The organism is Variovorax sp. GW531-E2 (genome assembly GCF_059423125.1).
Map to the genome: position 1 here is coordinate 1 of NZ_JBWKXQ010000051.1, position 48,709 is coordinate 48,709.

Here is a 48,709-nt window from a genome sequence, read left to right on the forward strand (position 1 = left end):
TCCCGCAGCGAAATCAAGGAGGAGGCCGCAGGCCGGGGGACATTCGCGGAGGGAAGTACCCGGTGGCCTGTGCACGCACCCCGAACTAAGATCACCGCCCTCACAAAGAAGCCACGCATGCGCATCGCCCTCGTCTCCGACATCCACGGAAACCTTCCCGCACTGAAAGCCGTCGTCGAGGACATCGCACGCCGCCACGTGGATGCCACTGTCAACCTCGGCGACAGCCTCTCAGGCCCGCTGATGCCGCTGGAGACTGCGCAGTTCCTGATGGCGCAGGACTGGGTCCAACTCGCCGGCAATCACGAACGGCAACTGCTCACGTTGCCGGCCTCCGGCCAGCGCGGCGAGTCCGACGCCTTCGCACACGCCCGACTCGGCGAGGCAGAGTTCGCATGGATCGCCTCGCTCACGCCACGCCTGCGCTTCAGCCCCGAGGTGCTGCTGTGCCACGGCACGCCGGAGAGCGACCTCACCTACTTCCTCGAAACGGTCGAGCCCACGCAACTGCGCATGGCCACCGCAGCAGAGGTCGATGCGCGTCTCGGCACAGTGGAAGCCGGCACGGAACTGGTCGCCTGCGGCCACACGCACCTGCCACGCGTGATGCACGCATCCAACGGCACCTTGATCGTCAACCCGGGCAGCGTCGGCCTGCAGGCCTATGGCGACGAGCATCCGTACCCGCACCACGTGGAGACCGGTTCGCCCGACGCGCGCTACGCGCTGGTCGAACGGAACGACCACGGGCAGTGGACCTGCACGCTGGTCACCGTGCCCTACGACCACGTGGCCATGGCGGCGCTGGCTGCTGCCAATGGGCGTGCGGACTGGGCCCACGCATTGGCCACCGGGCGCATGCCCTAGATCAATCGCCGAATGCGATGTCCGCACTGTCGACCGCGCGGATCGGCACGCCGAAGCTCGTGATGTCCGACAGCGTCGCGTTGTGGTGCGCGCGGATGAAGGCGCCCTTGGCGTGCGGCTTGTCGTGCGAGGTGTGGGCGTCGGCCGCCAGCACCACCTCGTAGCCCAGCGCGGCGGCGCGGCGCACGGTGGTGTCCACGCAGAACTCCGACGAATAGCCGCAGACCACCACGCGCCGCACGCCCTGCCCCGACAGCCAGGCTTCGAGCGGCGTGCGCAGGAACGAATCGGGCGTGGTCTTGCGCAGGCGCGCGTCGGCCGGCGTCACCTGCAAGGCATCGGCCAGCTGCCAGCGCTCGGAGTCGAACTCCAGGTCGATGGCGTTCTCGTGCTGGACGAAGGCCACCGGCACGCCGGCCGCGCGGGCCCGTGCCGTGAGCGCGTTGATGCGCCCGATGACCGCTTCGGCCTCGTATGGCCGAGGCGGATCGTCGCAAAGGCCGCGCTGCATGTCGATGACGAGGATGGCAGTTTTCATGGCAATGAAGGGCTGTGGGCGTGAATCGGCGCAGTATGCTGCCGGCCCGCGGATTGCCCCCGCTCGCCGAATGTTTCTGTCGCTGAAACCATTGAAAAGCCGACTCCCGCTAGTCTCGCGCCTCAAGACCAACACACACGCAGAGGGCTTTCCCATGGCTGACGAATCGGATTCGCAAGGCGCTTATTTACCCCGGCTGCTGCGCCGCAGCGCGGTGCTCGCCACGGCGGGCTGCGCGTTCGTGGCCGGCTGCAGCAGCGCCGGCGGCGGGGAAACGCGCTACGACAACTCGCCGCAGTTCAAGGGCGGCGTGTTCCAGAACATGCCCAACCCCGAGCTGCAGCCCGCCGCCAGCACCTGGCGCATCTGGTCGCGCTTCATCGTCGGCAGCAAGGTCGACACCGTGCCGGTCGACCCCATTCCGGTGCGCGCCCTGACGCCCCAGGCGCTCGACGCGCTCGCGGCCGACGCCAACCACGTGGTGCGCCTGGGCCACTCGTCGCACCTGCTGAAACTCAAGGGCAAGTACTGGCTCATCGACCCCGTATTCAGCGAGCGCGTCTCGCCCTTCACCTGGGTCGGGCCGAAGCGTTTTCACAAGCCGCCGATCCAGCTGGAGCAGCTGCCGCCGATCGAGGCCGTGATCCTCTCGCACGACCACTACGACCACCTGGACGTCGCCACCATCGAGTACCTCGCCACGCGCGTGCAGCGCTACTTCGTGCCGCTGGGCGTGCGTGCCCGGCTCGTCGAGATGGGCGTGCCCGCCGAGCGCGTGACCGAGCTCGACTGGTGGCAAGGCGGCGAGCATGCGGGCGTGAAGCTCACGGCCACGCCCGCGCAGCACTTCTCGGGCCGCGCGGTCACGCTGACCGACCGCGACCGCACGCTGTGGGCCTCGTGGGTGGTGCAAAGCGGCGACCAGCGCATCTTCTACAGCGGCGACTCGGGCTACTTCCCGGGCTTCAAGCAGATCGGCGAGCGCTTCGGCGGCTTCGACCTGGCGCTGATGGAAAACGGCGCCTACGACGCCTACTGGCCCGGCGTGCACATGACGCCCGAGCAGAGCGTGCAGGCCTTCGAAGACCTGCGCGGCAAGGTGCTCTATTCGGTGCACAACAGCACCTTCGACCTGGCCTTCCACACCTGGCACGACCCGCTGGACCGCATCGCCGACCTGGCGCAGGCGAAGAAGATCGACCTGGCCACGCCGGTGATCGGCGAAGTGCTCACGGTGGGCCAGGCACGCACCAACGTGCGTTGGTGGGCCGGGCTGAAGTAAGGAGTGCACCGTCCACGCGGCGGTGTGTATTTCAAATGTTGCTCGCCACTTTTGGAAGGTTTACAGACAGTTAACCAGCGGCCGGTTCAATCGCCGTGTCGCCGCGACGAATCCCTCACCGGACGCCGATCGCGGACGACACCGTCATCTGCAAGGCAGCAGCCACAGGGAGCAAGGTGATCACAAGAAGAACCGGCAAGAAAGGAGGCGGCACCCCCGCCATCTCGACGCGCGCCCCGAGGCGCCGCCTGGCGCGCATCGCCAGGGGTTTCGCCACGGGGCGCGTGCTGGCATCGATCGCGGGTGCAGGGGCCGTCGCACCCCCGATGCGCCGCACATCGGCCTGATCGTCAGCGACCCGGGCAACCCCTTCTCCCTCCAGGTCTGACACTGCCGCCGCCCACGCTGCCGACCCGCGACAACATCGGCACCGACCGGGGCCGGCAGGTCCGTCCATTCCCCCATGCTTGCCCCTCAGATCGCGGATGCGAGGCGCTGCGGAACATGTCATCATCCCCACCCCTTCACCGGCCCCCTCTCGCAACGAGGCCCTCGCACCCATGCCCATGAAACGTCCCTGGCGCACCTGGCTGCTGGCCCTCCTCCTCGCCGTGGGCCCCGTGGGCAGCGCGCTCGCGACACATGCCAACCATGGCAAGGGCCCGCGCGTCGGCGTGCTCGTGAGCGACCTGCGCAACCCCTTCTTTGCCTACATCGCGCGCGCAGTGGAAAGCACGCTGGCCGCAGACAGTCGCAACGCGGCGCACATCACGGTCGTGTCGAGCGGGTTCGATCCGCAGCGGCAGGACGAGCAGCTCAAGGAAATGATCCGCCAGCGCGTGCAGCTGGTGATCGTGACGCCGGTCGATTCGACCACCCTGCATGCCCGCGTCACCGAGGCGCGCGCGGCGGGCATCAAGGTGGTGGCGGTCGATGCGCTCGTGCAGGGCGCGGACGCGGCCGTGGTGACCGACAGCCGCGCGGCCGGCAGGCTCTCTTGCGAACACCTGGTGCGCACGCTCGGCGGCAAGGGCGAAGTGGCGATCATCGACGGCCCGCCGAACACGGCCGCGGTGGGCCGCGTCAACGGCTGCCGCGAGGCGTTGAACGCCGCACCCGGCGTGCGCGTCGTGTCGATGGCGCTCAATGGCGGCGCCACCAAGGACGGCGGCGTCGAACAGATGACGCGGCTGCTCGCGCGCCATCCGAAGCTGTCGGGCGTGTTCGCGATCAACGACCTGTGCGGCATCGGCGCGGAACTGGCGGCCCAGGTCGCGGGCCGGCGCGACATCGTCATCACGGCGATGGACGGTTCGCCGGAGGTGGCGCAGCGGCTGCAAGACCCGGCCACCTTGATCGCAGGCAGCGCCACGCAGTCGCCCACGTTGATGGGCCAGCGGGCGGCCCAGATCGGGCTGAAGCTCCTGAAGGGCCAGCCCCCTCAGCAGCGCGTGCTGCTGTTGCCGTCGAAGCTCGTGACGCGCGAGAACGTCGACGGCTACGGGGGCTGGTGAGCCAGCCCCTCGGCCTGCCTGCTTACTTGCCTTCCTGTTCGCGCCGCTCGCGCGCGCGCCGCACCTGGCGCGTCTCGTTGGCCTGCGCGATGGCGCGGTCTTTCGCGCGCCGCTTGCCCTGGCGCTTCTCGCGCATGCGGCGCCCCAGGATGTAGCTGCCGAAGCCCGTGACCACGGCGAGGATCACGCCGAGGATGCTGATGTCGATGCCGCCCAGCATCAGAGCACCCGCACCACGCTCGCCGGCGTGAATCCGAGGTCTGCCACCTTGCCCTTGCGCGCGCGGGCACCCATCGCGTTGTTGAGCGAGCGGATCTCGAGCGTTTCTTCGCGCTCCTTGCCGCCGCGGGCGACGCCTTCGATCCGCACGCTGCGCGTGTAGGCCACCGCACCGGCCAGCGATTCCTTGGCCTCCAGGTCGATCAGCATCAGGCCGCGTCCACCCTTGGGCAGGCTCTTGAGCTCGGCGATGTCGAAGGTCAGGATGCGCTTGCCGCTCGAGGCGCAGGCCACGTGCGTCGCGGCCGGCATCGGCTCGGCACCGCTCGCGCCGCCCACCAGCGACGGCCGGCACAGCTGCTCGCCCTCGCCCACGTCGATGAAGGCCTTGCCGCCGCGCTGGCGCGACATCATGTTCTCGATGGTGGCCATGAAGCCGTAGCCGCCGGTGTTGGCCAGCAGCAGGCAGGCGCCCACCGGGCCCGCGAAGAAATGCGTGACGTGCGTGCCGGCGTCGAGCTCGATGAGCGTGGTGACGGGCTGGCCGTCGCCGCGCGCGCCGGGCAGCGACGCCACGGGCACGGTGTAGACGCGCACGCTCTTGTCCTTGGCGCTGCCGAAGACCAGCAGCGTGTCGACGCTGCGGCACTCGAAGGCGCCGTAGAGCGTGTCGCCCGACTTGAAGCTGTACTCGGGCGCGGTGCCGCCGTTGCCGGCGGCCTTCTCGCTGGCCCAGCCCTTCTGCGCGCGCACCCAGCCCTTCTGCGACACGATCACGGTGACGGGCTCGTCGACCACCTTCACCTCGGCCACGGCGCGCTTCTCGGCCTGGATGAGCGTGCGGCGCGGGTCTTCGAAGGTCTTGGCGTCGGCCTCGATTTCCTTGACCAGCAGGCGGCGCAGCGTGGCCGGGCTGGAGAGGATGTCTTCGAGCTTCTTCTGCTCTTCGCGCAGGCCGGCCAGCTCCTGCTCGATCTTGATGGCCTCGAGCCGCGCGAGTTGACGCAGCCGGATTTCAAGGATGTCCTCGGCCTGGCGTTCGCTGAGGTTGAAGCGCGCGATGAGCGCCGCCTTCGGGTCTTCCGCCGCGCGGATGATCGCGATCACCTCGTCGATGTTCAGCAGCACCAGCTGCCGGCCTTCGAGGATGTGGATGCGGTCCTGCACCTTGTCCAGGCGATGGCGCGAGCGCCGCTCGACGGTGATCTCGCGGAACGCGATCCACTCGTTGAGCATCTGGCGCAGCGACTTCTGCGTGGGCTTGCCGTCGATGCCGACCATCGTGAGGTTGATCGACGACGAGGTCTCCAGCGAGGTCTGCGCCAGCAGCGTGGTCACGAACTCGTCCTGGCTGATGCGCGAGGTCTTGGGTTCGAACACCAGGCGCACGGCGGCGTCCTTGCTCGACTCGTCGCGCACCACGTCGAGCACCGACAGCATCGCGGCCTTGAGCTGGGTCTGGTCGGCGCTCAGGGCCTTCTTGCCGGCCTTGACCTTCGGGTTGGTGATTTCCTCGATTTCCTCCAGCACCTTCTGCGTGCTCACGCCCGGCGGCAGTTCGTTGACCACGAGCTGCCACTGGCCGCGCGCGAGGTCTTCGATCTTCCAGCGCGCGCGCACCTTGAGCGAGCCGCGGCCGGTGCGGTAGGCGTCGGCGATGTCGCTCGCGCTGCTGATGATCTGCGCGCCGCCCGGATAGTCGGGGCCGGGCACGAGGGCGAAGAGTTCTTCTTCGCTGAGCTTGCCGTTGGACTTGATCAGCGCCACGCAGGCGTCGGCGATCTCGCGCAGGTTGTGGCTCGGGATCTCGGTGGCCAGGCCCACGGCGATGCCGCTGGCGCCGTTGAGCAGCGTGAACGGCAGCCGCGCGGGCAGCAGGCGCGGCTCTTCGGTGCTGCCGTCGTAGTTGGGAATGAAGTCGACCGTGCCTTCGTCAATCTCGTCGAGCAGCAGGCTGGTGATGCGCGCCAGGCGCGCTTCGGTGTAGCGCATGGCCGCGGCGCCGTCGCCGTCGCGGCTGCCGAAATTGCCCTGGCCGTCGACCAGCGGATAGCGCTGCGAAAAATCTTGCGCCATGCGCACCAGCGCGTCGTACGCGGCCTGGTCGCTGTGCGGGTGGAAGCGGCCGAGCACGTCGCCGACGACGCGCGCGCTCTTGACGGGCTTGGCGCCCACGGTGCCGTTGGTGCCGCCGAAGCCCAGGCCCATGCGCGACATCGAGTACAGGATGCGCCGCTGCACCGGCTTCTGGCCGTCGGACACGTCGGGCAGCGCGCGACCCTTGACCACGCTCAGGGCGTATTCGAGGTAGGCGGTCTGCGCGTAGTCGGCCAGCGTGAGGGTGGTGTCGCCGTCGGTGGGGCCTGCAAGGTCGAGCGGAGGTTGAGAGTCGTCCATGAAGAAGAGAGAAAGAAAAACAGTGACGGGCGGCGTGCGTTCGCGCTCAGCCCAAAATGAAAGTGGGGTGCATGGCGGCCTGCGGAATCACGACAGCGGCGACGGCGGCGAAGCGTCGCCCGGCTCCACCGCGCTGGTCGGCACGTCGGACGGCTCGGGAATATCGGGCATGGTCGGCACGTTGCGCGGCGACTCGGACGGCATGTTGCCGCGCCCGATCGCGCCGCCCTTGGGCACCGACATTTCCATGCGGATGCGCCCGGGCGTCCTGCCACCACTGCTGCCACTGCCGCTGCGCAGGTTGCCGCCCACGGTCACGGCCGAGGGCTTGAGGTACGCATACAGCTGCAGCACGGTCTGCACGTAGTTCTGCGTTTCCTTGTAGTTCGGGATCTTGTTGCCCGCGCGCTGCACCGCGCCCTCGCCCGCGTTGTAGGCGGCCAGCGCGAGCTCGATCTGGCCCGGGAACATCGCGATCAGGTCGCGCAGGTAGCGCGAGCCGGCGGCGATGTTGATGTGCGGATCGAACAGCTTCTTCTCGATCGTGCCGCGCTTGTCCGTCGCCACGCCGTAGCGCTGCGCGGTGGCCGGCATGAGCTGCATGAGCCCCATCGCGCCCTTCGGCGAGACAGCCTTGGCATCGAAGCCCGACTCGGTGGCGACCAGCGCCTGCAGCAGCTCGTAGTCGATCGCGTGCTTGCTCGACGCATCGCGCAGCGCCGCCTTGGCGGTCTTGTAGCCGGGCGAGGCCTCGAACATGGCGAGCAGGTTCTGCGACGCCGGCGACACCTTGCCGTCGAGCCGGCGGTGGATGCTGCCGCGGCCCATCGGTGACAGGCCCTTGGCGGTGTCGAAGCTCTGGCCGCCCTGGAAGAAGAGCTTGTAGCGCTCGTCGACCTTCTCGGCCGCGAAATGCGCCACGCCGTTGCTGTCGATGTAGCCGTAGATGTCGGTCGCGTGCGCGAGCCCCTGCTGCATGCACAGCAGAAGGGCCAACCACAGCGAACGCTTGAAAACCGACATGCGTGTGAGAAGAAGGAAAGAAAAAGGAAACTGTCAGACGTCGATGTCGACGTCGTCTGCGCGCAATTCCATGAGCTCGCGCCGCGCCGCCGCTTCGCCCTTGCCCATCAGCTTGGTGATCTCGCCCTGGGTGGACGAAAAATCGAACCGCCCCAATTGGACCTTCATCAGGCGACGGGTGTCCGGATTGAGCGTGGTTTCCCACAATTGTTCCGCGCTCATTTCGCCCAGGCCCTTGAACCGGCTGATGCTCCAGGCGCCTTCGCGCACGCCATCTTTACGCAGTTTGTCGAGTGTGGCGGTGAGTTCGCCCTCGTCCAGCGCATAAACCTTGGAGGCCGGCTTCTTGCCGCGCGCGGGTGCATCGACCCGGAACAATGGCGGCTTTGCGACATACACGTGGCCGGCTTCGATGAGCTTGGGAAAGTGCCGGAAGAACAGCGTGAGCAGCAGCACCTGGATGTGCGAGCCGTCCACGTCGGCATCGGACAGGATGCAGATCTTGCCGTAGCGCAGGCCGCTCATGTCGGGCGTGTCGGCGGGGCCGTGCGGATCGACGCCCACGGCCACCGAGATGTCGTGGATTTCGGTGTTGGCGAACAGCCGGTCGCGCTCGACTTCCCAGGTGTTGAGCACCTTGCCGCGCAGCGGCAGGATGGCCTGGCTTTCCTTGTCGCGGCCCATCTTGGCGCTGCCGCCGGCGGAGTCGCCCTCGACCAGGAAGACCTCGTTGTGGCTGATGTCCTTGCTCTCGCAGTCGGTCAGCTTGCCCGGCAGCACGGCCACGCCGGAGCCCTTGCGCTTCTCGACCTTCTGGCCGGCGCGCTGGCGCGTCTGGGCGGCCTTGATGGCGAGCTCGGCCAGCTTCTTGCCGTAGTCGACGTGCTGGTTGAGCCACAGCTCGAGCGTGGGGCGCACGAAGCTGGACACCAGGCGCACGGCGTCGCGCGAGTTCAGGCGCTCCTTGATCTGGCCCTGGAACTGCGGGTCGAGCACCTTGGCGCTGAGCACGTACGAGGCGCGCGCGAACACGTCTTCGGGCAGGAGCTTCACGCCCTTGGGCAGCAGCGAGTGCAGCTCGATGAAGCTCTTCACCGCGTTGAACAGGCCGTCGCGCAGGCCGCTTTCGTGCGTGCCGCCGGCGCTGGTGGGAATCAGGTTGACATAGCTCTCGCGCACCGGCTGGCCGTCTTCGGTGAAGGCCACGCACCAGTCGGCACCCTCGCCTTCGGCGAAGTTGTCGGCGTTCTTGTCGGCATGGCCGCTGCCTTCGAACAGCGGAATGACCGGGTCGCCGTTGAGCGTCTGCATGAGGTAGTCGCTCAGGCCGCCCTTGTAGAGCCACTGCTGGCTTTCGCCGGTCTTCTCGACGGCCAGCGTGACGCTCACGCCGGGCATCAGCACGGCCTTGCTGCGCAGCAGGTGGGTGAGTTCGCCCATGGGCAGCGCGGCGGTCTCGAAGTACTTGGCGTCGGGCCAGGCGCGCACGGTGGTGCCCTGCTTGCGTTCGCCGGCTTCGAGCTTGCGGATCTCGAGCGCCTCGATCACGTCGCCGGCGCTGAAGGCCAGCTTGGCGACCGAGCCTTCACGGTGCGAGCTGACTTCGAGGCGCTTGGACAGCGCGTTGGTCACCGACACGCCCACGCCGTGCAGGCCGCCCGAGAAGCTGTAGGCGCCGCCCGAGCCCTTGTCGAACTTGCCGCCGGCGTGCAACCGGGTGTAGACCAGCTCGATCACGGGGGCCTTCTCTTCGGGGTGCAGGCCGAAGGGAATGCCGCGGCCGTCGTCCTCGACGCTGACCGAACCGTCGGTGTGCAGCGTGACCTTGATCTTCTTGCCGTAGCCCGCCAGCGCTTCGTCGGCGGCGTTGTCGAGCACTTCCTGAATGATGTGCAGGGGGTTGTCGGTCCGGGTGTACATGCCCGGGCGCTGCTTCACGGGCTCGAGGCCCTTGAGCACGCGGATGGAGCCTTCCGAATAGCCGGAAGCGGAGTCTGAAGATGTCTTGGGGGAAGTCGCCATGGGGGCGGATTGTAGTCAGTTGGGTTGAAATGACTGGATACCCATACAGGCACCGGCTTCGGTCTTTTCGCACATCAGGCGTGAGTTTCTGCGGGCGGACCGAACATCCGCGCGCCCAGGAAATCGATGAACGCCCGCAGCTTGGGCGACGGATGGCGCCCCGACGGCCACAGCACGCGGAACGCGATGGTACGGGGCCGGCGCAGGTGGTCGGCCAGCACGGGCTGCAGCGCGCCCTCGGCCAGCGCGGCGCGCACGCTGAAGTCGGGCAGGCAGGCGATGCCGCGCCCGCGCAGGGCAAAGCACAGCCGGGTCTCGATGTTGTTGCAGATCATCGAGACCGGCGGGCGCACCTCGCTGCCGTCGGGCCCGGGCGCGAGCGGCCAGACCTCCACCTTGCCGGTCGCCGGGTAGCGGTAGTGCAGGCAGGCGTGGCGGGCCAGGTCGTCCGGCGAGGCGGGCGTGCCGTGGCGCGCCAGGTAGGCGGGCGAGGCCACCAGCAGCTGCGAGAACTCGCCCAACTGGCGCGACGACAGCCGTGAATCCGCCGGCTCGCCGGTGCGCACCACGGCGTCGAAGCCCTCCTCGATGACGTCCACGAGGCGGTCGCTGAAGTCGAGGTCGAGCTCGATCGCCGGATAGGCGGCCATGAAGTCGGCCAGCACCGGCAGCACCAGCGAGCTGACCAGCGGCAGGCTCACGCGCAGCCGTCCGCGCGGCGCCTCGGCGGCGTGCGACAGCTCCTGCTCGGCGGCCTCGATCTCGGCCAGCACGCGGCGGCTGCGCGCCAGGAACAGCGCGCCCTCGGCGGTGAGCGTGATGCTGCGCGTGCTGCGGTGGAACAGGCGCACGCCCAGCCGTTCCTCGAGCCGCGCCACGCGCTTGCCCACGGCCGAGGCCGACACGCCGAGCGCGCGCCCGGCCGCCACGAAGCTGCGGGTCTCGGCGACCTGAACGAAGACGGCAAAGCCGCTGAGGCTGTCCATGGGGAATCTCCATTGCGGACTTGCACGTCCGCATTGAGCGGAACTGTAGCCGTCTTTATCCGAAGTCGGCTTCTTCCTATCGTTGGTCGCATGACCTTTCTCCCCGACATTTCCCCCACTTTCACCCCTGCGTGGCAGGGCCCGGACCCGTCGCGCATCGACGCCGCCATCGACCGTGCGCTGGCCGAACAACGGCTGGTTGGCGCCGTGGTACTGGTGAGCCACGGTGGCCGCCTCGTCCACCGGCGCGCCGCCGGGCTGGCCGACCGCGAGGCCGGCCGGCCGATGCGCGAGGACGCGCTGTTCCGGCTGGCCTCGGTGTCCAAGCCCATCGTCTCGACCGCCGCGATGGTGCTCGTGGACCAGGGCCGCCTGGGCCTGGACGACCCGGTGACGCGCTGGCTGCCAGATTTCCGCCCGCGCCTTCCCGATGGCGGCGGCGAAGCCGTCATCACGCTGCGGCAGCTGCTGACCCACACGGCCGGCCTGGGCTACCGCTTCCTCGAAAGCTCGGACGACGGCCCGTACGCGCGCGCCGGCGTGTCCGACGGCATGGACCGCGACGACGGCCTCACGCTGACCGCCAACCTGCAACGCCTGGCCGGCGTGCCGCTGCTGTACCCGCCCGGCACCGGGTGGCTCTATTCACTGGCCATCGACGTGCTCGGCGCGGTGGTCGAGGCGGCCAGCGGCCTGCCGCTGCCCGAGGCAGTGCGCGCGCTGGTGACCGGGCCGCTGCAGATGCACGACACGGGCTTCGCCGCCGCCCCCGGCGACCCGCGGCTGGCCACGCCCTACGTGAACGGCCCCGGCGCCACGCCGCCGCAGCGCATGGACGGCCCCGTCGTCGCCACGCCGTTCGAGGGCGCCGTCGGCATCCGCTTCGACCCGGCGCGCGCCTTCGACGCCAACGCCTGGCCCTCGGCCGGCGCCGGCATGGTCGGCAGCGCGGGCGACTTCCTGCGCCTGCTCGACACGCTGCGCACCGGCGGCGCCCCGCTGCTGGGCGCCGCCACCGTCGACTCCATGGGCCGCAACCACACGGGCGCCTGGGGGCCGACGGACGCGCCGGGCTGGGGCTTCGGCCTGGGCTTCTCGGTGCTGCACGACCCGCAGTCCACGCAGACGCCCGAATCGCCCGGCACCTGGCGCTGGGGCGGCGCCTACGGCCATGCCTGGTTCGTCGACCGGGCGCGCGGGCTCAGCGTGGTGGTCTTCACGAACACGCTCTACGAAGGCATGTCGGGCCGCTTCGTCGCCGAACTGAGGGACGCCGTCTATGCGTGACACGACCTCTTCGTCACCGCTGCCCCTCTCGGGCCTGCTGGCACTGGCGGCCGGCGGGTTCATCACCATCCTCACCGAGGCAATGCCGGCCGGCCTGCTGCCGCAGATCGGCGCCGACCTGGGCGTGGCGCCCGCGCTGGTCGGCCAGCTCGTCACCGTGTACGCGCTGGGCTCGCTGGTGGCGGCCATTCCGCTGGTGGCCTTCACGCGCGGCTGGCGGCGCCGGCCACTGCTGATGGGCGCGATCGGCGGTTTCGCGGTGGTCAACACGGTGACGGCGCTGTCGCACGACTACACGCTGACGCTGGTCGCGCGCTTCTTCGCCGGCGTGTTCGCGGGCCTGCTGTGGGCGCTGCTGGCCGGGCACGCGGCGCGCATGGTGGCGCCGTCGCAGCAGGGCCGGGCCATCGCCGTGGCGATGCTGGGCGCGCCGCTGGCGCTGTCGCTGGGCATTCCCGCGGGCACGCTGCTGGGCGCGAGCGTCGGTTGGCGGCCGGCCTTTCTGATCATGTCGGCGCTGTCGGTGCTGCTGCTCGGCTGGGTGCGCTGGCAGGTGCCCGACTTCCCGGGCCAGGAGGCCGGACGCCAGCAGAGCGTGCGCCGCGTGTTCCTGCTGCCGGGCGTGCGGCCGGTGCTGGCCGTGATGTTCGCCTTCGTGCTGGCGCACAACATCCTCTACACCTACATCGCGCCCTTCCTGGCGCACGCCGGGCTCGGCGCGCAGGTCGGGCGGGTGCTGCTGGTGTTCGGCGCGGCGTCGCTGGGCGGCATCTGGCTCACGGGCGTGCTGATCGACCGCTGGCTGCGCACACTGGTGCTGGCCGGCACGGCCGCCTTCGCGCTGGCGGCGCTGATGCTCGCCGCGGCGGGCGGGGCGGCGGCGGGCGTGTACCTCGCGGTCGCGGTCTGGGGCCTGGCCTTCGGCGGCGCCGCGACGCTGTTCCAGACCGCCTCGGCCCAGGCCGCCGGCGACGCGGCGGACGCGGCGCAGTCGATGGTCGTGACGACCTGGAACCTCGCCATCGCGGGCGGCGGACTGGCGGGCGGCTTGCTGCTGCAGGGCGGCGGCGCGGGCAGCCTGCCCTGGTCGCTGCTGGCATTGCTGGTGCCCGGGTTGGTGCTGGCGTGGCGGGCCTGCGAGCACGGCTTTCCGGGCGCGCGCGGCGCGGAGGCGGCTCCGGCGCGCTGACCCCGAAGGCAGGTCACGCGCCTGCCTTCTTTCTTTGATGCCGTCCGCGCATTGAAACCGCGCCCACAAATCATCAATGGCCATGGCCGCCATGCCGCCTGCCGCAGCATCCATTTCGCTACATTCGAAGGATGCAAGCCTCCCCCGCTCCCACCCTTTCGATCAAGCAGGTGCTGTTCTGTGGCGCCATGATCGTCACGCTCTCGATGGGCATCCGCCACGGCTTCGGCCTCTGGCTGCAGCCCATCACCCAGGCGCAGGAGTGGAACCGACAGACCTTCTCGTTCGCGCTCGCGGTACAGAACCTGTCGTGGGGCATCTTCGGCGTGTTCGCGGGCATGCTGGCCGACCGCTTCGGCGCGTTCCGCGTGCTGATCGGCGGCTCGCTGCTGTACGCGGCGGGCCTCTTCGGCATGGCGCATTCGCCGACGCCGCTGCTGTTCACCCTGAGCGCGGGCGTGCTGATCGGCGCCGCGCAGGCGGGCTCGACCTACGCCGTGATCTACGGTGTGATCGGCCGGCAGATCCCGGCCGAGCGGCGCTCGTGGGCGATGGGCGTGGCGGCGGCCGCCGGCTCGTTCGGCCAGTTCCTGATGGCGCCCATCGAAGGCCGCCTGATCGGCGCCTTCGGCTGGCAGACGGCGCTGGCGGTGCTGGCGGTGGTGGTGCTCGTGATCGTCCCGCTCGCCTTCGGCCTGCGCGAACCGAAGACGGCGGCGCTGGCCGGCCACCGCGACCAGTCGGTGCTGCAGGCGGTGGGCGAAGCCTTCCGCTACCCCAGCTTCGGGCTGCTGATGGCGGGCTACTTTGTCTGCGGCTTCCAGCTGGCGTTCATCGGCATCCACATGCCGACTTACCTGCGCGACCAGAGCCTGTCGGCCGACGTGGCGGGCTACGCGCTGGCGCTGATCGGCCTGTTCAACGTGTTCGGCACCTACACGGTCGGCCTGCTGGGGCAGAAGCTGTCCAAGCCCAAGATCCTTGCGGCCATCTACTTTGCGCGGGCGGTGTCGATCGCCCTCTTCTTGCTGGTACCGATCTCGCCGCTCAGCGTGTACGTGTTCTCGGCGGCGATGGGCTTCCTGTGGCTGTCGACGGTGCCGGCCACCAACGCCATCGTGGCGGGCATCTTCGGCGTGGCCCACCTGTCGATGCTCAGCGGCTTCGTGTTCCTGAGCCATCAGGTGGGGTCGTTCCTGGGCGTGTGGCTGGGCGGCTTCCTGTATGACACGACAGGCAGCTACAGCATCGTCTGGTACATCTCGATCGCGCTGGGCGTGTTCGCGGCGCTGATCAACCTGCCGGTCAAGGAAAGCGCCATTGCGCGCGCGGTCCGGCCGGTCGCCGTGGCAGGCTGACGGCCCGCGCTTTTCGTCTCTTGTTTGCAAGGAGCCATCGCCATGACGCCCCGCACACGCAACCACTACCTGGCCCAGGCCGCCTGGCTCGCCGCCGTGCTGGCGGCGCTGGGCGGCGTGTTCGCGCTGTACGTGCATCCGACGTTCCTGGTCACGCTGGTCGACCAGGTGTGGTCCTGTTTCTGAACGACTTCGCCCCGAAATGCCCGCAAGCCGGGCCCAGGCCACTATGAAAGATGTAGCAATTCCCGTGCATGCGAGCACGGCGCCCTCTGAATGGATCGTGCGCTGGTCGCACCTGCTTGCCCCGAACGCCACGGTGCTCGACGTGGCCTGCGGGTCCGGGCGGCACATGCAATGGTTCGCCGGGCGCGGGCATGCGACGACCGGCGTCGACCGGGCGCCCGAGGCCGTCGAGGCGGCCGGCGCCTTCGGGCGCGTGGTGGCGGCCGACATCGAATCGGGCCCCTGGCCCTTCGCGGCCCAGCGCTTCGGCGCGGTGATCGTCACCAACTACCTCTGGCGCCCGCGCATGGCCGACATCGTGGCCGCCGTGGCGCCGGGCGGCGTGCTGCTGTACGAGACCTTCGCGGCCGGCAACGAGACCGTCGGCAAGCCCTCGCGGCCCGATTTCCTGCTGCAGCCGGGCGAGCTGCTCGGGGCCTGCGCCAGCCTGCAGGTGATCGCCTATGAAGACGGCTTCCTGCCGGAGCCGGCGCGCTTCGTCCAGCGCATCGCCGCCGTGCGGCCCGGCGAAGCGGCCGCGGGCGCCCCGCCGCGCCACTTCCTGAAGGCCAGCTGAGCGCGCCGACACAACTGTCTCCGGCCCGGCCGGAGTCAGTAGAATGGCCGCTTTCGTCCACCGACAAAGAGATTCCCTTGGAGCAACTGACAGGCAGCATCGTCGCGCTCGTCACGCCGATGCACGACGACGGCAGTGTCGACTACCCCGCCCTGCGGCGGCTCATCGACTGGCACATTGACGAAGGCACCGACTGCCTTGGCGTGGTCGGCACCACCGGCGAATCGCCGACGGTCGATGTGGAAGAGCACTGCGAAATCATCCGCGTATCCGTCGAGCAGGCCCGGGGCCGCGTGCCCGTGATGGCCGGCTGCGGCGCGAACTCGACCAAGGAAGCCATCGAGCTCGCCAAGTTCGCCAAGGGCGTCGGCGCCGACTCGCAGCTCCAGGTCGTTCCCTACTACAACAAGCCCACGCAAGAGGGCCAGTACCAGCACTTCAAGGCCATCGCCGAAGCCGTCGGCGACCTGCCCGTGGTGCTGTACAACGTGCCCGGCCGCACCGTCGCCGATATGGCGCACGACACCGTGCTGCGCCTGGCGCAGGTGCCCGGCATCATCGGCATCAAGGAAGCCACCGGCAACATCGAGCGTGCCCAGTGGCTCATCCGCGACCTGCCGAAGCACTTTGCCGTCTACTCCGGCGACGACCCGACCGCGGTCGCGCTCATGCTGTGCGGCGGCCAGGGCAACATCAGCGTCACGGCCAACGTGGCGCCGCGCAAGATGCACGAGCTGTGCGTGGCCGCGCTGGCCGGCGACGTCAAGCGCGCCATGCAGCTGCAGTTCGAACTGATGCCGCTGCACCGCAACCTGTTCGTCGAACCCAACCCGATCCCGCTGAAGTGGGCCATGGCCCGCCTGGGTCTGTGCGGCGGCGCCCTGCGGCTGCCGCTCACGGAACTCGGCGAAGCGAGCCGCCCGGCGGTCGAGGGCGCCCTGCGCGCCACCGGCCTGCTCAAGGACTGACCGAGCCCGGGTTTCCCCACCGATCACACCGCCTCCCGTCCGCCCTTTCCCCCTGTTCGCAGCAAGGTCAAGCAACCTTTTGCCGCAACAGTGCTCAGAGAGGGCGGGGCGCTGGGGCCCATCGATTGACCGAACCATTCCACCAAGGAAGACGACGTTGAAGAACATTTCGCGACTTGCACTGCTGGCCCTCGTTGCCAGCCTCGCCGCCTGCTCCGTCCTCGAGAGCGACAAGATCGACTACAAGAGCGCAGGCAAGGCCCCGACGCTCGAAGTCCCACCCGACCTGTCCCAGCTCTCGCGCGACAACCGCTACGCAGTGCCGGGCGGCGCCGTCACCGCCAACGCCTACCAGGCCGGCATCGCGAACGCACCGGGCATCCCCACCGCCGTGGCCAACATCGGCGACGTGCGTATGGAACGCTCGGGCACGCAGCGCTGGATCGTCATCAACCGCACGCCCGACCAGCTCTGGGAGCCCGTCAAGGACTTCTGGCAGGAAAACGGCTTCCTGCTGACCACCGACCAGCGCAACCTGGGCATCATGGAAACCGACTGGGCCGAGAACCGCGCCAAGCTGCCGCAGGACATCATCCGCGGCACGCTGGGCAAGCTGGTCGACTCGGTCTACTCGACCGGCGAACTCGATCGCTTCCGCACCCGCCTGGAGCGCAGCACCAACGGCACCGAGATCTTCGTCAGCCACCGCGGCATGCAGGAGGTCTACAACAACTCCCGCCAGGACCAGACCGTGTGGCAGCCCCGCCCGAGCGATCCTGAGCTCGAGACCGAATTCCTGCGCCGTCTGATGGTCAAGCTCGGTGTGTCGCAAGAGCAGTCGAAGATCCTCGCCGCGACCACCGCAGCGCCCAAGACCGCCACCGTGGCCACCGTCGGCAACCAGCCAGTCGTGCAGATCAGCGAAGGCTTCGACCGCGCATGGCGCCGCGTCGGCCTGGCCCTGGACCGCACCGGCTTCACCGTCGAAGACCGCGATCGCAGCGCCGGCACCTACTACGTGCGCTACGTGACGCCGAACCCCGACAAGAAGGACGATGGCTTCTTCGGCAAGCTGTTCAGCTCCAAGAAGGACGAAGCGCCGATCAAGTTCCGCATCTCGGTCAAGAGCCAGGGCGAAGCCACCACGGTCTCGGTCCTGAACGACGCCGGCGCGCCCGAAACCTCGGCCAACGCGCAGCGCATCGTCAAGGTCATCGCCGACGACCTGAAGTAAGCCCCATGCTCCGCTTCCGAAGCCTCGGCAGCGGCAGCACGGGCAACGCCGCGCTGGTCGAAGCAACGACCAGCGCCGGCCGCACCACCCGCCTCCTCGTCGACTGCGGCTTCGGCATCCGCCAGCTCGACCGGCGCCTGGCCCAGGCGGGCCTGGCTGCCGCAGACCTCGACGCCGTCTTCATCACCCACGAGCATGGCGACCACATCGGTTGCGCCCATGCCCTGTCGCTGCGCGACCGCATCCCGGTCTGGATGAGCGAAGGCACCTGGCTCGCAACCGGCGGGCGCGACTACGAAGGCCGGCTGCACCTGGCGCGCGACGACGCCGAGTTCACCGTCGGCGACCTCTGCCTGCAGCCCTTCACCGTGCCCCACGACGCCCGCGAGCCGCTGCAGCTGCGCTGCACCGACGGCAACCGCACGCTGGGCGTGCTGACCGACCTGGGCCACGCCACCAGCCACGTGCTGGCCCGGCTGCGCGGCGCGCATGCGCTGCTGCTGGAGTTCAACCACGACAGCGACCTGCTCGCTGGCTCGGCCTACCCGTCGTTCCTGAAGCAGCGCGTGGGCGGCAACTACGGCCACCTGTCGAACACCGCGGCCGCCGAGATCGCGCGCGCCGTGCTTCACGACGGGCTGCGCCACGTGGTCGCGGCGCACCTGAGCGAGCAGAACAACCGGCCCGAGATCGTGCGACGCCTGATGGCCGAAGCGCTGGGCGGCGATGAAGCCGAGATGCTCACGGCGACCGCCGCCGAGGGCTCGCCCTGGCTCGACGTCTGAACAGGCGGGACATCACCCTCCCCCAATGAAAAAGCCGCCCGAGGGCGGCTTTTTGCATGGTGCGGACCTGCAGCGGAATTACTGCTTCGGTGCCTCGCCCTTCTTGGCGGCTTCGGTCGCGGCGTTGGCGGCGTCCAGGGCCGACGAGGCGGCAGCCGACGGTGCCGACGCAGGCGCGGCGGCCGGCGGAGCGGCGGGTGCGGGTTCGGTCACGGGAGCGGGCGGCGGGGTCACGACCGCGGGGGCGGCGTCCTCTTTCTTTCCGCAGGCCACCAGGGCGGCAGCGGCGATCAGCGAGGCAATCAGGACGGACGACGACTTCTTCATGAGGACTCCTTTGGCAATGAAGGTCTGGAACCAAAAAATTCTAGACCGCCAACCCCGCCCGGATATGTCGCAGGGGTGTATTTGCGGCATTGGCTTACAAGCCGAGCGTGGAGGCGGGAAAGGCCGGCCAGCCCTGGCGCCAGCGCTCATCGAGGCTTTCGCGCAGGTCGCGCCGCGCACGCGGCTCGTTGCTGCAGACACCGCGGCTGCGCTCGGGATCGATGCGGTGCAGGCACCAGGTGGGCGTCCACAGGGCACTGGGCACCTCCTCGGCCGCGCCGAAACGGCCTGCCGCGCGGCATTCGACGATGTGGTCCCAGGTGCGGCGCCACGTCACGAAACGCGCATGACCGCGCTCGATCAGGTCGAAGCGCCCTGCCAGCAGCAACAGGCGGCGCCCGCTGGCCGACCAGGCCTGCAGCGCCTCGATGCTCGCGCGCTCGCCCAGGGGCCAGTCGGCGAAGTCGGGGTCGCTGAAGACGACCTCGTTCCAGCCCTGGTACGCGGCGGCGGACAAGGCCCCGCGAACGAGGTCGACAAACGCCTCGCGGCCGTCGAAGCGGCCTTCGATCAGGACCGGTATGGCGCCTTCACCCGGCATGCAGCCAGCCCGCCTCGCACCACTCGCCCAGCAGCGCCCGCGCGCCCTCGCTGGCGCGGGCCAGCTCGCGCGCACCGAGCGCGCGCTGGTCGGCCAGCCGCCGCATCAGCGTGGCGTCGGCCCCGCCGGCGCGGAAGCTCTCGCCGTTGATGTAGACGTGCCGCGCGTCGTAGAGCATGCGCGTGCGGCGATCGAGCGCGACTTCGTGCAGCACCTCGGGCACTTCGTTGCCCTCGCCGAACCAGACGTTGGCCTTCGGCTCGGTGAGCGATTCGCCCAGCGCGCGGTCGATGGCGTCGGGGTCGCGCAGCGCGGCCTCGACGGCCTTGCGCGCGAAGTCCTGCAGCGCAGCCGGCATCGCGGCCGGGGCCTCGACGGCAGGTTGCGACGGATCGCGGTAACGCGCGAGCTCGGACGGGCCCGCGTCTTCCAGGTCTTCCGCATAGGCCTGCGCCACGCGCGCCAGCAGGTCAGCGCCCAGCTCGCCCACGGCGGACGAGCGCAGCCCGATGGAGTACGTCATGCAGTCGTCGCCCACCGCCACGCCGTCGTGGGCGTACTTGGGCGGCAGGTACAGCATGTCGCCGGGCTCGAGCACGAAGGTCTGCTCGGGCTCGAAGTGCTCGAGCACCTTGAGCGGCACGCCGGGCTGCAGCCGCAGGTCGGACTGCTTGCCGATGGACCAGCGGCGCCGCCCCTGCGCCTGCAGCAGGAACACGTCGTAGCTGTCGAAATGCGGGCCGACGCCGCCCGTGTCGCTCGCGTAGCTGATCATCAGGTCGTCCAGGCGCGCATCGGGCAGGAAGCGGAACTGCCGCAGCAGCTCGTGCACGCCGTCATGGTGCAGGTCGACGCCCTGCACCAGCATCGTCCAGCCCGGCTGCTTCAGCGGCGGCAGCGCGCGGCGGGGCAACGGGCCGTGCTTGAGCGACCAGCCGGCCTTCCCATGCCGGATGAGGCGCGACTCGACCCCCTCGCGCTCCGCCAGCGCGAAGAGCGCGGGTCGGTCGATCGGCGGCACCATCGAGGGAACGGCCTGCCGGATCAGCAGGGGTTTCTTTTGCCAGTACCGGCGCATGAACTGCGCGGGACTCAGGCCGCCAAGCAAGGGCAGCGGTTGATTGATCTCCATGGGAGAATTCTGCAATGGAAATCTCTGAACAATGCGTGGTCGGCCTGACCTGGACCATGAAAGACACGCTCGGCGATGTGCTGGACGTGCTCGACGAGCCGGTGGAATTCATGGTGGGCGGCGACGACCTCTTCGACGTGATCGAGGCCGCCCTGCAGGGCCATGAGCCCGGCGCGCGCGTGCAACTGCAGATCGAGCCCGAGCAGGGCTTCGGCGACTTCAACGACCAGCTGCTCTTCCTGGAGCCGCGTTCGCTGTTCCCCGAAGGCACCGAGGAAGGCATGACCTTCGACGGCTCCGCCCTGCCCAAGGGCGTGAGCGACGGCATCCCCAAGGACGCGATCTACACCGTGGCCGAGATCTACCCCGACCACCTCGTGCTCGACGGCAACCACCCGCTGGCGGGCATCGCGATCCGCCTGGACATCACGGTGCGTTCGGTGCGTGAAGCCACCGAAGAAGAAGTCGGCCGCGGCTCGGCCGGTACGGCCTTCTTCAAGGTGCCGCCGATGGCGCCGGGCGGCCAGATGCTGCACTGAGACCACGCCACTTCACAAAGCAAAAGCCGGGCAGTGCCCGGCTTTTTTCTTTGCGCGCGCGGCCGACCGCTTACATGCGCGAGATGTGCCCGTTGTCGATGCGCACGCGGTCGCCGATGCGCAGGTCGCCCGGGTTTTGCACGTCGAAGGCGCGGTAGCCGCCGCGGTCGGTCTGCACCGAGACGCGGTAGCTCTCGTAGGCGCGCGGGCCGTTCTGCTGGGCCTCGATGGTGTTGCCCAGCAAGGCGCCGCCCACGAGGCCGAGCGCGGTGGCTGCGGCACGGCCGTTGCCGCGTCCGAACTGGTTGCCTACCACGCCGCCGATCAGGCCACCCGCGATGGCACCGCCACCCGTGGTGCCGACGCCTGCGGTTTCGCTGCGCAGCACCTCGATGTTGGCCACGTGGCCGTACTCGACGTAGGCCGCTTCCTGGTACTGGATCGCCCGCGGCGGGGCCTGATAGGGGTAGCGCGAGGTCTGGTAAACCGGGGCCGGCGCGACACAGGCCGTGAGCGTGGCCAGTGCGAGCACGGACGCCGTGACGGAAATGAAGCGCATTGAGATGTTCATGAAAGAGGCTCCTCGAAGAAAACAGCACGCGCCCGGACGGGCTGCATGCCTGCCTGTGTCTAACGTTTCAGCCGAAGCCGCGATGACGAAAGACACACGCTGAAACCTTCGAGACGAACCACGCGCCGGCGGTTCCGTTCTTTACGCCTTGGATACTCAGGTGCCCTTCAGCTTCGCTGGGGCAAAGGCTCAGTGCTTGCCGGTCGAACCGTAGCCGCCCTCGCCGCGTTGCGAGGCTTCGAACTCGGCGACCACGCGAAACTGCGCCTGCACCACCGGCACGATCACCAGCTGCGCGAGCCGCTCCATCGGCTGCAGCACGAAGGGCGTGTTGCTGCGGTTCCAGGCGCTGACCTTCAGCTCGCCCTGGTAGTCGCTGTCGATCAGGCCGACGAGATTGCCCAGCACGATGCCGTGCTTGTGACCCAGGCCCGAGCGCGGCAGGATCAGCGCGGCATAGGCCGGATCGGCCAGGTGGATCGCGATGCCGGTGCCCACCAGTTGCCAGGCATTGGGTTCGAGCGTGACCGGGGCATCGAGGCAGGCCCGCAGGTCGAGGCCGGCGCTTCCGGGGGTGGCATACGCGGGCAATTGATCCACCATGCGCGGATCGAGGATTCGGACGTCTACGTTCACTGACTTGCTGCCTTGGTTACTTCTGTTGCTGTTCTTTTTGCTTGCGGGCGGCCTCTTCGAGCACCTGCTGCCATTTGGCGACCCCGGGCCTCAGATTGAGCCCCTTGAGAAAACGCTTGCCGAACCAGGCGGCCGCGGCCGCGCCCAGGACGAGCACGGAGAGCGGCACGCCAATGGCCCATAGCACCAGGAACACCAGCGCCCCCATGCCGGCCAGCACCTTGAGCGTGCCCAGGGGGATGGCCTTGGTGCCGTCAGCCTTCGCGGCCTCGCCACCCGGCGATTCGCGCCGCGTGGCGACGGTGCCCTGCGCACCGGGCGAAGGCGTCATGCCGACGTCCAGCCCGTGCTCGGACTCCCTGCCCGGGACGCGGGCAGACTGGCCGGCCCGCGCCGACAGCTGCTCCACGTAGCGAGCGAAGTCGCCGTTGGGCGGTGTGTTGGATTCGGTGTTCATCAGGCCCTCCAATCCGGAAGTCGCGCGGCAATTTCCGTCATCAGTTCCCGCGCCAGCCGGAGCTTGGGCGCCCGGGGCAGCTCGCGCACGCCCTTTGCGTCCACCAGCAGCAGCGCGTTGTCGTCCTGCCCGAAGGTCAGCGGGCCGATGTTGCCCACCAGCAGCGGAATGCCCTTGCGTTCGCGCTTGGCCTTGGCGTGCTCGGCGAGGTTCTCGCTCTCGGCGGCGAAGCCCACGCAGAACAGCTTCCTGGCTTGAGCGCGTTCGCTCTTGGCCACCGTGAGCAGGATGTCGGGGTTCTCGACGAAGTGCAGCACCGGCGTCTGGCCGCTGCCGTCCTTCTTGATCTTCTGGTCGCTGTGCGTCGCCGGGCGCCAGTCGGCCACAGCGGCCGTTGCTACAAAAATGCTAGCTGCCTGCGCAGCGCGGGTGGTGGCTTCGAGCATCTCCTGCGCCGACAGCACGTCGATGCGGCTCACGCCGCGCGGGGTCGGCAAGTGCACCGGGCCGGCCACCAGCGTGACCTCGGCACCGGCCTCGCGCGCCGCGCGGGCGATGGCGAAACCCATCTTGCCGGACGAATGGTTGGTGATGCCGCGGATCGGGTCCAGCGCCTCGAAGGTCGGGCCGGCCGTGACCAGCACCTTCTGCCCCGCCAGCAGCTTGGGCTGGAAGAAGGCCGTGATGTCCTCGAGCAGCTGCGCCGGTTCGAGCATGCGCCCGTCGCCGGTTTCGCCGCAGGCCTGCCAGCCGCTGCCCACGCCCAGCACGGTCGCGCCGTCGGCCGACACCTGCATCAGGTTGCGCTGGGTGGCCGGATGGGCCCACATCTCGCGGTTCATGGCCGGGGCGATCAAGAGCGGCACGCGGTCGGTCGGGCGTGCCAGGCACAGCAGGCTCAGCAGCTCGTCGGAGCGGCCCTGCACCAGCCGCGCGATGAAATCGGCGCTGCAGGGCGCCAGCACGATCGCATCGGCCTCGCGGCTCAAGTTGATGTGCGGCATGTTGTTGGGCTCACGCGCGTCCCACTGCGAGGTGTAGACGGTGCGCCCCGAGAGCGCCTGCATGGTGACCGGCGTCATGAACTGCTCGGCCGCCTCGGTCATCACGACCTGGACAGTGGCGCCCGCCTTCACGAGCAGGCGGCACAGCTCGGCCGATTTGTAGCAGGCGATGCCCCCTGTGAGTCCGAGGACGATGTGTTTGCCGGCGAGATCTTGCATGGGACATATTGTTGCTCACATACCGACAAGATCAGGAATGGGATGGCCTTCGGCCGTGGAGGCACAAAGGGGACACCTATAATCGCAATTTCCCACTGCCCGGATTCACGCGTCCGGAACTGGCATGACCAAATTTGTCTTCGTCACCGGTGGTGTCGTATCTTCCCTTGGCAAGGGAATCGCCTCCGCCTCGCTCGCCGCGATCCTCGAATCGCGCGGCCTCCAAGTCACCCTCATCAAGCTCGATCCGTACATCAACGTCGACCCCGGCACGATGTCACCGTTCCAGCATGGCGAAGTGTTCGTCACCGATGACGGCGCCGAGACCGACCTCGACCTCGGCCACTACGAGCGCTTCATCAACACGCGGATGCGCAAGGCCAACAACTTCACGACCGGTCAGATCTACAAGACCGTGCTCGAGAAGGAACGCCGCGGCGACTACCTCGGCAAGACGGTCCAGGTCATTCCGCACATCACGAACGAGATCCAGGAATACATCAAGCGCGGCGCCGGCATCGGCACGGCGCACGAGGTGGACGTGGCCATCGTCGAGATCGGCGGCACCGTGGGCGACATCGAGTCGCTGCCCTTCCTGGAAGCCGTGCGCCAGATGAGCCTGCGCATGGGCCCGAACAACTCGGCCTTCGTGCACCTCTCCTACGTGCCCTGGATCGCCGCCGCCGGCGAGCTCAAGACCAAGCCCACGCAACACACCGCCAAGGAACTGCGCGCCATCGGCATTCAGGCCGACGCCCTGCTGTGCCGCGCCGACCGCCCGATCCCCGACGACGAGCGCGCCAAGATCTCGCTGTTCTCGAACGTGCCCGAATGGGGCGTGATCTCCATGTGGGACGTGGACACCATCTACAAGGTGCCCCGCATGCTGCACGAACAGGGCCTGGACGGCCTGATCTGCGACAAGCTGCGCATCAACACCCCACCCGCCAAGCTCACGCGCTGGGACGAGCTGGTGTACGAAGTCGAGCATCCGCAACAGGAAGTGTCGATCGCCATGGTCGGCAAGTACGTCGACCTGTCGGACAGCTACAAGTCGCTCAACGAGGCGCTGCGCCACGCCGGCATGAAGAACCATGCGCGCGTGAAGATCGACTACATCGACTCCGAGACCATCTCGGCGCAAGACGTGTCGCGCCTGGCGAAATACGATGCCATCCTTGTGCCGGGCGGCTTCGGCCAGCGCGGCGTGGAAGGCAAGATCTCGGCCGCCCGCTTCGCCCGCGAATCGAAGGTGCCCTACCTGGGCATCTGCCTGGGCATGCAGGTCGCTACCATCGAGTACGCCCGCCACGTGGCCGGCCTCAAGAACGCCAACAGCACCGAGTTCGACCCGGAAACGCCCACCCCCGTGATCGCGCTGATCACCGAGTGGAAGGACCGCGACGGCACCGTGAAGACGCGCGACGAGAAGTCCGACCTCGGCGGCACCATGCGCCTGGGCGCGCAAAGCTCCGACGTCTCGCCGGGCACGCTGGCGCACAGCATCTACGGCGACGTGGTCACCGAGCGCCATCGCCACCGCTACGAAGCCAACGTCAACTACCTGGACGAGCTGCGCAACGCCGGCCTCGTGATCTCGGCGCTCACGCAGCGCGAGCACCTCACCGAAATCGTCGAGCTGCCGCAGAACGTGCACCCGTGGTTCATGGGCGTGCAGTTCCACCCTGAGTTCAAGTCAACGCCGTGGGGCGGCCATCCGTTGTTCAACGCCTTCATCAAGGCGGCGCTCGACCACAAGGACAAGGGCGCGGGCAGCACCAACAAGACGCTCAAGGCAGTGGCATGAAGCTTTGCGGATTCGACATCGGGCTGGACCAGCCTTTCTTCCTGATCGCCGGCCCGTGCGTGGTCGAATCCGAGCAGCTGCAGATGGACACGGCCGGCACGTTGAAGGAAATCACGGCGTCGCTGGGCATCCCATTCATCTTCAAGAGCAGCTTCGACAAGGCCAACCGTTCCTCGGGCACGAGCTTTCGCGGCCCGGGGCGTGGCAAGGGCCTCGAGATCCTGGCCAAGGTGAAGCGCGAACTCGGCCTGCCGGTGCTGACCGACGTGCACACCCACGAGGACATCACCGAGGCCGCCAAGGTGGTCGACGTGCTGCAGACGCCCGCCTTCCTGTGCCGCCAGACCGACTTCATCCACGCCGCGGCGCAGTCGGGCAAGCCGGTGAACATCAAGAAGGGCCAGTTCCTCGCACCGCACGACATGAAGAACGTGATCGACAAGGCCCGCGCTGCCGCCAGGGAAGCCGGCCTAAACGAAGACAGCTTCATGGCCTGCGAACGCGGCGCCAGCTTCGGCTACAACAACCTCGTGTCGGACATGCGCTCGCTCGCGATCATGCGCGAGACAAAAGCGCCCGTCGTGTTCGACGCCACCCACTCGGTGCAGCTGCCCGGCGGCCAGGGCACCAGCTCGGGCGGCCAGCGCGAAATGGTGCCGGTGCTCTCGCGCGCGGCCGTGGCCGTGGGCGTGGCCGGTCTCTTCATGGAGACGCACCCCGACCCGAACAAAGCCCTGAGCGACGGCCCCAACGCCGTTCCGCTCAAGCACATGAAGGCCCTGCTCGAGACGCTCGTCGCGCTCGACCGGGTCACCAAGAAAAACGCTTTCCTCGAGGACAGTTTTCAAGCATGAGCAGCGGTTACGTCATCGCCCACGTCGAAGTCACCAACCCGACGCAGTACGAGGAATACAAGAAGTGGTCGAGCGTCGCGATGCAGGCGCACGGCGCCGAAGTCTGCGTGCGCGGCGGCCAGGTGCAGCCGCTCGAAGGCGACTGGAAGCCCACCCGCGTCGTCGTGCTCAAATTCCCCAGCTTCGAGAAGGCCAAGGCCTTCTACGAGACGCCCGAATACCTGAAGGCGCGTGAAGCGCGTGCCGGCGCCGCCATCATGAACATGATCGCGGTCGAAGGCCTTTGATTCCGTTTTTTGCCAGTCCACTCCACCAAGAGACCCAGAGAAAGAGATAGAGATGAGTGCAATCGTTGACATCGTCGGCCGCGAAATTCTCGACAGCCGAGGCAACCCCACCGTCGAGTGCGACGTGCTGCTCGAATCGGGCACCATGGGCCGTGCGGCCGTGCCCTCGGGCGCTTCGACCGGTTCGCGCGAGGCCATCGAGCTGCGCGACGGCGACAAGGGCCGCTACCTCGGCAAGGGCGTGCTGAAGGCCGTCGAGAACATCAACACCGAGATCTCGGAAGCCGTGCTGGGCCTGGACGCCAGCGAACAGGCCTTCCTCGATCGCACGATGATCGACCTGGACGGCACCGACAACAAGGCCCGCCTGGGCGCCAACGCCACCCTCGCTGTCTCGATGGCCGTGGCCCGCGCCGCGGCCGAAGAGTCGGGCCTGCCGCTGTACCGCTACTTCGGCGGCATGGGCGGCATGCAACTGCCGGTGCCGATGATGAACGTCATCAACGGCGGCGCGCACGCCAACAACAGCCTGGACCTGCAAGAGTTCATGATCATCCCCGTGGGCGCCAAGAGCTTCCGCGAGGCCGTGCGCTACGGCGCCGAAGTGTTCCACGCCCTGAAGAAGATCCTGGGCGACCGCGGCATCAGCACGGCCGTGGGCGACGAAGGCGGCTTCGCCCCCAGCGTCGAGAGCCACGAAGCAGCCATCCAGCTGATCCTGGAAGCCATCGACAAGGCCGGCTACACCGCCGGCGAACAGATCGCCCTGGGCCTGGACTGCGCGGCCAGCGAGTTCTACAAGGACGGCAAGTACGTGCTGTCGGGCGAGAACCTGTCGCTCACGGCCGAAAGCTGGACCGACATGCTCGCCACCTGGGTCGACAAGTACCCGATCATCAGCATCGAAGACGGCATGCACGAAGGCGATTGGGACGGCTGGAAGCACCTGACCGAACGCCTGGGCAAGCGCGTGCAGCTGGTGGGCGACGACCTGTTCGTCACCAACACCAAGATCCTGCAAGAGGGTATCGACAAGGGCATCGCCAACTCGATCCTGATCAAGATCAACCAGATCGGCACGCTGACCGAAACCTTCGCCGCCATCGAGATGGCCAAGCGCGCAGGCTACACGGCCGTCATTTCGCACCGTTCGGGCGAAACCGAAGACAGCACCATCGCCGACATCGCCGTGGGTACCAACGCCGGCCAGATCAAGACCGGTTCGCTGTCGCGTTCGGACCGCATCGCCAAGTACAACCAGCTGCTGCGCATCGAAGAAGACCTCGGCGACATCGCCGTCTACCCGGGCCGCGGCGCGTTCTACAACCTCAAGTAGCGCCTCGCAGCCTGCATGCGCGCGCGCTTCGTCCCTCCTCTCATCCTGGTGCTCCTGCTGGTCATCCTGCAGTGGCAGCTGTGGAACGGGCGCGGCAGCGTGCGCGAGGTCGCCCAGCTGAGAACCCAGCTGGCCGACCAGAAGGACGCCAACGCCAAGGCCGCCCTCAACAACGAGCGGCTGGCGTCCGAGGTCAATGACCTGAAAGACGGCCTCGAGATGGTCGAGGAACGCGCGCGCGCGGAACTCGGCATGGTCAAACCGAACGAAGTCTTCGTGCAGATCGCGCACTGATCCTTTCCTTCGCCGCTTCTCGATGCCAGAGCTTCTCTCGGCCTCCGCCTTTGCGCTGTGGGGTTCTCCCGTCACTTGGCTCGAACTTGTCGCCGCCGTGCTCGCGCTCGCGATGGTCGGCTGCAACATGCGCGAGATCCACTGGGGCTGGCCGCTGGCGATCGTCAGCTCGCTGCTCTACGTGGTGGTGTTCGCCAACGCACGCATCTACGGCGACGCCTCCCTTCAAGTCTTCTTTGCCTTCGTCGCCCTGTGGGGCTGGGCGCAATGGCTGCGCGGCTTTCGCGCCGACGGCAGCGCCTTGCGGGTCAGCCGGCTGTCGCCGCGCGGTACTGCATACGCCCTCGTGGCCTGCGCCATTGCGTGGCCCGTGGTCGCCCTCTTCCTGCGTCGCTTCACCAACACCGACGTGCCCTGGTGGGACGGCTTCGTCACCGGCCTGAGCCTGGTCGGGCAGTTCCTGCTCGGACGCAAGTTCATCGAGAACTGGCTCATCTGGCTGGCCGTGAACGTGGTCAGCGTGGGCCTGTTCATCCACAAGGGCCTGTGGCTCACGACGGCGCTGTACGCGGTGTTCGCCGTGCTCAGCGTGGCCGGCTTCCTGGCATGGCAGCGACGCCTGCCGAAGGCCACGGCGAAGGCGGTGCCGGCATGACGCCGAACCTGCCGACCGGCTGCGTCATCGCGCTCGTGGGCGCCGAGAGCACGGGCAAGACCGAGCTCTCGCGCGCCATCGCACAGCGCCTGCAAGACCGCGGCACGCCCGTCACGCTGGTGGGCGAGTACCTGCGCGAATGGTGCGAACGCGAAGGCCGCACGCCGCGCCCCGACGAACAACAAGCCATCGCCGACGAACAGAGGCGCCGCATCGACGCCGCTGCCGCCACGGGCGTGGTGGTGGCCGACACCACGGCGCTCATGACGGCGGTCTACAGCGAGCAGCTGTTCGCCGACACCTCTCTGTACGACAGCGCGCTGGCCGCGCAGCGGCGCTACGCCATCACGCTGCTCACCGCGCTCGACCTGCCCTGGGTGGCCGACGACATGCGCGACGGCCCGCATGCGCGCCAGCCGACCGACACGCTGGTGCGCGCCGCGCTCACGCGCGCCGGGCTCTCGTATGCGGTGGTGCACGGCAGCGGCGGCGAACGGCTGGCGAACGCCTGGAACGCGATCAACACCATCGCCGGCAACGAAGGCCGCGCCCGCACGCGCACCCGCCGCGACGCCAAGCCCGCCTCGTGGACATGGCCTTGCGAGAAGTGTTCCGACCCGGAATGCGAACATAAGCTCTTCAGCGACCTGATGGCGCGCCGCGACCCCACCTGAGCCTTTCGGCTCCTGCGCGTTCGCGCGCCCTCTCCCCTTTAACGGAGACCCGATGCCCGTTTCGATTGCTGCGCGCCTTGCCTCGCGCGCTCCCGCCGCCGCTTTCCTCGCCCTGCTGCTGACCGCCGGCACGGCTTCTGCGGCCCCCGTGGCCGCCACCGTCGAGAACGCCACCACCCCCACGGCCTGCGCCGAGGAAGACAACGTGTCGATGGTGCTACGCGGCGACGGCATCCGCCGCCTGCGCATCGAAGCGCTGCAGCCGAGCTACCTCGGCACCATCGGCAACGACGTCACCGCGCCCGACTTCTCGGGCTGCAACTTCGACGGCGGCGCCCACCCCACCGACCCGGCCCATCGCTTCAAGCAACGCACCGTCGTGCTGCTCGACAACGCGCAGTGGCGCATCGTCGGCATGACGCTGCCGACCTTCTGGCGTCCGGCGCGCGTGCCGGTGCAGGTCGGCGCGCGCCACGACCGCGGCTTTCACCTGCTGCAGGTGTTCAAGAAGGAGAACGGCAAGGCGCTCGAGGCCATCGTGCTCTACCCGTCCGACGGCTACTGGCGCCTCAAGCCGCTGCCCGAGGCGCGCTTCGGCGACGGCGTGTACGGTTCGTCGTTCCTGCTCGGCCCGGTCGTGCAGGCCGGGCGGCCGGTGGTGGACATCGCGTCGATCCGCGTCGTACCCCAACCGCTGGCCATCCACCTGCGCTTCACCGATGGCGGCAAGGCCGTGGCGCGCGTGACCGAGATCAGCCGCACCCGCACCGCGCTCGACGTGACGCTCTCCAAGCCCACAGCCAGCGCCAAGCAGCCCTTCGCGGTGCTGCGCTCGATGTACGTGACGCCCGACAACGCCGACATGAGCGAGGTGCGCTGGCAGGCCTCGCCGCAGGCGGCGGAGCAGGCGCTGCCGCTGCCCGAGGTGAAGACGCTGAACGCCACGCAGGTGCGCTTCGGCCGCAGCCTGCCCTCCAAGCACAACACGAGCGCGCCCGACATCGCATTCGGCGGCTTCGACGACGAAGCGCGCTGAGCTCAGGCCGCGCGCCGCACCTCGCCGGGCGTGAGGCCCAGCACGCGGCGCATGCAGCGCGCCATGTGGCTCTGGTGCGAGAAGCCGCTCTCGAGCGCGACGAGGCTCGCGGGCATCTCGCTGTTCAGCAGCAGGCTGCGCGCGCGGTCGACGCGGCGGTGCACCACGTAGGCATGCACCGCCTGGCCGGTGGAGCGCTTGAACTGCGTCTTCAGGTGCGAGGCGCTCAGGCCCGCGACCTCGGCCAGCGCCGCCAGCGACAGGTCGCCGTCCAGGTGCGCCTCGATGAACTCCGTGACGCGTTTCAGCTGCAACCGCGTCAGCCCCTGCGCGGGTGACGGCGCCACCTGCGGGCCGGCCGCGATCAGCTGCACCGCGAGCGCGGTGCCCAGGCTGTCGGTGTAGAGCCGGCCATTGGGAAAGCCCGCGCGGCGCTCGGCATCGAGCGCCCAGGCGATGTGTTCGATCTGCGGGTCGCGGAACTGGTGGCGTTCGCCGAGCACCGCGCGCTCGGCCGGCAGGCCCATCTCATCGGCCGTGCGCACCAGCAGCGCGGGCGCCATGCGCACCACGACCGAGGTGCTCGGCGACTCTTCATGCCAGATGTCAGTGCTGCCGGCCGGCAGGATGTCGAGGTCGCCGCGCGTGTAGAGAAAGCGGTGGAACTGGCAGGCGCCCGCCACCGGCGCGCCCGCGTGCAGCTTGAGACGGTGGTCGGGCAGCGCCTCGTAGCCGACCACGCCGCCGGGGGTCTGACGCACGTCGACGCGCAGGCTGTCGGTGGCGGGCGGCGCGACGAAGCTGTCGGCCGACAGCGCCACCTCGGACGCCGCACCACCGTGCCCGCGCAGACCGGTGTCCAGATCGGTATCGCTCATCGAAACATTATGGGCCGCGCGCGGCGTGCATGCCGTCGGCCGTTTGTGCTCCCCCACGGCCGAACGTGCGCGACCGCAAGCCGTGCGATCCGGATCATCGACGGCCATGAACACCACACCCCCCACCCCCTACGCAGGCAAGAAAGCCGTCATCACCGGCGGCACCCTCGGCATGGGCCTGGCCACCGCGCAGGCGCTGCTCGACGGCGGCGCCGACGTGCTCGTGACCGGACGCAACCCGCAGAACCTGGAGGCCGCGCGCCGCGTGCTCGGCCCGCGCGCGCACGTGCTTCCATCCGATACAGCTTCGCTGACCGACATCGATGCACTGGCCGCCACGGTGCGCGAGCGCTTCGGCCGCATCGACCTGCTGCACATCAACGCGGGCATCTCGTCGCTGGAACCCTTCGAGCAGGTGACCGAGGCCGGCTACGACCGTGCCTTCGCCGTCAACACCAAGGGCCCGTTCTTCACCGTGCAGCGCCTGGCGCCGCTGATGCCGGCGGGGAGCGCGATCGTCTTCACCTCATCCATCGCGGACGAAGGCGGCATGCATGGCATGAGCGTGTACAGCGCCACCAAGGCCGCGCTGCGCTCGATGGCCTCGGGCTTCGCGGCGGAGCTGGTGACGCGTGGCATCCGCGTGAACGTGGTGAGCCCCGGCTTCATCGACACGCCCACGCTCGGCGTGACCGACGCGAGCGCCGAAGAGCGCGCTGAGTTCATGCGCCTGGGCGACCAGATCACGCCGATGCGGCGCCACGGCACCTCGGCCGAAGTGGCGCGCGCGGTGCTGTTCTTCGCCTTCGAGGCGACCTTCACGACGGGCGCGCGCCTCACCGTCGATGGCGGGCTGGGCCAGGGCCTGACGCCGGCTGCCGCCTGATCCGATCTCTCACCAAGGACCTCACATGACCGACGTTTCCCTCATCGGCCTCGGCCCCATGGGCATCGCCCTCGCGCGCGCCCTTCAAGCATCGAAGTTCACGCTGACGGTGTGGAACCGCACCACCGAGCGCGCGACGCCCCTCCTGAACCAGGGCACGGTGCTCGCACCGACGGCCCTGGCCGCCGTGCAGGCCAGCCCCGTGGTGCTGGTCTGCGTGGCCGACTACCCGGCGTCGCGTGCCATCCTCGCCGCGCCCGGCGTTCACGACGCACTGCGCGGCAAGGTGCTGGTGCAGCTGAGCACCGGCACGCCGCAGGACGCGCGCGACGACTGGGCCGCGCTCAGCGGCGTGGCCTACCTCGACGGCGCCCTGCTCGCCACGCCGGGGCAGATCGGCCGGCCCGACACGCCGCTCTTCATCTCCGGCGAGGCACGCGCCCTCGCCGCCTGCCGGCCGCTGCTCGACGCCATCGCCGGCAACATCCAGCACATGGGCGAGCCGATCGGCAACGCAGCCGCCTGGGACCTGGCCACGCTCTCGTGCATGTTCGGCGCGATGAGCGGGTTCTTTCACGGCGTGCGCATCTGCGAAGCCGAAGGGCTGCCGGTGGACGGGTTCTCGCAAATGATCGGCGCGATCTCGCCGGTGCTCGGCGAAATGATCCAGGCCGAGGGCGAGGCGATCCACGCCGGCCGGTACGGCGAGCCCGAGAGCTCGATGGCCACCTGCGCGGGCTCGGGTCGGCTCTTCGTGAAGCAGGCGCGCGAGGCGCAGCTCGATGCGGGCTTTCCGGATTTCCTGATGGGACAGTTCGAGCGCGCGATGCGCGCGGGCCTGGGCAACGAGCGCCTGGCCGCGATGGTCAAGGTGCTGCGGCAGCCGCCGCAGCCCGCTTGAACCGCGTCACGCCTACTGGACGACCGGGCTGCCCGGCAGCTGGTCGCCCAGCGGCTTGAACAGCTGCGCGGTGTCGACCGCGTCGAAGCGGTACTGCTTGCCGCAGAAGTCGCAGCCGACCTCGATGTCGCCGCGCTCGGCGAGGATTTCCTCGGCCTCTTCCACGCCGAGCCCGCGGATCATCTGCGCCACGCGTTCGCGGCCGCAGGTGCACGCGAAGTGCGGGCCCAGCAGGCCGGCCTGCGGTTCGAAGCGCAGCAGCTTCTCTTCCCAGAACAGGCGGCGCAGGATGGTCTCGACGTCGAGCGTGAGCAACTCGTCGCGCGTGAGGCTCGACGCCAGGATCGAGATGCGGTTGTATTCCTCGTTGCGTCCGATCTGGTCCTGGTGCGCCTCGTCGTGCGTCTGCTGCGAGGTGCCTTCGAGGTTGCCCTCGCCCTTGATGGGCAGGCGCTGGATCAGCAGGCCGGCCGCCACCTTGTCGTCGGCGGCAAGCACCAGCGTGGTGTCGAGCTGTTCGCTTTGCAGCATGTAGTGCTGCAGCACGTCGCTGAGCTTGCCCAGCTTCTGGCCGTCGTCGCCGAACAGCGGCACGACGCCCTGGTACGGCGTGGTGCCGGGCAGCTTGTCTTTCGGGTCGAGCGTGATGGCGCAGCGGCCCTTGTTGTTCACGTTGACCATGTCGGGCAGGCGCGCGTCGGCCGGCAGGTCGCCGATCACCTTGGCGGTGGCGCGCAGGCTCAGGTCGGGCTTGGCCTCGGCCACGGCCACCTTCACGGGGCCGTCGCCGAAGATCTGCAGGATGAGTGCGCCGTTGAACTTGATGTTGGCCTGCATCAGCGTGGCCGCGGCCGTCATCTCGCCCAGCAGCTCGGCCACCGGCGGCGGGTAGGCGCCGGTGGCGGTGTTGGAGGCGCGCCGCGCAAGGATCTCCTGCCACGCATCCGTCAGGCGCACGATCATGCCGCGCACCGGCAGGCCATCGAACAGGAATTTGTGCAGCTCGCTCAAAACATCATCTTTCTCAATCAGGCTGTCTTCACGTGGAATACCGCGGAACCGGCTTTGCCGGGCCGCAGGTATTGCCCCCTGCAAGGGGGTAGGAGGCCACACGAAGTGGGCAAGCCTGGGGGTTAGCCAATTTTCTTCAGGCCCTTCGCGAAGCGATGGGCGTTTTCTACGTAGTGCTCGGCGCTTTGCCGCAGCTTGGCGGCGGCCGCATCGTCGAGCGTGCGCACCACCTTGGCGGGCGAGCCGATGATGAGGGAGTTGTCGGGAAACTCCTTGCCCTCGGTCACGACGCTGCCGGCGCCAACGATCGAATTGCGGCCGATCTTCGCGTTATTCAAGACCACCGCCTGGATGCCGATCAGCGAGTTGTCGCCGATGGTGCAGCCGTGCAGCATCACCTGGTGCCCCACCGTCACGTTGTCGCCGATGGTCAGCGGGCAGCCGATGTCGGCGTGCAGCACCGACAGGTCCTGGATGTTGCTGTTGCGCCCGATGGTCAGCACCTCGGTGTCGCCGCGCAGCACGGCGCCGAACCAGACGCTCGCGTTCTCGGCCAGTTCGACATTGCCCATGACCTGGGCGCTGTCCGCGACCCATGCGCCTTCGCCAAGGCGCGGGGCAATGCCATCCAATTCGTAAATCGCCATCGTGGTTGTCTCCGGAGGGGCAAAACTAGAATTGTAGGGATGCACCCCCGATTGAGCGCGCTGGCCGCGCTGCGCCTGACAGACCCCGACGACAAGGTGGCCGCCACGCGCGCCACGGCTGCACAGGCAGCTACCATTTCCATAGCACTCGAGCCCCTGCGCACGCCCGGCGACGACGCCGGCGTGCCCGGCCGCCCCGAGCGCCCGCTGCGCGTGGCCGCCACCGCCGTGCAAAAGCGCTCGCCCTTCACGCCCGAAGGCCGCGCCGCGCTGATCCATTCGATCTGCCACATCGAGTTCAACGCGATCAACCTCGCGCTGGACGCCGTGTGGCGCTACGACGGCATGCCCGAGGCCTACTACCGCGACTGGCTGCGCGTGGCCGACGAGGAGGCCCAGCACTTCACGCTGCTGCACACGCACCTGCAGGGCATGGGCTGGCGCTACGGCGACTTTCCGGGCCACGACGGCCTGTGGAACATGTGCGAGAAGACCAAGGACGATGTGCTCGCGCGCATGGCGCTGGTGCCGCGCACGCTCGAGGCGCGCGGGCTCGACGCCACGCCGCTGATCCAGTCAAAGCTGAAACGCGTGAACACGCCCGATGCGCTGCGTGCGGTCGAGATCCTCGACATCATCCTGCGCGACGAAGTGGGCCACGTGGCCATCGGCAACCACTGGTACCGCTGGCTGTGCGAACGCGCCGGGCTCGACGCCGAAGCCAACTACCCGGCCCTGGTCGCGCGCTACGACGCGCCGCGCCACAAGCCGCCTTTCAACCTCGAAGCACGCGGCCGGGCGGGCTTCAGCCCCGCAGAGCTGCGCGCGCTGACCGATTCCCGCCCCGAATGACCGAAGTGATTTCCGACCAGACCTGGTCACGCGCCGAGCTGCAGGCCTGCCTGCAAGGCCGCGACACGCCGCCGCATTTCGAACGCTGCCATTTCGACGAGGCCGACCTGTCGCGCCTCGACCTGCGCGGCGCGCAATTCACGCTGTGCAGCTTCGCCGAAACCTCGTTCGACCGCGCGCAGCTGGCCGACACGCGCTGGGTCGGCTGCCGCGCGCGCCAGGCCGACTTCGGCCTGGCCGACCTCACGAACGCGCGCTTCCAGGACTGCGACCTGAACAACACGCAATGGGCGCGCGCCAAGCTGGCCTCGGCGCTCTTCACGGGCGTGAAGCTCACGGGCGCGCACTTCGGCGAGGTGTCGGCGCTGGGCGTCGTGTTCAAGGATTCGCTGCTGGTCGACGCGCACCTGCGCGGCCTGTCGTTTCGCAAGCAGACGCTCGCGCAGCTCGACCTGTCGGAGGCCGACCTCTCGGGCTGCGATTTCCGCGAGACCATCTTCGAAGGTGGCAGCCTGCGCAACGCGCACCTGAAGCTGGCGCGCTTCGAAGGCGCCGACCTGCGCGACGTGGATCTGGGCGGCCTGCGGCTGGCCAACGCCGCGCCGTTCAAGGGCGCGACCATCTCCCACCGCCAGGCCGCCGCGCTGGTCGAGGAACTGGGCCTGCGCGTCGTCTGAGCCGCCGGAGGGTCAGGACGTCGCGGTGCGGCTGTGCACCACCAGCTTCGGCGTGAAGTACTGAAGCACCTCGCCGCGCTGGTTGCGCGTCTGGCAGCGCATCGAGACCATCGCGCGGCCGGGCTTGGAGCGCGAGAGCGTGATGTCGACCACCTCGCTCACCACATGCAGCACGTCGCCGGGCCGCGTCGGCTTGGGCCACTGCAGCTCGCCGCCCGAGCCGATGATGCCGTCGGCCAGCGGGATGCCGCTGTCGACCAGCAGCTTCATGGTGAGCGCCGCCGTGTGCCAGCCGCTCGCGGCCAGCCCGCCGAAGAAGGTGTTCTTGGCAGCCTCTTCGTCGGTGTGGAAGGGCTGTGGGTCGAACTGCTGCGCGAAGGCCTTGATCTGCGCCGCGTCGAGCAGGTGTTCGCCACTCTGGAAACGGTCGCCGACCTTCAGGTCTTCGAGATACAGCTTGTCCATGGGAGTCTCCTTGTTGCGTTGCCCGTCATTCTCGGGCGATCAGAGGCGCTCGAGGATGGTGGCGATGCCCTGCCCGCCGCCGATGCATTGCGTGGCGAGCGCATAACGGCCGTTCTCGCGTGCCAGCAGCGCCGCCGCCTTGCCCGTGATGCGCGCGCCGGTCGCACCCAGCGGGTGGCCGATGGCCAGGCCGCCGCCGTCGAGGTTGACGGTGGCCGGGTCGAGCCCGAGGTCGCGGATGCAGGCCAGCGCCTGCGACGAAAAAGCTTCGTTGATCTCGACCACGTCGAGGTCGGCCACGCTCAGGCCCGCGCGTGCGAGTGCCTTGCGCGTGGCGGGGATCGGGCCGATGCCCATGACGGCCGGGTCGACGCCCACGGTCGCGAACGAGCGGATGCGCGCCAGCGGCTTCAGGCCGTGCTTTGCGGCGAAGGCGTCGCTGGTGACCAGTACCACCGCCGCACCGTCGGTCAACGGCGACGAAGTGCCGGCCGTGACCACGCCGTCGGGACGGAACGCGGGCTTGAGGTTGGCCAGCGCCTCGGCCGAGGTCGAGGGGCGGATGCAGCCGTCGGCATCGACCACCTCGCCGGAGGCCAGGCGCACCGGCACGATCTCGCCGGCCAACCGGCCCTGCGCACGCGCCTCGGTCGCCTTGCGGTGCGATTCGACGGCCAGCGCTTCCTGGTCGGCGCGGCTCACGTTCCAGCGCTGCGCGACGTTCTCGGCCGTCTCGCCCATCGAGATGTAGGCATCGGTGCTGGCCAGCAGCTCGGGGCTGGGCGAGAAGTTGAAGCCGCCCTGCGGCACCATCGTCATCGACTCCACGCCCACGCACAGGAAAGCGTCGCCCATGCCCGCCTCGATCTGCGCGGCGGCGATGTGCACGGCCTGCATCGACGAGCCGCAGAAGCGGTTCACCGTCATGCCGCCCACCTCGTGCGGCAGTCCGGCCAGGAGCCCGACGATGCGCGCCAGGTTGTTGCCCTGCGACGCCTCGGGGTAGGCGCAGCCCAGGATGATGTCTTCGAGCAGCGCCGGGTCGAGGTCGGTGCGCTGCAGCAGGCCCTGCACCACGCCGGCGGCGAGCGTGTCGGGGCGCACCCCGGCCAGCGCGCCCTTCTTCGCGAAGTGGAACGGGGAACGGGCGTAGGCGGAAATCACGGCTTTCATGGGAACACTCCTTGGAGAAAAACTACCTTCCAATCGGTAGGCTTCGGGATTCAAAAAAAGGCACGCCCGGCGTGCCCGTGGTGAAACGCATCGGTCAGTCCAGCGGCAGTGCGCGCCGCAGTTGGGCGATGGCGTCGTCGAAGTCTTCGACGCGGCCCGTCATGCGCGACGCAAGCAGCGCGCCCTGGCACGACGAGAACACGAAGGCCGCGAGCGAGGCCACGGGGTTGTCTTTCTGTGCCTGCACCGGCACCAGCGCGCCGAGCACGCCGGTGAGCCACATCACCTGGGTGTTGCGCAGCGCCTGCACGGCCTGGCGCAGGTCCTCGTTGATGCAGTCCCAGCCCGGCGCCAACGCGCCCGCGGGGCACAGGCCCGAGCCGGCCTTCAGCGTGTTGCGGTACATGCGGAAATAGGATTCGAGCGCGTCCTTGGGCTCGCGCGCGCGCGCCGCCACCCAGTCCTTGAAGCCCTGCGTGGCGCCCTGGATCACCGCGATGCCCAGCGCTTCCTTGGTGGGAAAGTGGTGGTACAGGCTCGCCTTGCGCACGCCCACCGCGTTGGCCACGTCCTGGAAGCTGAAGCCCAGGTACGAACGGGTTTCGATGAGCCCGCGCGCCACCGCGAGGATCTGCTCACGGGTGCCGCCGGGGGCCAGGGTGGAAGCGTCGTTCATCTACCTACTATAAGGTAGGGAAACCCGGCCCTGCAAGCGCCGGGGTCAATCGGCCTTGATGCCCGCGGCCTTCACGATGCGGCCGTTGCTCTCGAACTCGCTGGCGATTTCCTTGGCGAAGGCGGCCGGCGTGCCCGGGGCGGGCACGTTGTCGGTGGCCGTGAGCTTGGCGCGCAGCTCGGGGCTGGCGAGCGCCTTGTTGATCTCGGCGTTGTACTTCGCGACCAGCGCCGCCGGCGTGCCCGCGGGCGCGAACACGCCGAACAGCGAATGGATGTTGGCCGCGCTGTAGCCCAGCTCGGCCAGCGTGGGCACCTGCGGCAGACTCTCGAGCCGCGCGGGCGCGCCGGCCGCCAGCGGGCGCAGCTTGCCCGACTGGATGTGCGCCGACAGCGTCGGGCTGGCGTTGGTCGACAGAATTTCGAACTGCCCGCTCAGCGCATCGTTGAGCTGCTGGCCGCCGCCCTTGTACGGCACGTGCGTGATGTCCACGCCGGCCGTCGCGCGCACCTGCTCGAGCACGATGTGCCCGAGCGAGGCCGGCCCCGACGTGGCCCAGCGCACCGCGCCGGGCTGCGCCTTGGCTTCGGCGATCAGTGCGCGAAAGTCCTTCGCCTTGCTGGCCGGCGTGGCCACCAGCAGCACGGGCGAATACATCACGCTGGCCACCGGCACGATGTCCTTCAGCGGGTCGAACGGCAACTTGCCCAGGTGCGGGCTCAGCACCAGCGGGCTGATGGCCGAGAAGCCCAGCGTCGCGCCGTCGGGCGCGGCCTTGGCCACGGCGTCCATGCCGATGGCGCCGCTCGCGCCCGCGCGGTTGTCGACGATCACCGTGGTTCCCAGCTGCGCGGCGAGCCGGTCGCCAAGCGCGCGGGCGACCACGTCGCTCACGCCGCCCGCCGGATAGGCCACGATGAGCCGCACCGTGCGCGGCACGGCCTGCGCGTGCGCGCCGCTGGCCGCGCACAGCGCCGCGGCGGCGAGCAGCCGGGTCGTGGTCCGGCGCGAAGGCTTGGAGGCGGCGAGGAAGTTCATGGTGTCGATGAAAGGCATGCGTCGATGAGATAGAAGATCGGTCAGTCCAGCTGCAGCTTGCGCTCGCGGATCAGCTTGGCCCACTTCTCATTGTCCGCCTTGACGAAAGCCGCAAAGGCCGCCGGACCGAGCGGATGCACCTCGGCGCCGGCCGTTGCGAACTTGGCCTTGATCTCGGGTGTCGCCAGTGCCTTCGCGAGTTCACCCGACAGGCGATCGACTACCTCCTTGGGCATGTTGGCCGGGCCGACCAGCCCCTGGAAGCCGACTGCTTCCATGCCTGCGAGGCCCAGCTCCTTCACCGTCGGCACGTCGGGCAGTTGCGGGTCGCGCACGGGGCCGGTCACGGCCAGCGCCTTGAGCTTGCCGCCCTTCACCTGCGGCAGCAGCACGCTGCCCGCGTCGATGAGGATCTGCGTCTGCCCGCCGAGCAGGTCCTGCACGGCCGGCGCGCTGCCCTTGTACGGCACGTGCGTCATGTCCAGGCCCGTCACCTGGTTCATGAGCTCGCCATTCAGGTGCGTCGAGGTGCCGTTGCCGCCCGAGGCGAAGTTGACCTTGCCGGGCTGGCCCTTGGCCCACGCCACGAACTCCTTGAGGTTCTTCGCCGGATGGTCGGGCCGCGTCACCGCGATGTAGCTGCCCTGGCTGATCTGGCCGATGTAGGTGAACTGCTTGATCGGGTCGTACGGCGGCTTGCTCTGCAGGTACGGCGCGATGGCGAAGGGGCCGGTGTTGGCCAGCAGCAGCGTGTAGCCGTCGGCCGGCTGGCGCGTGAGCTCGGTGGCCGCGATCATGCCGCTCGCACCCGGCTTGTAGTCGACCACCAGCTGCTGCTTGAGTGCTTCCTGCAGCGGCACCTGCACCGTGCGCGCCGCGAAGTCGATGCCGCCGCCGGGCGGGTAGCCGACGATCAGGCGGATGGGCTTGGCGGTGGGAAAGCCCTGGGCGATGGCGAGGCCGGCGGTCGTGGCCAGTGCGAGGCCGGTGCAGAGTCTGCGAAGGTTCATGGATGTCTCTCGATGTCTCTTGAATAAGAGCATCCATTTTGAAACATCGCCGGACCTCCGGCTCGCACCTGCTCAGGCTTCCTGCGCCTCCACGTCGTTGCCGATGAAGTTGCGCCCGCGCGCCCCGCCCTGCGCATGGCGCAGCATCTCGCGCGCCTCGTCCTCGCCCACGCCGTAGTCGGCGAAGCGCGTCTTCACGCCCAGCGATTCGATGAAGGCCGCGAGCTGCGCCGGTGCATCGGCCAGCGGCATGCGCAGCGCCTGCGCCAGCACCGCGTCGCGGTCGGGCCTACGGCCGATCGCGCGCGCCAGCACCATCGGCAGCGGGAACGAACAGGCGATGCCGTGCGGCAGGCCGTAGCGCAGCGTCATCTCGTACGAGATGGAATGCGCGAGCGCGGTCTTGGTGTTGGAAAACGCCATGCCCGCCTTCAGCGCGGCCAGCGCCATGCGCCCGCGCAGTTCGACGTCGTCGAGCCGGGCCATGAGCTGCGGCAGCACCTCCAGCGTGTCCTGCACGGCCGCCACGGCGAAGGTGTCGGACAGCGGGTTGGCGTTGACGTTCCAGATGGCTTCGAGCGCGTGCGACAGCGCATCGAGCCCGCTCTGCAGCGTGACCGCCGCCGGCAGCGACAGCATCAGCTCGGGGTCGATGACCGCATGGCTCGGCCAAGTCTGTGGCAAATGCAGCGAGTATTTCTTCTGCCGCTCGCGGTCCCAGATGGTGGCCCACGGCGTGACCTCGCTGCCCGTGCCGGCCGTGGTGGGCACGGCGATGAGCGTCTTGTGGCGCGTGGCGATGAAGGGCCGCTCGCCCGCGAGCCCCGCCACCAGGTCCGCGAAGCGCCCGTGGTCGTCGGCCACCATCAGCGCCTTCGCGGTGTCGATGGCGCTGCCGCCGCCGACCGCGACGATCACCTCCACGTCGGCATGCGTGCGCCAGAACCACTCGTAGGTCTCGGCCAGTTCCGCCACATCGGGGTTGGGCCGCGTCTGGTCGAGCGTGCAGGCCAGCGCGTCGCCGAGCACCGACGCCAGCCGGTCGAGCAGGCCCAGCGCGCGTGCCTCGGGAAAGGTCACCAGCGCGGCGCGCCGGCCCTCGAGCAGCTTCGGCAGGGACAGCAGGGCCCCTGCCCCGTACACGCTGTGCACGGGGTTGTGGTAATTGGCGCTCATGGGGAAGTGGGTTCAGGAGGCGGCGAACGCCGCAGGGAAGGAGCGGGCCATCAGCGCGCGCCCTGCTGGATCCAGCCGCGCAGCCGGGTCGAGAGGTAGTCGGCCGTCATGACCATCACGACGATCACCAGGATGCAGGTGGCCGTGTCCTGGTACTGGAACAGCTTCATGCTGCCCACGAGCTCGAAGCCGATGCCGCCCGCGCCCACCATGCCCAGCACCGTGGCCTGGCGCAGGTTGGTCTCGAAGCGGTAGACGATCACGCCGATCCACGCGGTGACCACCTGCGGAATCACGCCGAAGATGATGGTCTGGATCGGTCCCGCGCCGGTGGCGCGCAGCGCTTCGATCGGGCCCTGGTCGATCTCCTCGATCGACTCGGCGAAAAACTTGCCGAGCATGCCCGCGCCATGCAATGCCAGCGCCAGCACGCCGGGGAACGGACCGAGGCCCACGGCCGCCACGAAGATCAGCGCCAGGATGATCTCGTTGATGCCGCGCGTGATGTTCAGCACCTGCCGCATCGCGTGGAACACGGCGACGTTCGGCGAGATGTTGCGCGCCGCGAAGAAGCACAGCGGCACCGCGAGGATCACCGCCAGCAGCGTGCCCCACAGCGCGATCTGCACGGTCTCGATGGCCGGCTTCACGAGCTTGCCCATGAACTCCCAGTTGGGCGGCAGCATGCGCCCGAGGAAGTCGGCGATCCAGGGCATGCCCTTGCCGAGTTCGCTGAAGCTCACCTGGCTGCCGATGGCCGCCCACCAGAGCACGCCGATGCCGGCGAGCACGGCCACGGCGTACTTCCACCAGCCGGGGTTGCCGGCGCTCTTGGCGATCAGCAGGTTGTAGCGTCCGAGGGCGATCATGATTGCTCCATGGCGAGTTGCGGGGCGGTGCGCGCCGGCGCCGCATGAAGGGCCGCGGCGGGCACGCTCGGCGTTGCGGTGTCGGGCTCGGCGCCCGCCGCGGCGGCTTCGGTGCCCTCTTCCACGCCGCCCGGATAGATGAGGTGCAGCACCTCGTCGGTCAGCTCGTCGGGCCGGCCTTCGAACACGATGCGTCCGGCCGCCACGCCGATCACGCGCTGCGCGAACTCGCGGGCGTAGTCGACCTGGTGCAGGTTGCAGATCACCGTGATGCCGTCCTGCCGGCTGGCCTGCTTCAGGTAATTGAGCACCTTGCGCGAGGTCTTCGGGTCGAGGCTGGCCACGGGCTCGTCGGCCAGGATCACCTTGGGCTTTTGCGCCAGCGCGCGGGCGATGCCCACGCGCTGCTTCTGCCCGCCCGAGAGCGTGTCGGTGCGCAGTTCGGCCTTGGGATCGAGCTCGACGCGGCGCAGGCATTCGCGGGCGATGGCGATGTCCTTCGCGGGGAACACCTGGAACCACGACAGGAGCGCGGGCATCGAACCCAGCCGTCCCGTCAGCACGTTCTTTAGCACCGACAGGCGCGGCACCACGTTGTAGTGCTGGAAGATCATCGCGACGTCGCGGCGCACCTTGCGCAGCCCGGCGCGGTCACCGCGCGAGCGCTCGCCGTCGACGTGGATCTCGCCTTCGCTCGGCTCGGCCAGGTGGTTGATGCAACGCAGCAGCGTCGACTTGCCCGCACCCGACGCGCCGAGGATGACGACGAACTCACCCTTGGCCACCGTGAGGTCGACACGGTGAAGCGCGGTGAAGTCGCCGTAGCGCTTGCACAGCCCGCGGATCTCGATCATTTCATCTTCCTCAGGTCGAGGTTCAGCACCTTGGCCGTGTCGCGGATGATGTTGTAGGCCGCGTCGTTGGTCGGGTGGAAACCGTTGAGCAGGCCCTGGTCGGACCAGGGGATGTCCTTCACCTGCAGGAAAGCGGCCTGCACGCGCGTCTTCAGGTCGGCGGGCAGGTCCTTGCGCCACACGGTGGGCGACTCGGGGATCGGGTCGGACTTCCAGACCTCGACCAGGTCTTCGCGCTTGACCAGGCCCTTGGACACGGCGGCATCGAGGATGCGGTCGGCAATGGCCGCGGCATCGACCTTCTTGTTCTGCACCGCGATCGCGCTCGAGTCGTGCGAGCCCGAGAAGATCACGCGGCCGAAATCCTTGTCGGGATTGAAGCCCGCCTTCAGCAGGCCGGCCTTGGGAAACAGATGGCCCGAAGTGGAGCTCGGGTCGACGAAGGCGAAGGTCTTGCCCTTGAGGTCGGCCACCGTCTTGATGCCGGTGTCCTTGTGGGTCACGATCTGGCTGTGGTACGAGGTGCGCCCGGCCTTCTTGGTCTCGGCCACTGCAAAGGCCTCGATGTCGGCCACCGTGGTGCCCAACACATAAGAGAAGGGGCCGAGGTAGGCCACGTCGAGCCGCTTGGAACGCAGCGCTTCGATCACCCCGTTGTAGTCGGCCGCCACGAAGGGCTTGACCGCGAAACCGAGGGCCTTGGACAGCATGTCCATCATGGCCTGGCTGTTGGCAATCATGGCGCGCGAGTCCTCGGAAGGAATCAGCCCGACAGTGAGAACCTGCTGTGCCCGTGCCATCGGCACGAAGGCGGACGCTGTCACGGCGGCAGTGCCGAGCAGCAGCTTTCTACGCTTCATCATGGTTGTCTCCAGTGGTCTGCGTTGCATGGAATCCTCAGGTCGTTTCGAAGGGCAAAAGTACCCGTCTCGAGTCTTCCAGTCGCGCGTGTCATGGTCATGACAACGCGAGGATTCGGGACGTCCGGCGTGTTTCTGTCGAGGCCTGGTCCGTCTTGAGCGCGAGTACATCACTGGTACTCATATCGATCAAATTCAAATTTTTTCGATGATCTATATACTGAACCTATAGATCAGAAAGGCTCCCGCGATGCGCCTGACCCAGTTGCGTTCCTTCTATGCCGTGGCCCGCGAAGGCAGCTTCACGCGGGCCGCCGAGCACCTGCACGTGAGCCAGCCCACCATCACCACGCAGGTGCGCTTTCTCGAAGAGGCCTACCAGGTCGAGCTCTTTCACCGGCGCGGCCGGCGCGTGCAGCTCACCGAGATCGGCGAACAGCTCATGCAGCTGGCGCAGCAGATCTTCAGCCTCGAAGGCGATGCGGTGGCGCTGCTCGGCGACGCCGGCAAGCTGCGCACCGGCCACCTGCGCGTGGCGGCCGTGGGCCCGTACCACGTGACCAAGATGCTGGTCGACTTCAGCCTGCGCTACCCCGACGTGAAGGTCACGGTGAGCACCGGCAATTCACAGGACGTGCTCGACCGCCTGCTCGACTACAGCGCCGACGTCGGCGTGCTCGCGCAGCTGGTGCGCGACGACCGCTTTCTGTCGGTGCCCTTCAGCCAGCACCCGGTCGTGATGTTCGTGCCCTCCACGCACCGCTTCGCGAAGCGGCGCAACATCCGGCTCGCGGAGCTGCAGGGCGAACGGCTCATCCTGCGCGAGCAAGGCTCGACCACGCGCAAGGCGCTCGAGCTGGCACTGACCAAGGCCAAGGTCGAGGTCGACGTGGTGATGGAGATCAGCAGCCGCGAAGTCATTCGCGAAGCCGTGGCGCAAGGCCTGGGCATCGCGGCCGTGTCGGGCGTAGAGTTCGTGCCGGGGCCCAACCTGCACATGGTCGGCTTCAGCGACACCGAAATTTTTACCTACGCCCACGTGCTGTGCCTGGCCGAGCGACGCGAGATGCGCATGGTCAGCGCCTTCTACGACACGCTGGTGCCGGCCATCGAGGCGCGCAAGCGCAAGAGCTGATCGAACGACCGCTGCGTCAGCCGCGCGGATGGTGCGCCGCGTGCAGCTGCTTCAGGCGCTCACGCGCCACGTGCGTGTAGATGGTGGTGGTCGAGATGTCGGCATGGCCCAGCAGCAGCTGCACCGCGCGCAGATCGACACCGTGGTTCAGCAGGTGCGTGGCGAAGGCGTGGCGCAGCGTGTGCGGCGACAGCGGCACATGGATGCCGGCAGCCGCAGCCTGCTTCTTCACGATGACCCAGAACATCACGCGCGTCATGCCCGCGCCGCGCGCGGTCACGAACAGATCGGGCGTCTGCTGGCCGTCGAGGATCACGGGTCGCGACTCGTCGAGGTAGCGTTCGATCCAGCGCCGCGCCTCGCCGCCGAAGGGCACAAGGCGTTCCTTGTTGCCCTTGCCGAGCACGCGCAGCACGCCGTCGTTCAGGCTCATGTCGATCGCCTTCAGCGCCACCAGCTCGCTCACGCGCAGGCCGCTCGCGTACATCAGCTCCAGCATCGCGCGGTCGCGCAGGCCGAGCGGGCTCTCGACATCGGGCGCGGCCAGCAGGTCGTCGACCTGCTTCTCGGACAGCGTCTTGATCGCGCGCGGCATCTGGCGCGCGGGCATGAGGCGGATGCTCGGATCGGCCGTGATGCGGCGCTCGCGCAGCGCCCAGCGGTAGTAGCGCTTGAACACCGTGAGCCGCCGGTTCGCCGAGGTCGCCTTGCCCTTGGTGGACAGGCGCACGCCCATGTAGGCCTGCAGGTCGGTCTCGCGCGCGGCGTCCAGCCCCATGCCGCCCCGCTGCTCGCGCAACCACTGCGCGAACAGCGCGAGGTCGCGGCGGTAGGCGGCCAGCGTGTTCTTCGACAGCCCGTCCTCGAGCCAGAGGGCGTCGATGAAGGTGTCGATGTCGGCGGTGGGGGGAGCGGCGGCGGCCTCGGTCATGCGGTGCAAGATAACAAAAGAAAAAGCCGCCCGGAACGCGGGCGGCTTTTATTGGGAGCGAAGCCGGTCAGTCGAGCTTGAGGTTCTGCTTCTTCACGACCTGCTTGTACACGTCGAACTCGGCCTTGATCTGCGCGGCGAACTGGTCGGGCGTGTTGGCCACGATCAGCGAACCGGTGTCTTCGATGCGCTTCTTCACGGCCGGATCTTCCACCGCCTTCTTCACGCCGGCGTTGATCTTGTCGACCACTTCCTTCGGCAGGCCCTTGGGGCCGAGGATGCCGTAGTAGGCCATGCGGTTGACCGGCTCCAGGCCGACTTCCTTGAAGGTCGGCACGTTCGGCAGGCCGGCCACGCGCGTCGGCGCCGACACCACGATCGGCACCAGGCGGCCGCTCTGGATGAAGGGCATCGCCGAGGGCAGGTTGTCGAAGATGATCGGCACCTGGCCGGCCACCACGTCGTTCAGTGCCGGGCCCGCGCCGCGGTACGGGATGTGCGTGACGAAGGTGGTGGTCAGGCTCTTGTACAGCTCCATCAGCAGGTGGCCGATGCCGCCCGTGCCCGACGAGGCGTACGAATACTTGCCCGGATTCTTCTTCAGCTCGGCCACGAACTCGGCGTAGTTCTTGGCCGGGAAGCTCGGGTTCACCGCGATCACGTTCGGCGTGGCCGCGATGTTGATGATCGGCGTGAAGTCGGTGATCGGGTCGTACGGCGTCTTCGGGTTGATGGCCGGGTTGGCCGCCGTGCTCGACACCGTGGCCACGCCCAGCTTGTAGCCGTCGGCCGGTGCGCGCGCCGTTTCGGCCGCGCCCACGATGCCGCCGCCACCGGCGCGGTTGATCACCACCACCGGCTGGCCCAGCACCTTGCCCAGCGGGTCGGCGATCACGCGCGCCACGATGTCCGTCGTGCCGCCGGGTGCGAACGGCACGCTCAGTTCGACCGGCTTGGTGGGATAGCCCTGCGCGAAACTCTGGCCTGCCACTGTGACCAGCGCGGCAGCGCCCACGAACGCGCTCCATTGACGACGTTGCATCGATAACTCCTTGACTTGACGGAACCGGCCGGGGCGGCCGGAAAAAAGCGAAGCCCGGATGCTAGCGGGTCGGGGCTTTCCGTCATGCTGTGGAATACCCACGGTTGTGCCGGTTTATGCTCGAAGCGGTGAACTACGCGCAGCTGCTCTTCCCCGATTTCTCCCTCATCGCCATCGGCTGGCTTCTGTGCCGCTACACCGCGCTCGACCGCCGCGTGTGGGACCAGGTCGAGAGCCTGGTGTATTACTTTCTATTTCCCGTCCTGCTGTTCCATTCGATCGTGCGCAGCCCGCTCGACTTCGGTGCGACCTCGAGCCTGCTGACCGCGGGCGTGGGCGTCGGGCTGGCCGGCATCGCGATGGCCTATGCCCTGCCCTTCGTGCCGGGCCTGCGCACGCACATCGACCGGCACGACCACGCAGCGAGCGCACAGATCGCGTTCCGCTTCAACTCCTTCATCTGCCTGGCGCTGGCCGAGCGGCTGGCCGGGCCCGAAGGCCTGCTGCTGATCGCGGTGCTGATCGGCGTGTGCGTGCCGATGTTCAACATCGCGGCCGTGTGGCCGATGACACGGCATGCGCAGACGGGCTTCGTGCGGCAGCTGGTGCGCAATCCGCTGATCGTGGCGACGCTGGCGGGGCTGCTGGCCAATGTGCTGGGGCTCACGGTGCCTGGCTGGTTGACGCCGACGCTCACGCGGATCGGGGCTGCGTCGCTGGCGTTGGTG

At 68.6% G+C, this 48,709-nt stretch carries 53 protein-coding genes; 26 read left to right on the forward strand and 27 right to left on the reverse strand.

The features are described 5' to 3' along the window. Positions 1-117: 117 nt before the first annotated feature. Complete coding sequence (locus AC07XP_RS23835; RefSeq protein WP_495266063.1) at positions 118-867, forward strand: metallophosphoesterase family protein; 750 nt, start codon at positions 118-120, stop codon at positions 865-867. A 1-nt stretch (position 868) separates the two neighbouring features. Here AC07XP_RS23835 and AC07XP_RS23840 read toward each other — a convergent pair whose 3' ends face one another. Beyond that, the gene (locus tag AC07XP_RS23840; RefSeq protein ID WP_070059506.1) at positions 869-1,405 is read right to left on the reverse strand and encodes a cysteine hydrolase family protein; all 537 of its coding nucleotides are present in this window, start codon (positions 1,403-1,405) and stop codon (positions 869-871) included. Positions 1,406-1,559: 154 nt separating this feature from the next. On the opposite strand from AC07XP_RS23840, the gene AC07XP_RS23845 reads away from it, so the two are divergent. Then, a complete protein-coding gene (locus tag AC07XP_RS23845) occupies positions 1,560-2,687 on the forward strand; it encodes an MBL fold metallo-hydrolase (RefSeq protein WP_307590501.1) in 1,128 nt (375 codons plus the stop codon). Positions 2,688-3,247: 560 nt separating this feature from the next. Further along, positions 3,248-4,201 (forward strand): ABC transporter substrate-binding protein, encoded by a 954-nt coding sequence (locus AC07XP_RS23850; protein ID WP_070059509.1) that lies wholly within the window; start codon positions 3,248-3,250, stop codon positions 4,199-4,201. 22 nt (positions 4,202-4,223) lie between these two features. Here AC07XP_RS23850 and AC07XP_RS23855 read toward each other — a convergent pair whose 3' ends face one another. The 5 genes from AC07XP_RS23855 to AC07XP_RS23875 form a co-directional block, all read right to left on the reverse strand. Continuing rightward, the gene (locus tag AC07XP_RS23855; protein WP_225617000.1) at positions 4,224-4,421 is read right to left on the reverse strand and encodes a hypothetical protein; all 198 of its coding nucleotides are present in this window, start codon (positions 4,419-4,421) and stop codon (positions 4,224-4,226) included. After that, positions 4,421-6,817 (reverse strand): DNA topoisomerase IV subunit A, encoded by a 2,397-nt coding sequence (gene parC / locus AC07XP_RS23860; RefSeq protein ID WP_070059510.1) that lies wholly within the window; start codon positions 6,815-6,817, stop codon positions 4,421-4,423. Before parC ends, AC07XP_RS23855 begins: the two co-directional genes overlap by 1 nt. Positions 6,818-6,904: 87 nt before the next feature. Continuing rightward, positions 6,905-7,840, reverse strand: a complete 936-nt coding sequence (locus tag AC07XP_RS23865; protein WP_390345009.1) for a lytic transglycosylase domain-containing protein — start codon at positions 7,838-7,840, stop codon at positions 6,905-6,907. A 33-nt stretch (positions 7,841-7,873) separates the two neighbouring features. Further along, a complete protein-coding gene (locus AC07XP_RS23870; protein WP_062474697.1) occupies positions 7,874-9,862 on the reverse strand; it encodes a DNA topoisomerase IV subunit B in 1,989 nt (662 codons plus the stop codon). Positions 9,863-9,936: 74 nt separating this feature from the next. Further along, positions 9,937-10,848, reverse strand: coding sequence for a LysR family transcriptional regulator (locus tag AC07XP_RS23875; RefSeq protein WP_495266064.1), 912 nt, complete (start codon positions 10,846-10,848; stop codon positions 9,937-9,939). A 90-nt stretch (positions 10,849-10,938) separates the two neighbouring features. Between AC07XP_RS23875 and AC07XP_RS23880 the strand changes: the two genes are divergently transcribed. The 8 genes from AC07XP_RS23880 to AC07XP_RS23915 all read left to right on the forward strand — a co-directional run bounded on the left by AC07XP_RS23880 (position 10,939) and on the right by AC07XP_RS23915 (position 18,471). Then, complete coding sequence (locus AC07XP_RS23880) at positions 10,939-12,135, forward strand: serine hydrolase domain-containing protein (protein WP_495266065.1); 1,197 nt, start codon at positions 10,939-10,941, stop codon at positions 12,133-12,135. Further along, complete coding sequence (locus AC07XP_RS23885; RefSeq protein WP_495266066.1) at positions 12,128-13,324, forward strand: MFS transporter; 1,197 nt, start codon at positions 12,128-12,130, stop codon at positions 13,322-13,324. Before AC07XP_RS23880 ends, AC07XP_RS23885 begins: the two co-directional genes overlap by 8 nt. Before the next feature lie 131 nt (positions 13,325-13,455). Further along, complete coding sequence (locus AC07XP_RS23890; protein WP_495266067.1) at positions 13,456-14,682, forward strand: MFS transporter; 1,227 nt, start codon at positions 13,456-13,458, stop codon at positions 14,680-14,682. Positions 14,683-14,724: 42 nt separating this feature from the next. Beyond that, positions 14,725-14,868 (forward strand): hypothetical protein, encoded by a 144-nt coding sequence (locus AC07XP_RS23895; RefSeq protein WP_167395003.1) that lies wholly within the window; start codon positions 14,725-14,727, stop codon positions 14,866-14,868. Between the two features lie 43 nt (positions 14,869-14,911). After that, the gene (locus tag AC07XP_RS23900; protein ID WP_495266068.1) at positions 14,912-15,484 is read left to right on the forward strand and encodes a class I SAM-dependent methyltransferase; all 573 of its coding nucleotides are present in this window, start codon (positions 14,912-14,914) and stop codon (positions 15,482-15,484) included. A gap of 71 nt (positions 15,485-15,555) precedes the next feature. Further along, the gene (gene dapA, locus AC07XP_RS23905; protein ID WP_370680965.1) at positions 15,556-16,452 is read left to right on the forward strand and encodes a 4-hydroxy-tetrahydrodipicolinate synthase; all 897 of its coding nucleotides are present in this window, start codon (positions 15,556-15,558) and stop codon (positions 16,450-16,452) included. A 157-nt stretch (positions 16,453-16,609) separates the two neighbouring features. Further along, positions 16,610-17,686 (forward strand): NlpB/DapX family lipoprotein, encoded by a 1,077-nt coding sequence (gene bamC, locus AC07XP_RS23910; protein ID WP_062474681.1) that lies wholly within the window; start codon positions 16,610-16,612, stop codon positions 17,684-17,686. Between the two features lie 5 nt (positions 17,687-17,691). Further along, positions 17,692-18,471 (forward strand): MBL fold metallo-hydrolase, encoded by a 780-nt coding sequence (locus AC07XP_RS23915; protein ID WP_062474678.1) that lies wholly within the window; start codon positions 17,692-17,694, stop codon positions 18,469-18,471. Positions 18,472-18,549: 78 nt separating this feature from the next. On the opposite strand, the gene AC07XP_RS23920 is transcribed toward AC07XP_RS23915, so the two are convergent. From AC07XP_RS23920 to AC07XP_RS23930, 3 genes are all read right to left on the reverse strand, one after another. Continuing rightward, on the reverse strand, positions 18,550-18,798 hold the full coding sequence (locus AC07XP_RS23920; protein ID WP_056583267.1) for a hypothetical protein: 249 nt from the start codon (positions 18,796-18,798) through the stop codon (positions 18,550-18,552). A 94-nt stretch (positions 18,799-18,892) separates the two neighbouring features. Next, positions 18,893-19,399 (reverse strand): hypothetical protein, encoded by a 507-nt coding sequence (locus AC07XP_RS23925; RefSeq protein ID WP_495266069.1) that lies wholly within the window; start codon positions 19,397-19,399, stop codon positions 18,893-18,895. Beyond that, positions 19,389-20,531, reverse strand: a complete 1,143-nt coding sequence (locus AC07XP_RS23930) for a JmjC domain-containing protein (protein WP_495266070.1) — start codon at positions 20,529-20,531, stop codon at positions 19,389-19,391. The genes AC07XP_RS23925 and AC07XP_RS23930 overlap by 11 nt, the downstream gene beginning before the upstream one ends. 14 nt (positions 20,532-20,545) lie before the next feature. Here AC07XP_RS23930 and AC07XP_RS23935 point away from each other — a divergent pair, with 14 nt between their 5' ends. After that, positions 20,546-21,070: an FKBP-type peptidyl-prolyl cis-trans isomerase gene (locus tag AC07XP_RS23935; protein ID WP_492725788.1), complete on the forward strand. Its 525-nt coding sequence runs from the start codon at positions 20,546-20,548 to the stop codon at positions 21,068-21,070. 70 nt (positions 21,071-21,140) lie between these two features. On the opposite strand, the gene AC07XP_RS23940 is transcribed toward AC07XP_RS23935, so the two are convergent. The 4 genes from AC07XP_RS23940 to coaBC form a co-directional block, all read right to left on the reverse strand. Continuing rightward, on the reverse strand, positions 21,141-21,641 hold the full coding sequence (locus AC07XP_RS23940; protein ID WP_062474665.1) for a glycine zipper 2TM domain-containing protein: 501 nt from the start codon (positions 21,639-21,641) through the stop codon (positions 21,141-21,143). Between the two features lie 189 nt (positions 21,642-21,830). Further along, positions 21,831-22,277 carry a dUTP diphosphatase gene (dut, locus tag AC07XP_RS23945; RefSeq protein WP_070059522.1) on the reverse strand — a complete coding sequence of 149 codons (447 nt, stop codon included), beginning with the start codon at positions 22,275-22,277 and terminating at the stop codon, positions 21,831-21,833. 16 nt (positions 22,278-22,293) lie between these two features. Next, positions 22,294-22,734, reverse strand: coding sequence for a hypothetical protein (locus AC07XP_RS23950; RefSeq protein ID WP_495266071.1), 441 nt, complete (start codon positions 22,732-22,734; stop codon positions 22,294-22,296). Continuing rightward, positions 22,734-23,957 carry a bifunctional phosphopantothenoylcysteine decarboxylase/phosphopantothenate--cysteine ligase CoaBC gene (gene coaBC / locus AC07XP_RS23955; RefSeq protein ID WP_095947300.1) on the reverse strand — a complete coding sequence of 408 codons (1,224 nt, stop codon included), beginning with the start codon at positions 23,955-23,957 and terminating at the stop codon, positions 22,734-22,736. The genes AC07XP_RS23950 and coaBC overlap by 1 nt, the downstream gene beginning before the upstream one ends. Before the next feature lie 124 nt (positions 23,958-24,081). Between coaBC and pyrG the strand changes: the two genes are divergently transcribed. From pyrG to AC07XP_RS23995, 8 genes are read left to right on the forward strand one after another with little or no spacing between them, the layout of a single operon-like run. Then, positions 24,082-25,764, forward strand: coding sequence for a CTP synthase (gene pyrG, locus AC07XP_RS23960; protein ID WP_070059524.1), 1,683 nt, complete (start codon positions 24,082-24,084; stop codon positions 25,762-25,764). Then, complete coding sequence (kdsA, locus tag AC07XP_RS23965; RefSeq protein WP_495266072.1) at positions 25,761-26,618, forward strand: 3-deoxy-8-phosphooctulonate synthase; 858 nt, start codon at positions 25,761-25,763, stop codon at positions 26,616-26,618. Before pyrG ends, kdsA begins: the two co-directional genes overlap by 4 nt. Next, complete coding sequence (locus AC07XP_RS23970; protein WP_062474654.1) at positions 26,615-26,905, forward strand: DUF1330 domain-containing protein; 291 nt, start codon at positions 26,615-26,617, stop codon at positions 26,903-26,905. The genes kdsA and AC07XP_RS23970 overlap by 4 nt, the downstream gene beginning before the upstream one ends. A gap of 52 nt (positions 26,906-26,957) precedes the next feature. Next, positions 26,958-28,241: a phosphopyruvate hydratase gene (gene eno / locus AC07XP_RS23975; protein ID WP_495266073.1), complete on the forward strand. Its 1,284-nt coding sequence runs from the start codon at positions 26,958-26,960 to the stop codon at positions 28,239-28,241. Between the two features lie 15 nt (positions 28,242-28,256). Continuing rightward, on the forward strand, positions 28,257-28,535 hold the full coding sequence (ftsB, locus tag AC07XP_RS23980) for a cell division protein FtsB (protein ID WP_070059525.1): 279 nt from the start codon (positions 28,257-28,259) through the stop codon (positions 28,533-28,535). A 22-nt stretch (positions 28,536-28,557) separates the two neighbouring features. Further along, positions 28,558-29,190, forward strand: a complete 633-nt coding sequence (gene pnuC / locus AC07XP_RS23985; protein WP_495266074.1) for a nicotinamide riboside transporter PnuC — start codon at positions 28,558-28,560, stop codon at positions 29,188-29,190. Further along, complete coding sequence (locus AC07XP_RS23990) at positions 29,187-29,864, forward strand: AAA family ATPase (protein WP_495266088.1); 678 nt, start codon at positions 29,187-29,189, stop codon at positions 29,862-29,864. Before pnuC ends, AC07XP_RS23990 begins: the two co-directional genes overlap by 4 nt. A gap of 52 nt (positions 29,865-29,916) precedes the next feature. Next, on the forward strand, positions 29,917-30,900 hold the full coding sequence (locus tag AC07XP_RS23995) for a hypothetical protein (RefSeq protein WP_495266075.1): 984 nt from the start codon (positions 29,917-29,919) through the stop codon (positions 30,898-30,900). Positions 30,901-30,902: 2 nt separating this feature from the next. Here AC07XP_RS23995 and AC07XP_RS24000 read toward each other — a convergent pair whose 3' ends face one another. Further along, positions 30,903-31,778 (reverse strand): AraC family transcriptional regulator, encoded by an 876-nt coding sequence (locus AC07XP_RS24000; protein ID WP_495266076.1) that lies wholly within the window; start codon positions 31,776-31,778, stop codon positions 30,903-30,905. 106 nt (positions 31,779-31,884) lie between these two features. Between AC07XP_RS24000 and AC07XP_RS24005 the strand changes: the two genes are divergently transcribed. Beyond that, positions 31,885-32,664, forward strand: coding sequence for an SDR family oxidoreductase (locus AC07XP_RS24005; protein ID WP_495266077.1), 780 nt, complete (start codon positions 31,885-31,887; stop codon positions 32,662-32,664). Positions 32,665-32,689: 25 nt separating this feature from the next. Continuing rightward, positions 32,690-33,565, forward strand: a complete 876-nt coding sequence (locus tag AC07XP_RS24010; protein WP_495266078.1) for an NAD(P)-dependent oxidoreductase — start codon at positions 32,690-32,692, stop codon at positions 33,563-33,565. A 12-nt stretch (positions 33,566-33,577) separates the two neighbouring features. On the opposite strand, the gene hslO is transcribed toward AC07XP_RS24010, so the two are convergent. Together hslO and AC07XP_RS24020 are read right to left on the reverse strand one after the other, a co-directional pair. Then, entirely contained in the window at positions 33,578-34,576 is a 999-nt protein-coding gene (hslO, locus tag AC07XP_RS24015) for an Hsp33 family molecular chaperone HslO (protein WP_447743147.1), read from the reverse strand. A 122-nt stretch (positions 34,577-34,698) separates the two neighbouring features. Beyond that, positions 34,699-35,223 (reverse strand): gamma carbonic anhydrase family protein, encoded by a 525-nt coding sequence (locus AC07XP_RS24020; RefSeq protein ID WP_159272463.1) that lies wholly within the window; start codon positions 35,221-35,223, stop codon positions 34,699-34,701. Between the two features lie 39 nt (positions 35,224-35,262). Between AC07XP_RS24020 and AC07XP_RS24025 the strand changes: the two genes are divergently transcribed. Next, entirely contained in the window at positions 35,263-36,075 is an 813-nt protein-coding gene (locus AC07XP_RS24025) for a ferritin-like domain-containing protein (RefSeq protein WP_495266079.1), read from the forward strand. Further along, complete coding sequence (locus AC07XP_RS24030; protein WP_495266080.1) at positions 36,072-36,752, forward strand: pentapeptide repeat-containing protein; 681 nt, start codon at positions 36,072-36,074, stop codon at positions 36,750-36,752. Before AC07XP_RS24025 ends, AC07XP_RS24030 begins: the two co-directional genes overlap by 4 nt. Positions 36,753-36,764: 12 nt before the next feature. On the opposite strand, the gene AC07XP_RS24035 is transcribed toward AC07XP_RS24030, so the two are convergent. From AC07XP_RS24035 to phnD, 9 genes are all read right to left on the reverse strand, one after another. Continuing rightward, positions 36,765-37,217, reverse strand: a complete 453-nt coding sequence (locus tag AC07XP_RS24035; protein WP_495266081.1) for a MaoC family dehydratase — start codon at positions 37,215-37,217, stop codon at positions 36,765-36,767. 39 nt (positions 37,218-37,256) lie between these two features. Beyond that, on the reverse strand, positions 37,257-38,390 hold the full coding sequence (locus AC07XP_RS24040) for a thiolase family protein (RefSeq protein ID WP_495266082.1): 1,134 nt from the start codon (positions 38,388-38,390) through the stop codon (positions 37,257-37,259). 94 nt (positions 38,391-38,484) lie between these two features. Beyond that, positions 38,485-39,066 (reverse strand): TetR/AcrR family transcriptional regulator, encoded by a 582-nt coding sequence (locus tag AC07XP_RS24045; protein ID WP_495266083.1) that lies wholly within the window; start codon positions 39,064-39,066, stop codon positions 38,485-38,487. A 45-nt stretch (positions 39,067-39,111) separates the two neighbouring features. Continuing rightward, complete coding sequence (locus AC07XP_RS24050) at positions 39,112-40,104, reverse strand: Bug family tripartite tricarboxylate transporter substrate binding protein (protein WP_095747544.1); 993 nt, start codon at positions 40,102-40,104, stop codon at positions 39,112-39,114. 41 nt (positions 40,105-40,145) lie between these two features. Continuing rightward, positions 40,146-41,114, reverse strand: a complete 969-nt coding sequence (locus AC07XP_RS24055; RefSeq protein ID WP_495266084.1) for a Bug family tripartite tricarboxylate transporter substrate binding protein — start codon at positions 41,112-41,114, stop codon at positions 40,146-40,148. A gap of 72 nt (positions 41,115-41,186) precedes the next feature. After that, positions 41,187-42,290, reverse strand: coding sequence for an iron-containing alcohol dehydrogenase PsrA (gene psrA, locus AC07XP_RS24060; protein ID WP_495266085.1), 1,104 nt, complete (start codon positions 42,288-42,290; stop codon positions 41,187-41,189). A gap of 50 nt (positions 42,291-42,340) precedes the next feature. Beyond that, on the reverse strand, positions 42,341-43,159 hold the full coding sequence (gene phnE / locus AC07XP_RS24065) for a phosphonate ABC transporter, permease protein PhnE (RefSeq protein ID WP_139705634.1): 819 nt from the start codon (positions 43,157-43,159) through the stop codon (positions 42,341-42,343). Continuing rightward, positions 43,156-44,013, reverse strand: coding sequence for a phosphonate ABC transporter ATP-binding protein (gene phnC / locus AC07XP_RS24070; protein WP_495266086.1), 858 nt, complete (start codon positions 44,011-44,013; stop codon positions 43,156-43,158). The genes phnE and phnC overlap by 4 nt, the downstream gene beginning before the upstream one ends. Continuing rightward, on the reverse strand, positions 44,010-44,873 hold the full coding sequence (gene phnD, locus AC07XP_RS24075; RefSeq protein WP_062482233.1) for a phosphonate ABC transporter substrate-binding protein: 864 nt from the start codon (positions 44,871-44,873) through the stop codon (positions 44,010-44,012). Before phnD ends, phnC begins: the two co-directional genes overlap by 4 nt. Before the next feature lie 250 nt (positions 44,874-45,123). Between phnD and AC07XP_RS24080 the strand changes: the two genes are divergently transcribed. Then, positions 45,124-46,008 (forward strand): LysR substrate-binding domain-containing protein, encoded by an 885-nt coding sequence (locus AC07XP_RS24080; RefSeq protein ID WP_487849210.1) that lies wholly within the window; start codon positions 45,124-45,126, stop codon positions 46,006-46,008. Positions 46,009-46,024: 16 nt separating this feature from the next. Here AC07XP_RS24080 and xerD read toward each other — a convergent pair whose 3' ends face one another. Continuing rightward, the gene (gene xerD / locus AC07XP_RS24085; RefSeq protein WP_070059540.1) at positions 46,025-46,939 is read right to left on the reverse strand and encodes a site-specific tyrosine recombinase XerD; all 915 of its coding nucleotides are present in this window, start codon (positions 46,937-46,939) and stop codon (positions 46,025-46,027) included. 67 nt (positions 46,940-47,006) lie between these two features. Beyond that, a complete protein-coding gene (locus AC07XP_RS24090; RefSeq protein ID WP_070059541.1) occupies positions 47,007-47,981 on the reverse strand; it encodes a tripartite tricarboxylate transporter substrate binding protein BugE in 975 nt (324 codons plus the stop codon). 116 nt (positions 47,982-48,097) lie between these two features. Between AC07XP_RS24090 and AC07XP_RS24095 the strand changes: the two genes are divergently transcribed. After that, a partial coding sequence (locus AC07XP_RS24095) for an AEC family transporter (RefSeq protein WP_495266087.1) occupies positions 48,098-48,709 on the forward strand: 612 nt, incomplete at its 3' end.

What these genes read in the sequence shown, in the direction of transcription:
- AC07XP_RS23835 (WP_495266063.1), top strand. Translation starts at nt 118, where the DNA reads ATGCGCATCGCCCTCGTCTCCGACATCCACGGAAACCTTCCCGCACTG.
- AC07XP_RS23840 (WP_070059506.1), bottom strand. Translation starts at nt 1,405, where the DNA reads ATGAAAACTGCCATCCTCGTCATCGACATGCAGCGCGGCCTTTGCGAC.
- AC07XP_RS23845 (WP_307590501.1), top strand. Translation starts at nt 1,560, where the DNA reads ATGGCTGACGAATCGGATTCGCAAGGCGCTTATTTACCCCGGCTGCTG.
- AC07XP_RS23850 (WP_070059509.1), top strand. Translation starts at nt 3,248, where the DNA reads ATGCCCATGAAACGTCCCTGGCGCACCTGGCTGCTGGCCCTCCTCCTC.
- AC07XP_RS23855 (WP_225617000.1), bottom strand. Translation starts at nt 4,421, where the DNA reads ATGCTGGGCGGCATCGACATCAGCATCCTCGGCGTGATCCTCGCCGTG.
- parC (WP_070059510.1), bottom strand. Translation starts at nt 6,817, where the DNA reads ATGGACGACTCTCAACCTCCGCTCGACCTTGCAGGCCCCACCGACGGC.
- AC07XP_RS23865 (WP_390345009.1), bottom strand. Translation starts at nt 7,840, where the DNA reads ATGTCGGTTTTCAAGCGTTCGCTGTGGTTGGCCCTTCTGCTGTGCATG.
- AC07XP_RS23870 (WP_062474697.1), bottom strand. Translation starts at nt 9,862, where the DNA reads ATGGCGACTTCCCCCAAGACATCTTCAGACTCCGCTTCCGGCTATTCG.
- AC07XP_RS23875 (WP_495266064.1), bottom strand. Translation starts at nt 10,848, where the DNA reads ATGGACAGCCTCAGCGGCTTTGCCGTCTTCGTTCAGGTCGCCGAGACC.
- AC07XP_RS23880 (WP_495266065.1), top strand. Translation starts at nt 10,939, where the DNA reads ATGACCTTTCTCCCCGACATTTCCCCCACTTTCACCCCTGCGTGGCAG.
- AC07XP_RS23885 (WP_495266066.1), top strand. Translation starts at nt 12,128, where the DNA reads ATGCGTGACACGACCTCTTCGTCACCGCTGCCCCTCTCGGGCCTGCTG.
- AC07XP_RS23890 (WP_495266067.1), top strand. Translation starts at nt 13,456, where the DNA reads ATGCAAGCCTCCCCCGCTCCCACCCTTTCGATCAAGCAGGTGCTGTTC.
- AC07XP_RS23895 (WP_167395003.1), top strand. Translation starts at nt 14,725, where the DNA reads ATGACGCCCCGCACACGCAACCACTACCTGGCCCAGGCCGCCTGGCTC.
- AC07XP_RS23900 (WP_495266068.1), top strand. Translation starts at nt 14,912, where the DNA reads ATGAAAGATGTAGCAATTCCCGTGCATGCGAGCACGGCGCCCTCTGAA.
- AC07XP_RS23915 (WP_062474678.1), top strand. Translation starts at nt 17,692, where the DNA reads ATGCTCCGCTTCCGAAGCCTCGGCAGCGGCAGCACGGGCAACGCCGCG.
- AC07XP_RS23920 (WP_056583267.1), bottom strand. Translation starts at nt 18,798, where the DNA reads ATGAAGAAGTCGTCGTCCGTCCTGATTGCCTCGCTGATCGCCGCTGCC.
- AC07XP_RS23925 (WP_495266069.1), bottom strand. Translation starts at nt 19,399, where the DNA reads ATGCCGGGTGAAGGCGCCATACCGGTCCTGATCGAAGGCCGCTTCGAC.
- AC07XP_RS23930 (WP_495266070.1), bottom strand. Translation starts at nt 20,531, where the DNA reads ATGGAGATCAATCAACCGCTGCCCTTGCTTGGCGGCCTGAGTCCCGCG.
- AC07XP_RS23935 (WP_492725788.1), top strand. Translation starts at nt 20,546, where the DNA reads ATGGAAATCTCTGAACAATGCGTGGTCGGCCTGACCTGGACCATGAAA.
- AC07XP_RS23940 (WP_062474665.1), bottom strand. Translation starts at nt 21,641, where the DNA reads ATGAACATCTCAATGCGCTTCATTTCCGTCACGGCGTCCGTGCTCGCA.
- AC07XP_RS23950 (WP_495266071.1), bottom strand. Translation starts at nt 22,734, where the DNA reads ATGAACACCGAATCCAACACACCGCCCAACGGCGACTTCGCTCGCTAC.
- coaBC (WP_095947300.1), bottom strand. Translation starts at nt 23,957, where the DNA reads ATGCAAGATCTCGCCGGCAAACACATCGTCCTCGGACTCACAGGGGGC.
- pyrG (WP_070059524.1), top strand. Translation starts at nt 24,082, where the DNA reads ATGACCAAATTTGTCTTCGTCACCGGTGGTGTCGTATCTTCCCTTGGC.
- kdsA (WP_495266072.1), top strand. Translation starts at nt 25,761, where the DNA reads ATGAAGCTTTGCGGATTCGACATCGGGCTGGACCAGCCTTTCTTCCTG.
- AC07XP_RS23970 (WP_062474654.1), top strand. Translation starts at nt 26,615, where the DNA reads ATGAGCAGCGGTTACGTCATCGCCCACGTCGAAGTCACCAACCCGACG.
- eno (WP_495266073.1), top strand. Translation starts at nt 26,958, where the DNA reads ATGAGTGCAATCGTTGACATCGTCGGCCGCGAAATTCTCGACAGCCGA.
- ftsB (WP_070059525.1), top strand. Translation starts at nt 28,257, where the DNA reads ATGCGCGCGCGCTTCGTCCCTCCTCTCATCCTGGTGCTCCTGCTGGTC.
- pnuC (WP_495266074.1), top strand. Translation starts at nt 28,558, where the DNA reads ATGCCAGAGCTTCTCTCGGCCTCCGCCTTTGCGCTGTGGGGTTCTCCC.
- AC07XP_RS23990 (WP_495266088.1), top strand. Translation starts at nt 29,187, where the DNA reads ATGACGCCGAACCTGCCGACCGGCTGCGTCATCGCGCTCGTGGGCGCC.
- AC07XP_RS23995 (WP_495266075.1), top strand. Translation starts at nt 29,917, where the DNA reads ATGCCCGTTTCGATTGCTGCGCGCCTTGCCTCGCGCGCTCCCGCCGCC.
- AC07XP_RS24000 (WP_495266076.1), bottom strand. Translation starts at nt 31,778, where the DNA reads ATGAGCGATACCGATCTGGACACCGGTCTGCGCGGGCACGGTGGTGCG.
- AC07XP_RS24005 (WP_495266077.1), top strand. Translation starts at nt 31,885, where the DNA reads ATGAACACCACACCCCCCACCCCCTACGCAGGCAAGAAAGCCGTCATC.
- AC07XP_RS24010 (WP_495266078.1), top strand. Translation starts at nt 32,690, where the DNA reads ATGACCGACGTTTCCCTCATCGGCCTCGGCCCCATGGGCATCGCCCTC.
- AC07XP_RS24020 (WP_159272463.1), bottom strand. Translation starts at nt 35,223, where the DNA reads ATGGCGATTTACGAATTGGATGGCATTGCCCCGCGCCTTGGCGAAGGC.
- AC07XP_RS24025 (WP_495266079.1), top strand. Translation starts at nt 35,263, where the DNA reads ATGCACCCCCGATTGAGCGCGCTGGCCGCGCTGCGCCTGACAGACCCC.
- AC07XP_RS24030 (WP_495266080.1), top strand. Translation starts at nt 36,072, where the DNA reads ATGACCGAAGTGATTTCCGACCAGACCTGGTCACGCGCCGAGCTGCAG.
- AC07XP_RS24035 (WP_495266081.1), bottom strand. Translation starts at nt 37,217, where the DNA reads ATGGACAAGCTGTATCTCGAAGACCTGAAGGTCGGCGACCGTTTCCAG.
- AC07XP_RS24040 (WP_495266082.1), bottom strand. Translation starts at nt 38,390, where the DNA reads ATGAAAGCCGTGATTTCCGCCTACGCCCGTTCCCCGTTCCACTTCGCG.
- AC07XP_RS24045 (WP_495266083.1), bottom strand. Translation starts at nt 39,066, where the DNA reads ATGAACGACGCTTCCACCCTGGCCCCCGGCGGCACCCGTGAGCAGATC.
- AC07XP_RS24050 (WP_095747544.1), bottom strand. Translation starts at nt 40,104, where the DNA reads ATGAACTTCCTCGCCGCCTCCAAGCCTTCGCGCCGGACCACGACCCGG.
- AC07XP_RS24055 (WP_495266084.1), bottom strand. Translation starts at nt 41,114, where the DNA reads ATGAACCTTCGCAGACTCTGCACCGGCCTCGCACTGGCCACGACCGCC.
- psrA (WP_495266085.1), bottom strand. Translation starts at nt 42,290, where the DNA reads ATGAGCGCCAATTACCACAACCCCGTGCACAGCGTGTACGGGGCAGGG.
- phnE (WP_139705634.1), bottom strand. Translation starts at nt 43,159, where the DNA reads ATGATCGCCCTCGGACGCTACAACCTGCTGATCGCCAAGAGCGCCGGC.
- phnC (WP_495266086.1), bottom strand. Translation starts at nt 44,013, where the DNA reads ATGATCGAGATCCGCGGGCTGTGCAAGCGCTACGGCGACTTCACCGCG.
- phnD (WP_062482233.1), bottom strand. Translation starts at nt 44,873, where the DNA reads ATGAAGCGTAGAAAGCTGCTGCTCGGCACTGCCGCCGTGACAGCGTCC.
- AC07XP_RS24080 (WP_487849210.1), top strand. Translation starts at nt 45,124, where the DNA reads ATGCGCCTGACCCAGTTGCGTTCCTTCTATGCCGTGGCCCGCGAAGGC.
- xerD (WP_070059540.1), bottom strand. Translation starts at nt 46,939, where the DNA reads ATGACCGAGGCCGCCGCCGCTCCCCCCACCGCCGACATCGACACCTTC.
- AC07XP_RS24090 (WP_070059541.1), bottom strand. Translation starts at nt 47,981, where the DNA reads ATGCAACGTCGTCAATGGAGCGCGTTCGTGGGCGCTGCCGCGCTGGTC.